The sequence below is a fragment of the Flavobacterium commune genome (assembly GCF_001857965.1).
Taxonomy (GTDB): Bacteria; Bacteroidota; Bacteroidia; order Flavobacteriales; family Flavobacteriaceae; genus Flavobacterium; species Flavobacterium commune.
In genome coordinates this window covers 3806317-3851214 of the sequence record NZ_CP017774.1, presented here as the reverse complement: position 1 = coordinate 3851214, position 44898 = coordinate 3806317, and the positions used below count along the sequence as shown (strand labels likewise).

The window sequence follows — 44898 nt, the reverse complement described above, 5'->3', positions numbered from 1 at the left end:
GGGGAATGGCGCTCGGAATTCCCCTCCTTTGGAGGGGTGCCCAACGGGCAGGGTGGTTATAAAGACATTTATATAATGCGCTACGGATATAAATAAAATTTACATATATGAAATAGCCATGATTTAATTATCACAAACATGAATAATGGCTATACCATATTCCTTTAAAAAATAAATATTATCTAAATATGAAAAAAATACGTTCCAAATTAAGTGTTATTCTAGGCAGTTTTTTTGTTCTGGGATATGCGTCAGGTTGTTCTGTAAAAAACAAATTTAAGGGAATTAATATTGAGGTGAAAAATAATCTGGATTTCAACCGTAAGGAAATTGTGGGTATTCCAAGCGGTAAATTAGCGGGTTTATTAAAAAATACTTCAGAGAAAAATGTTCGTATTAAAATTCAGGGAGCTAAAGACTATTTAAGAACCCAATGGATTGATTATAATAACGATGGAGTAGGAGATGAATTGCTTTTTGAAGTAGACATTAAAGCCAATAGTGTAGTAAATTATTCGATAGTTTCTGATACCGCGAAAGTTCCTGAAAGTAAGGCAACAACTTATTCCCGTTTTGTTCCGGAGCGTATTGATGATTATGCCTGGGAGAACAACAAAGTAGCTTTTAGGGCTTATGGTCCTACAGCGCAGCAATTGGTAGAGCAACACAAAGAAGGTGGTACACTTTCCAGTGGTATTGATCTTTGGCTTAAAAAAGTAGACTATTCTATTATTGATAGTTGGTATAAAAAAAATGTAGAAAGTTCGGGATACTACCACATCGAACACGGTGAGGGCTATGATCCCTATCATGTAGGAGCCAGCCGGGGTACCGGTGGAGCAGGAATTTGGGAAAATGACAGTTTACAGGTAGCTAAAAATTATATCAGTTATAAAACAATTGCAACAGGACCACTACGTACGGTTTTTGAATTGACTTATGCACCCTGGAGTAGTTATGGAGTTCAGGAAACCAAAAGGATTTCATTGGATTTGGATTCCAATTTTTCAAAATTTGAAATTAGCCTTCGTTCAGATAAAAAGATACCAAATTATACGCTGGGGATTACGCTGCATGAAAAGAAAGGCGAAGTCAATATCAACAAAATTAACGGATGGTTTCGTCATTGGGAACCCATAGATAGTTCTTTGTAGGCGAAGGTATCGTTGTTAATCCTGAAGTGGTAAACAAAGCTTTTTGCTAATGATTCTAAAACGCCAGACCAAAGTAATTTGTTGATAGTCACTAATCCTGCAGCTAAACTGACTTATTATGCCGGTTTTGCATGGACAGGAAGCGGACAGCTTTCAGATGTTACCCAATGGGATGAAATCCTTGCCAAGCAGGCAAAAATTATTGCGAATCCTTTAGAAGTGATTGTTAAATAATATCAATTCCAATTTAAGAACGTAATCTAATGATCTCTAGAATTCAAAATGTAATTTATATTGTAATGGCTTTTTTTGCTTTATATTCTTGTAAGTCAGGAAGTGAAAAACAGTCTGGGAATCAATATAATTCTCAAAACTATATTTCCAAAGTTTGGCAGTCAGACCGTGGTGATGGGACTTATACAAATCCTATTTTGTATGCCGATTATTCCGATCCCGATGTGATTCACGTAGGGAATGACTATTATATGACCGCCAGTAGTTTCAATTGTACTCCGGGGTTACCCATTTTGCATTCTAAATTTGGTGAATTGGCAGATTATCAATTATGCTTTGGACAAACAAATTCCTGAAGCAGTGTTTGATATTCCGCAACACAGTAAAGGAGTTTGGGCGCCGGCTATACGTTTTCATAAAGGTGAATTTTATATTTATTGGGGCGATCCTGATTTTGGGGTTTACATGATTAAAACCAAAGCTATTTATGGTAAATGGTCAAAACCAGTATTGGTAATGGCTGGAAAGGGAATCATTGATCCCTGCCCGTTTTGGGAGGGAGAAAATGCCTATTTGGTTCATGCCTGGGCTGGAAGCCGGGCAGGGATTAACAGCGTGCTTACCATCAATAAAATGAATCCTGAAGGGACAGCAGTGCTGGATGAAGGGCAAAATGTTTTTGATGCACACGATAAGCATCATACCATGGAAGGACCTAAATTGTATAAAAAAGATGGCTATTATTACATTTTTGCTCCTGCTGGCGGAGTGGAAACAGGATGGCAGGTAGTTATGCGTTCCAAAAATATATACGGCCCGTATGAAGATAAAGTTGTTTTGGAACAAGGCAGTACTGTTATCAATGGTCCACATCAGGGAGCCTGGATCGAGACTTCGGATAATAATTCATGGTTTATTCATTTTCAGGATCAAGGAGTTTACGGTCGGGTATTGCTTTTGCAGCCTGTGCAGTGGAAAGATAATTGGCCTCTAATAGGGAAAGATTTAGACGGTAATGGAGTAGGTGAGCCAATACTTTCTGGTGCAAAACCCGTAATAGGGAAAAATTTACCGATAATGCATCCGGTGGAAAGTGACGAATTTACAAACGGAAAACCGGGTTTACAATGGCAATGGTATGCTAATTCTTCTGTAAAATGGAGTGCCCAAATCCCGGGAACAGATTATTTGAGACTTTTTGCCATCAGTCAGAAAGAAGAACCTAATCTTTGGAATGTTCCCAATTTATTATTGCAAAAATTACCGGCACCAAATTTTACCGCTACAACTAAAGTAAAATTGACAACCGAATGGCAAACTTCAGACAAGAAAGCAGGCTTGTTGTTAATGGGAAAAACCTATACTTATTTGGCAATTGCTTTTCATGACAGCCAATATTGGGTACAACAAATAAGTTGTGCCAATGCTAATGAAGGAACAGCGGAAAAAATAATAGCTGAAAAAGCTTTGGTTTCAAACGAAGTGCAGCTGAGTATGAAAATTATGGCTCCTAATGCCAGTTGCCGATTCAGTTACAGTGAAAACGGAACTGATTTTTTCGAAATAGGAGAAGAAGCTAAAGCCGAAAAAGATTTATGGATTTCGGCCAAAATAGGAATTTTTGCCATCAGTGAGCCCAATGTTAGAATGGGAGGTTATGCTGATTTTGACTGGTTTAGAATAACGAAATAAAAAACAAAAATGAAGACAAACAAATTTTATCACTTACTGGGATTATTCCTTTGTACGTTAGCTACTCAGGCGCAATTTATTCTTGAGGAAACTGTTCAAAAATTGAAGTCTCCGGATGGGGCTTACGAGTTTACTTTTTATCAAAAAAAGGATAATTCTAATGATAAACAAATGTACTATACGCTTTCTTACAAAGGAAAATCGGTTGTATTGGAATCAGAATTGGGTGTTTTGATAGAAAATCAGACTTTCGAATCAGCTCTGGCAATCCCTAATGATAGCTGTAAGGTTTGGGGAGAGAATTTGAATTTTATCGATGCTAAACGAAATACTATTAATGAAAGCTGGAAGCCGGTTTATGGTGAAAATTCGACTATTCGAAATAATTACAATGAGATGACCATCTCGTTTCGAAAAGGAGAAACTGTAAAGCAAGTTTCAACAGATGGCTACGACAAGAATAAAAGTTATTTTATGAACGTGATTGTTTGTGCTTACAATGAAGGAGTTGCTGTTCGATACCATTTTCCGGAACCAACGAATGGTTTGTTTCTTCATATTATAGGGGAACAAACGCAGTTTACCATGCCCGAAGGGACTTTGGCTTATTATGAACCTTGGGCACAGGGACCAATTTCATTACTTCCTTTAAAAGATTGGAAAGGGCAAAGTGAGCGTCCACTAACAATGAAATTAACCAATGGTTTGACAGTAGCTATTGCTGAAGCACAAATGACCGACTATGCCCGTATGAAATTCAGTCTCAATGCTGTAAAACCCAATACACTTCAGGCAACGCTTTACGGTAGTGTAGATGTGATTCCGGCTTATTTTACGCCTTGGCGTGTGATTATGGCTGCTGATAAAGGAACTGATTTAATCCTAAATAAAGATATTATTCTGAATTTGAATCCCGAAAATCAAATGAAGGATGTTTCGTGGATTAAGCCGGGAAAAGCAATTCGGGTGGCCAAATTGACGCAGGCAGATGCCAAAAAATGTGTTGATTTTGCTGCTGAACGCGGTTTGCAATACATTCATCTTGATGCAGGCTGGTATGGACCTGAAATGAAAATGAGTTCTGATGCTACTAAGGTTTCAGAAACAAAAGATATCAATATAGCTGAACTATCGGCTTATGCGGCTTCAAAAGGCATTGGGCTTTGGGTGTATGTAAACCAACGTGCTTTGATACAACAATTGGATTCCATTTTGCCTTTGTATAAAAAATGGGAGATTAAAGGAATTAAATTTGGTTTTGTGCAGGTAGGAAATCAACGCTGGTCGACCTGGTTGCATGAGGCGGTTAAAAAATGTGCAGAATATAATTTGATGGTGGATATTCATGATGAGTATCGCCCAACTGGTTTTAGCCGTACTTATCCTAATTTGATGACGCAGGAAGGAATTCGTGGCAACGAAGAAATGCCTGATGCCGATCATAATGCTATTTTACCTTTTACGCGTTTTTTGGCCGGAGCTGCCGATTATACCATTGCTTATTATAATAATCGTATTCAAAATACGCATGCGCATCAATTGGCTTTGTCGGTGGTTTATTATAGTCCAATTCAGTTTTTGTATTGGTACGACCAACCGTCAGCTTATCAGGGAGAACCGGAAATCGAATTTTTTGATAAGGTTAAAACAGTTTGGGATGAAACAAAAGTACTTAATGGAGAAGTGGGAGAATATGCAACTGTAGCACGTAGAAGTGGTGCCGATTGGTTTGTGGGAGCGATTACCAATAAGCAAGCCCGAAAAGTAAGTATCCCAACCGCTTTTCTTGTAAAAGGGGAAGAAATATATTGTGAAGTCTTTTCAAGATAATGATGCGATTCAAACCCGTACTAAGGTAGTGGCTTCAGAACAGAAAATAAAAGGAGGGGAAACATTGACTTTTGATTTAAAAGCCAGTGGTGGTGTAGCATTAATCATTTCTGAAGTCTCTAAAAAGTAGCTTAGTTTAAGATGAAAAAGATAAATTATATACTTCTTTGTTGTAGTTTTTTTTGTCTCAGCAGTTATGCTCAGGTTTGGCAATGGAGCGTAAAGTTGAATAATACGATTTCTCCGGAAACCAATGATAATCCGCAAGCTTTTTTGTGGGTGCCGGAAAATTGTAAGCAAATTAAAGGGGTAGTGTTTGGACAACACAACATGATAGAAGAAGGGATGCTAGAAAATTCCTATTTCAGAAAAGTAATGACTGAACTTGGTTTTGCTGAGGTTTGGGTAACTCCTGTAGTTAGTTGGACTTATGATACCAGCAAAAATGAAGAAAAGATCATTGATGCAATGTTCAAATCATTGGCTGAGGTTTCGGGTTATCAGGAGTTGGCTTACGCACCGGTTGTTCCTATTGGGCATTCGGCAATGGCGAGTTTTCCTTGGAATTTTGCGGCTTTTAATCCGGATAGAACCCTTGCCTTGGTTTCTGTACACGGAGATGCACCCCAAAGTAATTTGACAGGAAGTGGTAAACCCAATCCTGATTGGGGCAATCGAAATATTGACGGAATTCCGTCGTTGTTTGTAATGGGAGAGTACGAATGGTGGGAGAAAAGGATACAGCCTGCTTATGCTTATATTGCAAAACATCCTGAGAGTGTAATTACCCTATTTGCCGATGCAGGACATGGTCATTTTGATTATTCGGATGGAATGGTTAAATATGTTGCAGATTACATTCGTGAAGCTGCTAAAGGCGACTTCCTGCTAAAATGCCTTTGGCAAATTATCCAAATCTTAAAAAAGTAAAACCGGATTCGGGTTGGTTAATGGATAAATGGAGAAAGGATTCGGTTCCAAAATTCAAGCCTGCCCCTTTTAACCAATTTGTTGGTGATAGAATACAGCTTCCCTGGGTTTTTGATGAAAAAACAGCAAATGCAACCGAAGTTTTTTATGCTCAGGCCCGTGGAAAGAAAAACAACATTTTGGTTTTAAACAAAATGGAGAAATAGTAAAACCAGATAAAGTCATGCTAATTTTCAGTTAGATTTTCAGCCATTAAGTGACGGAATAAGTTTTGTAGTAACGCCTTTTTCCTCGGATAGTTTAAGATTAAAACCAGTTAGTGATTTTGCCCAAACTAAACTTCTGATTGACCGGATTTGTGGTCCGGTGAAAAAAATAAACGATACCACTTTTCAAATTAGATTTGATAAACTGGGTTTCAATAATACAAACGCAGTAATGATATTTGGCTTTTGGCTCACAATAATGGCGATGTCATTTATAAAAGCGCTGTCCAACAACTGCATTTGCGATTTCCTATCGTTAATAAAGAAGGAAAACCACAAACGATTGATTTTTCTCCAATAGCTAATGTAAAAGTAGGTGTAGAAACAATTGCATTGAATGCCCATCGAGTGCAGGAACTAAAGTAAGCTATTATGTAAAAGAAGGTCCTGCTTATGTGGAAGACAATAAACTGCATTTTACTAAAATTCCACCGAAGGCAAAGTTTCCAATTAAAGTTACTGTCGTGGCATGGCAATATGGAATAGCGGGAACATTACAGTCAGCTCAGTCAGTCGAACAAAGTTTTTTTATTGTAAAATAACCCGATTCGAAATGATTTAAAGGAGCAGTTAATCTTAGTTAGATTAGCTGCTTTTTTTGTTTTTAGGGACAATATTCGTTCTGTTTTAAAAAGTCAATTAACGGTGTTATGAGTTCATTTTAAATGGAACTTTTATTTAAAATTTCGATTCTGTTTTTCAGAATAAAAGGAGCTATAAAATAGGAGTGAAAATAATAGTTTTTACTCATGTATTTGATAGCCAAAAGATAAAAAATCTGTTAAGAGTAGCATTCCTTAGTTTTTGTCTCATAAGAACTATAATTTATAGTGTTTGCATCATAATTTATCTATTAAGTTTTTAATTCTGACTAACATTGAATGTTTTTATGATGCTAATAAAACAGCGTATAAATCAAGGGAGAAAATCATTCGGCTGAATGAATTTTAGAGGGAGAAAATTTCGAATCAAAAATTAATAAATGTTACTATTTAGAGCTTAAAATTAGAACTAAAATAATTTAAAAAATATATGAAATACGGTACAATTAAATGTTTAGTTCTTGTTGTTGGATTGTCAATAAATATGAATGGGCAATCGCACTATCCCGGACAACACGAGGGGAAATTAAAACTGGATGATACCAAAAATGCAAAGGTTTTGGGATTTAACCTCCAAGATGTAAAATTACTGGACAGCCCATTTAAGGATAATATGCTGCGCGAAAGTAAATGGATTTTGAGTATTGATGCCAAGCGATTGTTACACAGTTTTAAAACCAATGCAGGTGTATTTAGTGATTTGGAAGGAGGTTATTTTAAGGTTGATAAATTAGGCGGTTGGGAATCTTTGGATTGTGATCTTAGGGGCATAGTACCGGGCATATCCTTTCCGGTTTGGCTTTATTATATGCTGCTACGGGAGAGAACAAGTATAAAATTAAGAGTGACAGCTTAGTTACAGGATTAGTTGAGGTACAAAAAGTGTTGAATCAAAAAGGTTATTTAAGTGCGTTTCCTCAAAACTTAATAGATCGAGCTATTGCAGGAAAAAGTGTTTGGGCGCCATGGTACACCCAGCACAAACTTTTTTCGGGTTTAATGGATCAATATCTTTATTGTGATAGTAAACCAGCATTGGAAATCGTTAAAGGAATGGCTGATTGGGCTTATGAAAAGCTGAAGCCTTTGACTGATGAAGAGCGTAAAAGAATGCTTAAAAATGAGTTTGGCGGAATGAATGACTCTTTTTATACTCTATATGAAATTACGGGAGACAATAAATATAAATTTCTTGCCGAATTTTTTTATCATGAAGAAGCACTGGATCCGCTTTTGAGTAAAGTAGACAATCTCAATAAAAAACACGCCAATACTTACATTCCTAAATTGATAGGGCTTTCCCGTAACTATGAACTAGAAGGGGGTGACAAAAATCGTGAGATTCCTGAATTCTTCTGGAATACGGTTGTTAATCATCACTCATTTATTACGGGTAGCAATAGTGATAAGGAGAAATTTTTTGAACCGGATCATCTTTCTGAACATCTAAGCGGTTATACGGGAGAGTCTTGTAATGTGTATAATATGTTAAAACTTACCCGCCATTTATATGGCTATAACCCACAAATAAAATATGTGGATTATTATGAAAAAGCACTTTACAATCACATCTTAGGGCAACAGGATCCTAAACGGGAATGATTGCTTATTTCCTGCCTATGAAACCCGGTGCACATAAAGTTTACAGTACGCCCGAAAATTCATTTTGGTGTTGTGTGGGAAGTGGTTTTGAAAATCAGGCAAAATATGGGGAATTTATCTATTACCATGATAACAAAGGTTTGTATGTAAATCTTTTTATTCCGTCAGAATTGAACTGGAAGGAAAAAGGAATTGTCGTAAAACAGCAAACCAATTTTCCAAATTTAGGCAATACCCAACTCACTCTTAGTACTGCTAATCCGGTTAGTATGCCAATTAGTATTAGATATCCATCATGGGCAGCTAATGCTGAAGTGAAAATAAACGGAAAAAAAGCAAACCATTAAAGCTAAGCCAGGGAATTATATAGTATTAGACCGTAAATGGGATAATGGAGATACAATTGAAATTTCATTTGATATGCAAATCAAAGTCAATCCAACATCTGATAATCCCAAAGTTGCGGCTGTAACCTATGGACCTATAGTGTTGGCTGGTGCAATGGGAACAGAAGGCATGCTTGAACCAGGACCTTATAGTAATCCAAAGCTATATAATGATTATTATACCTATGATTACCATGTTCCTGGAAGTGTTTCTAATCAGTTGAATCTGGATGGAAAAAAATTAGAAAAAAGCATTGTTAAGGAGAATGATAATGTTCTAAAGTTTAAAATAAAAGGAACAGCGAATACTTTGAAACCAATTTATGATATACACCGTGAAAGGTACATCGTTTATTGGAATTTAAATAAATAAGGATTTATATATAATTTACTATGAATATTAAACAACAAATTTTAGGTTCCATTGTTGCAACTTTAATGCTGGTGGGCTGTGGAAGTACTATTACTAATACTAAATTGGATGATAAATTGGATGTGGATGCACAATTAGCTTATTGTGTGAAACAATCGTCGAATGCCTTAAAATTAATACCCAATGATGGTTCGATTCCAAGGAGTATTCCATTTGAAAGTAAGCAATGGAAATTTGTAGATTATAAGGATTGGACAAGTGGTTTTTGGCCGGGTCAACTTTGGTATTTATATGAATCTACGGCGGACCATAAATGGGAAACCGCTGCAGATAAATTCACCAATTATTTAGCACCACTTGCTGTCACTCCTGCATTAGATCACGATTTAGGTTTTCAGGTTTTCAATAGTTATGGGAATGGTTATCGTTTGACAAAAAATCCGGAATACAAAAAAGTGATTTTAAAAACAGCCGATACTCTGGCTACACTTTTCAATCTAAAAGTGGGTACAATCTTGTCCTGGCCTCGTGAAGTCCCTAATATGGAATGGCCACAACATAATACGATCATGGACAACATGATTAATCTGGAACTATTGTTTTGGGCATCTAAAAATGGAGGTAGTAAATCATTGTATGATATGGCTGTTAGTCATGCTACAGTCACGATGAAGAATCATTTCAGACCTGATTATACTTCGTACCATGTAGTAGTTTATGATAAAGAAACAGGCAAAAAAATAAAGGGGGTAACACATCAGGGCTATAGTGATAGCAGTATGTGGGCTCGCGGTCAATCCTGGGCTATATACGGTTATACGATGGTTTACAGAGAAACAAAAGATCCTAAATTTTTAGATTTTGCGCATAAGGTTAGCCGTGTTTATTTAGACCGATTGCCAAAGGATTTGATTCCGTATTGGGATTTTGATGATCCAGCGATACCAAATGCGCCCAGAGATGCTTCGGCAGCTGCAGTTGTAGCTTCGGCTCTTTTGGAATTGTCAACTTATACCCAGGATAGCGTGTTGGCCAAAGAATATTTGGATAAGGCCGAAGGAATGTTAAAAGAGCTTTCGGATAATTATCAAAGTAAAATACGAATACCGCACTTTTACTACATTCAACAGGACACAAACCTGCCGGTTCAGAAATTGATGCTTCCATCATTTATGGCGATTACTATTATGTAGAAGCTTTGTTAAGGTATAAAAACTGAAAGCAGGTGAGAAACCATTATTGACTTATAAATTCAATTAGAAAGAATAAAAATTAACCAAACAAAAATTAAAATGAAAAACAAAAAAATAATATACTGGTCTATAGTTGTAGCATTGGCCGGATTTCTATTTGGTTTTGATACCGTAGTCATTTCGGGAGCCGACAAACAATTGCAGCAATTATGGGGATCTTCAGATTTGTACCATGGATTGGTGGTTATGTCTTCGGCACTTTGGGGAACAGTAATTGGAGCTGTTTTTGGAGCTATTCCTACCAATATTTTAGGAAGAAAGAAAACATTAGTATTAATAGGTGTTTTGTTCTTTCTTTCGGCTGTAGGAACTGCTTTTGCAAATGATGCTGTTGTTTTTTCAATTTTCCGATTTTTAGGAGGACTTGGAATTGGAGCTTCAACTATTGCAGCACCAACTTATGTTTCTGAGATTGCTCCGGCAAAAGACAGAGGGAAATTAGTTGCATTGTATCAGTTCAATATCGTATTTGGTATTTTGATAGCTTTTCTATCGAATTATTTATTACAGGATATTGGCGAGAATTCCTGGCGATGGATGTTAGGAGTACAATCTGCTCCGGCTTTAATATATACTTTATTGGTTTTCGGAATTCCGGAAAGTCCGCGTTGGATTTTTGAGTATAAAAAAGACCGTGAAAAAGCGATTGCTATTTTAAAACAAGTCAATTCAGATGAAGAAGTAGCATCAGAAATTGCAGCAATGGAAAATGAAAAACAGCATGAAGTACTCGATGAGTCTATTTTTATGAAAAAATATAGAAAGCCATTGTTATTAGCTTTCTTTATTGCCTTATTCAATCAGTTTTCAGGAATTAATGCTTTCTTATACTATGCGCCGCGTATTTTTGAATTGGCGGGTCTTGAAAAATCGGCTTCTTTTTTCAGTAGCATCGGGATTGGCGTAGTAAACCTAATTTTTACGCTGATTGGAATTTCATTGATTGACAAATATGGAAGAAAGACCCTGATGTATTTAGGTTCTGTTGGATATGTGATTTCTTTAGGATTAGTAACTATGGCTTTTTATTTTGAATGGAAAGGGATGGCTGTACCGTTATTTTTCTTTTTATTCATAGCATCACATGCTGTAGGTCAGGGGTCAGTAATTTGGGTATTTATTTCCGAATTATTTCCTAACAAACTCAGAGCAGCAGGAACTTCTTTTGGAACATCCGTTCATTGGGTTTTGGCAGCCTTGATTCCTTCTTTTATTCCGTTTTTGTTTAAAGAAATTGGAGCAACAACCGTTTTTAGTATTTTTTGTCTGATGATGGTTTGGCAATTGCTTTGGGTTTTCTTTAAAATGCCGGAAACCAAAGGAAGAACCCTGGAAGAATTATCAGAAAGTCTTTCGACACAAAGTGAATTAAATCGTAATCAAAATAATTTTAAAGTAGAACAAAATGAATTTATTTAACCTTGAAGGTAAAACAGCGTTAATAACAGGAGGAATTCACGGATTAGGAATGGCAATGGCTGAAGGATTAGCCAAAGCCGGAGCAGAATTAATCATTACCAATAATGTTCAGGAACCTTTGGATGTGGCTATTGAGCACTATAGAAAATCAGGTTTTACAGCTACAGGCTATGTTTTTGATGTAACTGATGAGGTAGAAGCCGAAAAGCAAGTGGCTGCCATGGTAGCCAATCATGGTAAAATTGATATTTTGGTTAACAATGCCGGAATTATTTTACGTGTTTTAGCTATCGATATGCCGGTTTCTGATTTCCGTAAAGTAATTGACGTAGATTTAGTGGGACCATTTATCATGTCTAAATTGGTTGCCAAAGGAATGATTGCGCGTCAGTCGGGTAAGATAATCAATATCTGTTCAATGATGAGTGAATTAGGTCGTGATAATGTGAGTGCTTATGCTTCGGCCAAAGGAGGATTAAAAATGCTAACCAGAAATTTAGCTACTGAATGGGCAAAACATAATATTCAGATAAATGCTATTGGACCAGGCTATTTTGCTACGTCACAAACAGCGCCAATTCGCGTGGATGGTCATCCGTTTAACGATTTTATCATTAGCAGGACACCAGCAGGACGTTGGGGAAATCCGGAAGATTTAGCCGGAACAGCAGTTTTCTTAGCATCTGAAGCCAGCAATTTTGTGAACGGTCAGGTAATTTATGTAGATGGAGGAATTTTGGCTACTATTGGAAAACCCTCTAACGAATAATAGTTGTTTTAAAGAAATTAAAAATGAATTTGAATATATCTAATACTATTGATAAAAAAGTAATTTTCGAACAGATTGCAGCAGAATTAAAGAAGCAGAATTTTACTATTGTTCAACAAGATGCAACAAGACCCTGGGGCGGTTTTTTCGTAATTGATGAAAATCAGGCAGCTGTTTTTGCCGCAAAATTTTTTCCTCATCTTGAAATGGATAAAATAAAGATAACAAATAAGCTAAGCCCTAAAATATTAGTTGTTGCTCCAGATAAGCGATTGTCATGGCAATATCATTTTCGCAGGGCTGAAATCTGGAAAATTGTAGCCGGTATTGTGGGTGTAAAAACAAGTTCAACAGATGAAGAAGGAGAAATTCAACAGCTTACCCCCGGAGATTTTATTCAAATGAATAAAGGAGAACGCCATCGTCTAATTGGTTTGGATTCATGGGGAGTTGTTGCTGAAATCTGGCAGCACACCGATCGAGAAAATCCTTCCGATGAAGAGGATATCGTTCGTTTACAGGATGATTTTGGGAGGTAGTAAATGGTGAAATAAGTTTAATTGAAATCAAATAAATGTCTAATCATTATTATAAGAGATCGTGAGTTATTAAATTTATAAAAAAGAATACAAGTTTTTTAATGAGCTTTGGTACGGCTTTTCCAATATTAATAAGACTTGCGTAAAAACCACCTTCGATAGGGTAGATTTAAGTCCAGTAGCTTGTTAGATATATATCTTTTAGTTTTGGAAAAGGAAAGTCTAATTCATCGTCTAAATAATCTTTATCGTAAAGAAAATCAATGATAGGTTGGTATTCTTTCTTGTCTTTAAACAAGTCTTTTAATTGATTTTTAAGGTAAATGAAATCAATAACTATATGTTTTACGGATACTTGAGTTTTCATAATTACTGTTTTAATGTAAAATTAGTAATTATTTTTCATGAAAATTGTGGGGATAATGTGAGGATATATTGTAAATAAAAAACCCTAACCAACTGATTTGTAGTTGTTAGGGTTTGATTCCGCGGAGAAAGAGGGATTCGAACAAAACAGTTACATCCCACTTTTATACTGCATTTCTAATATTTTTTTAATTGCTGTGCCACGGATGTGCCATAAAGATTTTCGCTATTTTTATAAATATTGAAAGTTCTAGGCTGGTTTAAATCCGCTTAAATTTAAGTTATAATTCTTAATTAATTCAAAGACAAAGGTATGCTTTTTTATGACAAACTAGTACAAAAAATGTTGAAAACAAATTTTGAAAATTGGATTAAGGAATTTATTATTTTTAGTTGATTACGGTGGATATGCAAATAAAAATTACAGTTTAAGTTAAGCTACATTTTTGTAAATATCGTTTTGATAATTGAACTCCTCTATTGTTTTATAATTCAAAGCACGATGTCTTCTTTTTCTGTTGTACCATATTTCAATATATTCAAATATTTCAAGTTTCATTTGTTCTTTTGATAGTAACTTATTTCCGTAGATAAGTTCTGTTTTGAGAGATTTAAAGAAACTTTCAGCCACTGCATTATCCCAGCAATTCCCTTTTCTACTCATACTCCGGATTACTCCATAAGACTTAATAGTATTAGCAAATCTCTTAGTAGCATATTGTACACCTTGATCGGAATGAAATATTAATCCTTTTTTGATAGCTCTGTTTTTTATTGCCATTCGCCAAGCAGCTAGTGATGTGTCATTCGTGCTCATTGTATTGCTCAAACTCCAGCCAATTAATTTTCGGTCATATAAATCAATTACAGTTGTTAAATACAAAAAACCTTCTTTTGTTTGAATATAGGTAATATCGGACACCCATACTTCTGAAGGTTTAGTTACCATAAAGTTTCTATTGAGCACATTATCAACAATTAGATAATTATGTTTTGAATTGGTTGTAACTTTAAATTTCTTACTTACTTTACTCCGTAAGCCAAGTTGTCTCATGTATTTTGCGACAGTAAATCGTGATATTCGATATCCTAAAGCATGTAGCTCAGATGTTATTCTTGGACTACCATAACGTTGCTTAAATTCAAAATAAAGAGCTTTTATTTTTTCTTTCAGCATATTCTTTTTTAGTAGTCTTTCTGAAACAACCCTGCTTTTCCATTTATAATAGCCACTTGAACTGATTTTTAAAATCAAACACATTTTCTCAATCGTAAACTGGCTTTCATGGTTCTTAATGAACCTGTATTTCATCGACCGCTCTTGGAGAAAATGCTGATTGCTTTTTTTAATATATCACGTTCCATTTCTGCATCTTTCAATTTTTTCTCCAATTCGTGAATACGTTCCTGTTCAGGTGTCAATTTTAAATTTCCTTTTCCAGGGAAACTGCCTTCACCATATTCTTGGTAATCTTTGCGCCATTTATAAAGTAAAGAAACTTTTATTCCAAGTTCTCTGGCTAACTCTGACAAATTGCTTCTTTCGTTACTTAATTCTACAGCTTTAACCTTAAAGGCTGCATCGTAAATTTTTCTTTCTTGTTTCATGTGTTAAAATTAAGATTTTAGTCTTAACTAACACTGTAAGCTAAATTAGTACATCCACTTTTGCGATAATTAGCTTTCGGATAGTTTGATAAAAGACGTAATTTTTGATATATACTTTGAAGAAAATTTGATTAATTGGGGCGTATTACTGCGATCATAGATATTTAATAGACTTGAATTATAGTACTTTTGGTTTTGATTTTGAAGTACGCTAAATGAAATTTTGTAGTTTTAGTATATTTTTATTCTCTAAATGATTTCAAAAATGAAAAAACAATCTTTAAATATAGACCAATTATCGTGTTTTACAATTAGTAATGTACAAAAAGTGATTCCACTTTATGATGAAAAAATACCTAATTCTAAAGATGTAGATACCACCGACATTTTTTCGACAGAAACAGAAGAATTTTCATTTGTTACAAGAGTTCATACTCCAGATTTAACAGTTTTTTTACCCGATAAAAGTAAATCTACAGGAATAGGAGTTATTATTTGTCCTGGTGGGGCTTATTTGGGTTTAGCAATTAATCACGAAGGTTATGATATAGCTAAAAAATTAAATGAAAAAGGTATTGCAGCTTTTGTTTTAAAGTATCGTTTACCCAATACTGAGTATGTTATCAATAAACAAATTGTTCCTTTACAAGATGCTCAACGTGCTATTCAGATAGTAAGGAGAAATTTTAAAATGTTTGGTATCAATCCCAATAAAATTGGAATTGCTGGAAGTTCTGCCGGAGGTCATTTGGCTTCTACCGCAGGCACACATTTTAATAAAGAATTTATTGACAATCCTTTAAAAATAAGTTTGCGTCCTGATTTTATGATTTTAAATTATCCAGTTATCAGCATGGCAGATAGTTTAACTGATTTTGTTTCAAGATACAATTTGATTGGAGAAGGGTTATCCCCAAAAGAATTAAATCTAATTCTGATGGATAAGAAAACCTCGAGACAAAAATTAGCAAATTTATCTATAGATCCTCAAAAGATTAATGAATATTCGAATGAACTTCAAGTAACTTCGGAAACTCCTCCGACATTTATTACCCATTCTGTTGATGATAATACAGTCAAAGTACAGAATTCAATTTTATTTATTGCTGCATTACAAAAAAATAGAGTTCCTGTCGAATCTTTCTTCTATGCTAATGGGGGACATGGTTATGGTATAGTTAATCCAACAAGTGATATCAATTGGATTGATTCGTGTATTAATTGGATTTTGAAAATATTTGTAGGATAATTAGAATTATAAATAAAATATAGTTTTCAATACTTCATTCTTTTGATGAATATACCTGATATTGGTATTTAAAGATTATAATCTTATTTTCTATAATTTTCTTGCTCGTTTGGAAAAGTATTTAGTTTATTTAACCACTTACAATTTGAGAAGTTTTTTTGAATACTGAAAATGGTTGAATAATCATTGTAAAAAATCAAAAGGTTTTATAATACTAATTTCTAATTTATTTTGTTGACATATGTCTTAATTTTAGAAAGAAATTACATATTTTTTTATTTTTTCTGATTTTTTTTTAGCTCTTTAAGCCCTGAATTTATTGAAATGTGCTCGAAAACATAATTATGTGCTCGATAACATTTTGTTTTTTTTCTTGTTCTTATAAAAGCGTTTTCATAATATTGTATAGCTTAAGCCTTTATAATTAATCTGATTAGCATTTTGATTTGAATAGATTCTTTTGTTTTCTTAATTACAAGATTAAAAAAATGATAAAATGGTTTGTACAACATTTTAGAACTCGAATTTAAATGTTGAAATGATTTTGAAGAAACATTTACTAAAAAATAACCAAAAATCACAAAATGAAAATTTCTCATCTCACAATTTGTTTGTTTTTGATAACAACTTTTACTAAAGCACAAATTACTATTGACAAAGTCGGATATAATTGGTCTAGAATTGAAAATAGAACCCCAGTTATTATTGTTAATAATGATGCCAACAATGGAGACGGTCTTAATGATGGTGCAATTGTTATTAAAGGGACTGCAAACACGCCAGAGTTCCAAGGGATACAATATTCTTTATCGGGAAGTCCGCATAATAGTGAAAAGATTAGCCTTGAAGCGAAATATTACCAAAATGCAGCATCATATGTGAAATTTAAAATGCAGCTTTATGATCTAACTAAGAATCTTGTATTGGCTGAGACAGATGTAATCACCACCTCTACTGGAGTAGTAGGTACGGCTTCTTTGGATTATAAGTTTACTGATACTAGCGTAGGAGATAAAATTGTTATTCGATTTGTCCGAGCTGATGATCTAAATATAGTACGAGTAGTAGCTTTAGATTATTTAAAGATAAATGATCAGTTTATTGAACTCAAAAAAAGCAAGAAATGAAAATTAAAATTACTCATTTAATCATTTGCTTGATTTTAATTTCAAGCGTTATGCAAGGACAAATTACAATTGACATTACTCATTTTAATTGGTCTAAAATTGAAAATACTACTCCCGTAACTGTGGTTAATACTGATGCCGATAATGGCGATGGTTTTAACGATGGGGCAATGTTGCTAAAAAGTGCTGCAAATACACCTGCGTTACAAGGAGTTCAATATCAACTGGCTGGAAGTCCTGTTGTTGGTGAACAAATTAATCTTGAGCTAAATTATTATCAGATAGGGAGTTCGTTTTTGAAATTTAAAATGCAGGTCTATAATGTAACCGATAATGTTGTTTTGGCAGAATCAGCAGTGATTACTACAACAACTGGAGGTATAGGCACAACTCCATTATCTTATGCTTTTACGTCTTCAAGTGTTGGTGACCAAATTATAATTCGATTTGTCCGTGCCGATGACTTAAATTCTGTTCGTCAGGCAGGTATAGACTATTTAAAAGTAAATGGACAATTTATTAGTATGCAGGCACCGCAGATTAACTTCGATGTAAGTGATTTTTCCTGGTCCAAAATTGAAGATACTACTCCTGTTTCTACCGTTAAAACTGATGCTGATAATGGAGATGGTCTTAATGATGGGGCTGTACTTATTAAAGGAACTTCCAATACACCTGCTTTACAGGGAATTCAATATTTGTTGACTGGAAGCCCTTTTGCAAATGGTCAAATTACAATTGAAACTAAATATTGGCAAACCGCAGTTTCTTACTGCAAATTCAAGTTGCAGATTTATAATGTAACTGATAATGTTGTTTTAGCAGAAACTGCTGCAGTTACTACCTCGTCAGGTAGTGTGGGAACACTTACATTAAATCATATTTTTACTGCATCAAGTGATGGAGATCAAATTAGGATACAATTTGTTCGTGCCGATGATTTGAATCCTGTTCGTCAGGCTGGTTTAGATTATGTAAAAGTGAATGGACAATTCATAAATATGCTTCCGGTATGTAAGCCTGTCTTTAATTTCGATTTACCACTTACAGCTGCTACCACTTCAGAAATAGATGATTTAGCAGCTATCCGTGCGAGTTTGTCTAATCAGATTTTAGGAACATCTGCTCCAACAATGGCTCAATTAAATACTGCAATTAGTGATTATAACGCGTTGAATATTACAGCTTCAGGGAATGTTATAACAGGAAATCCTATAACAAGTGCTGCACAGATTGGTTTCTTGAAAATTTTTGCCAGATATTTAAAATTCAATCCAAGCGATACCAATATTAGCGATAAGGCAGTTAAAACTGTTTGGTATATATCAAGCTTGTTTTGTAATAACGGAACGAGTGCTTATTCTGCAGTTGATTTTTATGATTATCCCACATTTACCCGTCCTGCAATTTTTCTGAATAATTTTCTTCCCGACAATGTGAAAGATTTGTTTGGGAATACTCTTTCTATAGAGACTGATTCATTTAAATATCTTTTTGATTCAAGTTATGATTTTAGTACTACACAAAGTAACGGAGCTATTCTTACTGATATAATGTATTTGGATATTGATGTCTTGTTTGCTTATGCTGATTGGTTTAAAACTAATGATGAAAAAATACGCTATTTAAAAACGGTAAAAAGATTTTTAGATCGTTTTTTAATATATACTTATGGTCAGGAAGATGGTTTGAAAAAAGATGGTTTATCATATCATCATGGGGTTGGTTATGACGGTTATATGTATGCCTTTAATACAATTTCCGTTGCATTGAAATCTTTAGAAGGAACTAATTTTCAAATAGATCAACCTACTTATCAGAGATTTAGGGATGCCGTTTATGCACAAGCGATGTATAGCAATGACACAGGTGTTAAACCTTTTGCTTTGGCAGGAAGAAATCCACAAATTAAAACTACTTCCTTATCCTCACAAACATTATCCAATGTAGCAATAACTGGAGGTAAAATTTTAGGATTAGGTGGTGCAGATCCGGTTTTGGTAGGAATTTACAATAGAAAGTATGGTGTTAACAGCCAATTCAACAACAATACAATTACTCCTTTTGAAGAAGGTTACATTCAGTTTAACTCGGGTAATTTAGGAGTGTATAGAAAAAATAACTGGATTGCTTCCATGAAAGGACAGTCTGATGTTTTATGGGGGTCTGAGGTTTATGCCGGTCAAAATAGATTTGGAAGATATCAAAGCTACGGTGCTTTAGAAATTATATATCCAGGAAATAGTACAACCGGAAATGGATATAGTGATATAGGATGGGACTGGAATTATAATCCGGGTACAACAACGATTGTTTTACCTTGGAATAAGTTACATGCCGAAAGAGAACGTGTAGATGAATATAATACCTATGGCTTTGCAGGTTCATTAGCTTTAAATCAGATCAATAATGATGTTTTGTCTAATACTGTTGGACAATCAGGTTTGTTTGCTATGAAATTTAAAGAGCGTAATAATTTAGGGTTTGGAATTTCTTATGGAACTATAACTCATAATGCTACATTTGAGTTTACAAAAACCTATTTTGCAATTGATAATTACATTATTTGTCTGGCAAATGGTATTAAAAATAATGATGATGTTAATTCGACTGTAACAACCTTGTTTCAAAGACTCAATAATAATTCAGCTGATATTTTGGTTAATGGAGCGGTAAAAACCAACCAAAGTGCTGAATCATTTGGAGAGACTTCGGCTAACTGGATAATTGATAATTATAACACGGGTTATTACATCTTACCTAATTCCGGAACTTTAAAAATTAGAAATTCTAACCAAATTACTCCTTATCAAAATCAAGTTAATCCATCGGATGAGACTATCGCAAGTAATAGTGGAAATAATTACCATCTGGCTTATCTTGATCATGGAAATGCTCCTGCAAATGACTCGTATGAGTTTGTTTGTGTACCTGCTACAAATTCATCTCAAATGACCAACTTTGCACAGCAAATGCAATCAGCAGAGGACAAACCTTATAAAGTTTATCAGAATAACACTAACCAACAAATAATCGAACATATAACTTCTAAGACCTGGGCTTATGCTTTGCCAGCTGCAAATACAGACATAACAAATGGTTTTGTTAACGCAAATGATACTCCTTGTTTGGTTATGTATCGGTCTTTAAATCAAAACTATTCTCAAATTGTTTTGTCAGTAAGTAATCCTGATTTAGGTGCCTCACCTTCTTCTCCTAAAGTAATCACACTAACATTAAATAATAAATGGAATTTACTGGAAACTAATCCTAATGCCAATATTGTTTCGGCAACTGAAACAGCTACAACAATTGCATTTACTACTTCTGATGGACTTCCGGTAGAAATAAAATTGGCTTTAGAAAATCCATGTGCACTGTTAAACGGAACGCCTGAAGCCCCCATTTTAGATATTACACAGCCAACGTATACTGAAGCAGGAAGTATTCAGGTTAGCAGTACAATTGTTAATTTGAGTTTTAGTTTGGATGAAATCACATTTGATAATACTACAGGTCTTTTTGAGAATCTGTCACCGGGTAATTATACGGTATATGCTAAAAATGCCGATGGATGTATTTCTTCAGGAACTAATGCCGTGATTGATCCGCAGCCTGTCGCACCACTGGTAACAATAGATTCGTCTTTGTCAAATAAAAGTTTTTATGCTCCTGCAAAAATTATTCTTACTGCAGATGCATCAGATGCAGATGGAACAATTACAAAGGTTGAATTTTTTAATGAAGCGAATAAGTTAGGAGAAGTTGTAACTGGACCGTATAGTTTTGAATGGGATAATGTTTTGGCAGGAAATTATTCGATAACCGCTAAAGCTACTGATAATGATAATGCGGTTAGTACATCAGAAATAGTTAATGTAAATGTAGCATGTCCTCCTGTACAATTGTTAATTCCAGATGTTTATGCAATGGATCCAAGTGTAGATTTGAAAAACACACTCTATATCGGTTATGGCCCATCATCATTGACACTAACAGCCTTGGTTTTAGATAATCAGGCTGAGGCATATAGCTGGAATACGGGAGCGAAAACAGCTACTATTGAAGTTTCAGAAGCAGGAACTTATACCGTAACAATAACTTATGCAGGGGGGGGCCATGCATCGGCTTCCATTACTATTAATACTTTGGATGTATCCTGTGGTAATAATACAGATAAAGTACAAATTTGTCATAACGGAAAAATCATTTGTGTAGCCAAATCAGCAGTTCAATCACATCTGGATCATGGTGATCATTTGGGGACTTGTTCGGGTAATGGTTTAGATGGATCAACACCAGTTGTTGTTTATCCAAATCCGGTTCAGGATTTTCTAAATGTTAGTGTAACTGAATTAGCGGTAAATGCAAAAATAAGTTTGTATAATTTTTACGGAAATAAAATGAGGGAAATAGCATTTACTACTATACCTCAAAATTTATATGTTGGCGATCTGGTTGTTGGAACTTATTTTGTAGTGATTCAAAATGGAAATCAAATAGCGCAGTACACCATTATAAAAAAATAAGTGATTAGAAAACATGAAAATTCCTAATCAAAATAAGTTTTAAATTTTGATTAGGAATTTTAAACATATAGATTTTAAGTTTTAGTTTAGGTAATAAAAATAGAACCAGCTTAGTATTGAAATTAATAGTAAAAAAAATGAAAAGAATCAAAATGACTAAAAAGTTTATTACAGCCATAACTCTTATAACAGGGGTTTTGTCTTTTGCGCAGCTAAAAGAAAGTAATCCGGCTAAAGAATCCTTTGAGAGTGAATCTTCGATAATCAATTTCAAAAAAAATAAGTCGAGTAGTTTATCAATTAGTAATAAACACCATCAATTTGGGAAATCATCATTACAATGGGAATGGTCAGGAGTGAGTTTTTTTAAAACTTCTAATTTTGGAATATTGAGTAAAAAGGATAGCCCTTTGAAATATGGAGATCATTTTCCTGCGAGCCCAACTTTGGTAATGTCTTTGTATAATGAAAAATCTCAGGATGAAATCATTAAAATTTCTTATGAAAAAGAAGGTAAAGAAGAAGTTTGGTTTTCTATCAAATTAAATTTTACTGGATGGCGTACTATTTGGGTTCCTTTTTATGAGATGAATGGTAATCCGCCCAAAAAAGGAGATGCTATAGCTTATGATACTTTTAAAGTAAGTTGTAGTTCTATTAGGAGCAAAGGGAAATTGTTTTTTGATGATATTGTGTTTTCTCAATATCAAGATGATCGTCACTCTTATCCAGATGTGATGGTACCTTTTATTAAAAAAGATATAGAAGAAGGAAAAGATCATTGGATGCCTTTGATTCGAGATATGAAACGCATTCAGGAAATGCTTGTAAAACCAGTTTCAAATCTACAAAAAGAAGAAATACGGATTATTAAACAACGTATTGATGATACTTTTGATAAAAGTACTGAAAAGAGTGATAATTTATTAAAAGCGAAAAAAGAATATGCTAAATTAAATCTGGTGAAAAATGAGACTGTTTTAGGAGCTCCTTTGACATTTAAAATTGAACAGGTTTACTTTGATAGAGAAGATGTAAATCAGAAAAATTTTTTAGAAATTCAAGATTTTGGTAAAGTTTTAAAGAAAATAGCTAGTTATTACCTTCAAAGCACTGATGAAAATAAGGCTCAAATAGAAGAAATGTTTATTACTGCATCCCAATATTTTTTAGATCAAGGTTGGCAGGAAGGAGCGTCAGGAGGTACCAGACATCATATAGGGTATAATGTTCGAGAGCTTACAGATGCTTTTTATATGATGAAAGAACCATTAAAGAATGCAGGTTTACTAAATGAGGTGGGGAATAGTCTACAATGGATTTTTAATTTGGGTAAGATTTTGGGACCAGAAGAAGAATTTGAAGCTAATATTGATTATTTTAATACTCAATCTTTTTATCATTTGATGCTAATTTTTATGTCGGATAATGTTGAAAAACAAACAGCATTATTAGAGGCTTATTCTAATTATATATCAAAAACTCTGGCTCAGGACAACGAAATAGGTGTGTTTAAGATAGATGGTACTTCATGGCATCACAATGGGCATTATCCAGCTTATGGATTAGGAGCTTTTACTAGTATACCTCCTGTGATTTTTACACTTTCCGGAACTCAATTTAGAATTAACGAGGCCGGGCACAAAAACTTTAAGAAAGCATTAATGACAACAAGGTTGTACAGTCAATTGTTGGATTTTGGTTTTGGAAATGCAGGGCGCCATCCGTTAAAAGACTATTCTATTAAGTCCTTGAAAAATTCATTTTTGTTAATGGCTCGTTCAGGAAATCCTGAAGGTACTTCCAAAATAGATAATGAAGTGGCAGCTGCTTATTTAAGATTGTGGGGCGAAAGCGATAAATTAAATACTACTTTATTTGCAGATATAGATAATGTTGGAAAGGATACTTTGCCGGGGTATCATGTACTCACTTATGCAGCAACTGCTATTCATAGGAGAAATGATTGGGCCGCATTTATCAAAGGATACAGTAAATATGTTTGGGCCTCAGAGATATATGTTGATGCCAATAGATATGGAAGATATCCTGCAAATGGGAGTATTCAGATAAATAATATTGGAGGAGATGAAGCGAGTGGTTTTAAGCAAGAAGGTTGGGATTGGAATCGTTATCCGGGAACAACAGTTGTAAATCTTCCGTTTAAAGAATTAGAGCCTAATACACCATTGTTAATGTTTAGGTCTGAGGAGACTTTTGCAGGAGCAGTAATTTTAGATAATAATGGTGTTTTTGGAATGAAATTAAATGAATCAAAAGGTTCTAATGCAGATGGACCAGAAAAAAATATAGGATTTCCAGGAAAACTTAAGGCTAATAAATCTGTTTTTTCTTTTGGAGATAAATTAATTTGTATTGGAACAGGAATTTCAAGCGTTGACACTGTAAATCCAATACAAACAAACTTATTTCAAAATTTCCTGAGTAGTACTTCGATGCCTATTTATTTATCTGAAAAGAAAGACATTTCGACGTTTCCTTATCAATCGAAGATAGAAGTAGTTGGTAATTCCCGAAAATGGTTAATTGATGCTTATCAAAATGGATACTATATTTTATCCCCCAATACAATTGAAATTAGAAGACAAACTCAAGAATCTTATATTAATAGTTATTCTATAAGAACAAAAGAGATTAATTCAATAAACAAAGGAATTAGCGTTACTAGAGGCAATTTTACTTCTTCATGGATTGAACACGGTAAAGCTCCTAAAGACGCCTCTTATCAGTATGTTATTTATCCCGGTCTTCAAAAGGAAGATATTAATTCTTTTGAAAATAAAATTGAAAAAGATAAATCCTATCAGATTTTGAGAGCTGATAACACGGCTCATATTGTAAGAGATAATGAGAGTTCAACAACAGGCTTCGTAATATTTGATTCGAGTAAAGAGTTGGATAATTCTATTTTGAAAGGTGTTTCAGTCCCTTCGCTTTTGATGATTAAAAACAAAGGAGAAAATGTTACCATAAGTGCGGTTCAGCCAGATCTTAATTTTTCTGAAGTAAAAGATAAGACAATTAGTGGCTATAGCTTGCCTGTTGAATTGAGTATTACTTTAAAAGGGCAATGGAAACTTGCAGCTAATTCAGTAGTCAAATCTATTGTGATTGCGGGTAACAATACACTAATAACTATAGAGTGTAGACATGGATTTTCTAATAAAATTAATTTGACCAAATAAATTTATTATGATTACTAAATTTAAAATATTATTTTTTGTAATGTTTGTTGGAGCTTTTATTGGAGTTAATGCCCAAAAAAAAGAAAAACCGAACATTATATTAATAATGACGGATCAACATCAGGCAGAAGCATTGAGTGTTGCAGGTAATGCAGATGTAAAAACTCCTAATTTAGACAGGTTAGCAAGAAGTGGTATGCGATTTGAAAAAACGTATGTAACTTTTCCTTTGTGTACTCCGTCAAGGTCAAGCATTTTTACAGGTAAAATGCCTCATAATTTAGGCGTAAATTCGAATGAAGTTGGAGATAATATTATAAAATCATCTGAAAAAGAATTGATGCTTGCTAAAGCACTACAGCTTGCAGGTTATGATTGTGCATACGGAGGAAAGTGGCACGCACATGAATCAAGTATGGTTGCCGGTAATGGTTTTGATATGATAGCTCCTATGGGAGACATTGGTTTAGCTGAAAAAAGTATTGATTATTTAAAAGCAAAAAAAGAATCAAAAAAGCCATTTTTTTTGACGGTGTCTTTTGATAATCCTCATAATATATGCGAATGGGCAAGAAATGAGCCATTACCTTATGGAAATATTTTGAGTGTACCATTATATGAGACACCACAGTTACCTAAAAATTATCAGCAAGGGAACTCATTTCCAGAAGTTCTTAAAATGGAACAAGATGCTAACAAAAAAGTTTATCCAACTGCTAATTATACAGAAGAAGACTGGCGTCAATATAGATATACTTATTATAAATTGATTGAAAAAGTAGATTTGGAAATTGGAAAAATTCTAGATGCTATTTATAAACTTAATCTTAGAGAAAATACTTTAATACTATTTACAAGTGACCACGGTGATGGTAATGCTTCACACAGATGGAATCAAAAAACGGCACTTATTGAAGAGTCTGTTAAAGTGCCTTTTATCGCTAGTTATAAAGGAAAAATTAAAACCAATCAAGTCAATACTACTTTGATTTCGAATGGACTTGACTTGTATCCTACCATTTGTGAATATGCTGGTGTTGAAGTACCAAGACAATTAAGCGGAAAAAGTTTAAAAACGGTTTTTGAAATATCAAATAGTACTTTAGATAGAGATTTTATTGTTGTTGAGACTAAATTTGAAGGTAAGAATGCTTTTGGTTCAAGTGGTAGAGCGGTTGTTGGGAAACGTTTTAAATATGTTTTATACAGTTGGGGTAAAAATAGAGAACAGTTATTTGATCTTGAAAATGACCCTTTAGAAATGAATAATTTAACTGATTCTAAATCCCATTCAAAAATTTTAGATCAATACCGAGAGTATTTATTAGATTGGTGTAAATCTACAGGTGACGCCTCTTTTCTAAAAAAAGTAATCTTACCAAGTAACAGTAAATTGTCTTCTAGTGCTCTTTTTGACAAGCCATATTAATAATAACTTTAAATAAATTTTAAAAATGATAAAATCAATTATTACTGGCTGTTTAACTTTAATAACTTTTAGTTTTTATTCCCAAGAGTCTCAAAATAAACAAATTTCAGCCAAACCCAATGTGATTTTTATTTACGCAGATGATCTTGGATATGGTGATTTAAGCTGCTATGGAGCAACTAAGCTTAAAACTCCAAATTTGGATAAACTGGCTAATCAAGGGGTACGTTTTACCAATGCTCATTGTACTTCGGCAACATGTACTCCTTCCAGATACGCATTGCTTACGGGGCAATATCCATGGAGAAAATCAGGAACGGGGATTTTACCGGGAGATGCAGCTTTAATTATTCCAACAATAAAATGACTTTGCCAAAATTATTTCAGCAGGCAGGTTATAGAACAGCCAATGTAGGTAAATGGCATTTAGGTTTAGGAGATCAGGTAGCTAAAAATTGGAATGGAGAAATAAAGCCAGGCCCAAATGAAGTTGGTTTTGATTATTCCTTTATTTTCCCTGCAACGGCTGATAGGGTACCATCCGTTTTTATGGAAAATCACAAGGTTGTTGCCTTAGATACTAATGATCCAATTCAAGTAGATTACAGTAGTAAAGTAGGTAATGATCCTACGGGGAAAGAGCATCCTGAATTATTAAAAATGAAATCTTCTCCAGGACAAGGACATGACAATACAATTGTTAATGGTATTGGACGTATCGGTTACATGAGTGGTGGTAATAAAGCAAGATGGGTTGATGAGGAAGTTTCTACAACTTTTTTAGAAAAAGCAAAAGAATTTATAGAGGAGAATCATAAGAAAACATTCTTTCTGTATTTTGCTCTTACTGAACCTCATGTTCCGCGTATGCCTGCCACGATGTTTAAGGGAAAAAGTGGTCTGGGTTATCGTGGAGATGCAATTTTGCAGTTAGATTGGACGGTAGGTCAAATCATGAAACAGCTAGAAACATTGGGAATTAACCAAAATACGATGGTTATTTTTACAAGTGATAATGGTGCAGTTTTGGATGATGGCTATCAAGATGAAGCAGTAAGTCAACTAAATGGACATACCCCAAATGGAATTTTAAGAGGTGGAAAGTATAGTGTTCTGGAAGCGGGAACAAGAGTGCCATTTATTTTAAGTTGGCCGGATGTTGTAAAACCAAAAGTATCTTCTGGAATGGTTTGTCAAATGGATTTATTAGCATCTTTTTCTAATTTATTGGAACAACCTATTCTAAAAGAAGATGCGCCAGACAGTGAAAATACATTAGAAACTTTTCTTGGTAAATCAGAAAAAGGAAGAACTATTTTAATAGAACAAGGAGGAAACACATTAGGTAAAGGTGGAACTCTTGCTATAGTAAAAGACAATTGGAAATTTATCCCTGCTAATGATGGAATTTCTTATGATCAATTAGTGGGTATTGAAACAGGTAATGCGAATGAACCCCAATTGTATGATTTAAACGAAGATTTAGGTGAAAAAAATAATTTAGCTAAAAATTTCCAAATAAAGTTAATGAGTTAGCCAAGTTGTTAAAAGAAAAGACTCAGATAAAAGAGTAAATTAGAAAATAATTTTAAAAAAAATTGCATTCATTTTCCAATTCGAAATTGGCTTTATGAATGCAATTTTTTATTTATTAAATTAATTCTTTTTTAGTTTTTAAGATTTTACATTGTTGGTTTTCTTTAAGTTAATTTCAGCAACTTTTTAGTTCTTATTTCCACAATAAAATTTAAAAATAATAATTCTAACTAAATGACTTTTTTATAGTTAATAATATGGTTTTTTTTAAGCTAATAAAAAAAATAAAATTAAAACAAGGGTCATTTTATTACATTTTAGTTAATTTTTTGTGCTCGAGCACATTTTTTCATGCTTTATCTTGTTTATATAATAACGTTTGCATAATATTGTAGTATAAACTAACATATTAACCATATAAATAGAGGCTTATGAAAAATTACCAATTGAAATTCCCAATATTTAATATTGCTTTAAAGCAGTTTTTAATGGGCGTTTTTTTGTATGATTGCTCCAGCATTTATACATGCACAAAACAGAATAATATCAGGTTCAGTAAATGATAATCTAAATGAACCTCTTCCTGGGGTTACAGTTTCTGTAAAAGGGACTAAAGTAGCTACTTTAACAGATGGAAATGGTCAATTTAAAATAACCGCTGCATCAAAAGATCAATTGATTTTTACTTACATCGGTTTTGAAACCAGTACTCTTGCTGTTCAAGATAAAACAACTGTAGCTGTTACTTTAAAATCGACAACCAGTGCTTTGGAGGAAGTTGTTGTAATTGGATATGGAACAGTTAAAAAGAAAGATTTGACAGGGGCAGTTTCTAGCGTAGCTATGAGTGATTTAAATAAAGCGCCTGTTCGCTCTTTTGATGAGGCATTGGCTGGTAGAGTAGCGGGAGTTCAGGTCACATCTTCAGATGGTAGACCTGGAGCAGGTATTAATATAGTAATTAGAGGGAATAACTCAGTTACACAGGCTAATAGTCCGTTATATGTTGTGGATGGTTTTTTGATTGAAGATCCTGATAATAATGTTGTGAATCCAAGTGATATTGAATCGATTGATATTTTGAAAGACGCATCGGCTACTGCTATTTATGGTGCTAGAGGAGCTAATGGGGTTGTTGTGATTACTACAAAACAAGGTAAGGCTGGCAAAGCGGTATTTAGTTTCTCAAGTTCAGTAGGGGTTCAAAATAATATAAGTAAAATGGAATTGATGAGTCCTTATGAATTTGTGAAATATCAACTAGAGCTTAATCCTGCTGAAACGTCAATACCGCGTTCACCGACAGAGATTTATCTTTCTGATGGAAAAACCCTAGATTATTATAAAACGCAGAAAGGTATCGATTGGCAAGACTTGACTACTCGAACTGCTTTGTTTAAAAATAATGATTTTTCTGTAAGAGGTGGGACTAAAAATTAAAATACGCATTTTCTGGTTCGACAAGTGATCAAGATGGTATTTTATTGAATTCCAATTATAAAAGATATCAAGGTCGTGCAGTTTTGGATTATAAAATTACCGATAAATTGAAAATAGGAATTAATACTAATTATAGCCATTTAGAACAATCAGGAATTAATCCAGCCATGTCAACAGGAAGTGCTACTACAAATATTATGGTTTCGGTATGGGGATACAGACCAATTGCAACTGATTCTTCAGTACTTGATTTACTTCAGGATCCGGATGTTAATTCAGCAAATGATTATAGAGTGAATCCACTTTTAAATTTACAAAATTTGTATCGTTTGAACACTACTAAAAATATTAATGCTAATGGATATTTAGAATATTTGTTTACAAAAGACCTTAAACTCAGAACTTCGTTTGGAATTATTGAAAATAGGTTAAGACAAGATCAATTTAATAATTCAAAGACTCAATATGGATTTCCAGGAAATACAAATGGAGTAAACGGAAGAATTTTACACAGTAATTCTAGCAATTGGTTAAATGAGAATACATTAACCTGGGATAAAAAGTTTCTAAAAAATCAAAAATTAATGTTTTAGGAGGATTTACAATCCAAAAACGAGATTCATGGTCTTATGGTCGTTCGGCTACTCAATTACCAAATGAAGATTTGGGATTAGCAGGATTAGATCAAGGAGTAGCCCAACGTGTAGATTCTTTGGCATCAGTTTGGACAATGTCATCTTTCTTAGGTAGGATTAACTATAATTATGATTCTAAATATCTCTTAACAGCATCGTTCAGAGCAGATGGTTCATCAAAGTTTCCTTCTAAAAACCATTGGGGTTACTTTCCTTCAGCTGCTGCTTCTTGGAGATTTGATAAAGAAAAATTTCTTAAAAATAATAAAACTTTATCTGAGGGTAAATTAAGAGTAAGTTATGGTGTGACAGGAAATAATAGAGTAGGAGACTTTGATTACCTTTCGACTTATTTTAACCCAATAGGGAATAGTTACGTTTTTAATAATGAATATGTACCCGGAGTTGTTGCTACAAATCTTGGAAATTCTGATTTAAAATGGGAATCAACTGAGCAAGTTGATGCAGGTATTGATTTAGGTTTTTTCAATCAACGAATTACTTTGACTGCTGACATATATAGGAAGATAACAAAAGATTTATTATTAAATACTCAACTCCCTCCTTCTTCTGGATTTGGTTCAGCAATAAAAAATATTGGAAGTGTTGAAAATAAAGGATTGGAGTTAACTTTAACTACTAAAAATATTAATACAAAAGATTTTACATGGACTACTAGTGCTAATATAGCTTTTAATAAAAATAAGTTAATTGCTTTAGGTGAGGATCAAGAATCTCTTGAGAGTACTGTAAATTGGGATAATCAATGGAATACTACAAGTGCTTACATAGCTAAAATAGGACAACCTTTGGGTTTGATGTATGGTTATGAGTCATTGGGAACTTACAAATATGAAGATTTTAATTTAGATACAACTACAGGTATTTATACATTAAAGCCAGATGTTACAACTAACGGTAATACAAGAGCTAATATTAAACCAGGAGATATAAAATACAAAGATCAAAATGGTGATTTAGTAGTTAATTCTAATGATTATACTGTAATTGGGAAAGGATTACCTGTTCATACAGGTGGATTTTCTAATAACTTTACTTATAAAGGTTTTGATTTGAATATCTTTTTTCAGTGGTCTTATGGAAATGACATTTTGAATGCTAATCGTGTTTTATTTGAAGGGAATACAAAAAACCAAGGTTATTTAAATCAATTTGCCAGCTATGAAAATAGATGGACACCAGAGAATTCAGATTCAGATATTTTTCGTACCAGAGGTTACTTTGGTGGAGGTTACTCATCTAATTTTGTAGAAGATGGTTCTTATTTAAGATTAAAAACAGTTTCTTTAGGTTATAATTTTGATGCTAGTTTTCTTAAAAAATTACGTTTAAAATCATTAAGATTTTATGTGTCAGGACAAAATCTAATTACTTGGACTGATTATTCCGGTCCAGATCCGGAGGTAAATACCTATAGTTCAGCATTAACACCAGGATTCGATTTCTCATCCTATCCTCGTGCACGAACTATAGTTTTTGGTACAAATATTTCATTTTAATAACATTAATTCTTTTCAGATGAAAAATATATATATAGGATTATTACTGGTCTCAATTTTCACTAGTTCATGCGAGGATTTTTTAAATACCGAACCAAAGAATAAAATTGCTTTAGAACAATATTATACAGATGAAGAAGGATTAACACAGGCTCTAGCTGGAGTGTATGATCCTTTAGGTTCAGATAAATTGTATGGAAATGCAATGTATACAACTTTAGAGGCTTGTACTGATGAAGGTTATTATGCTCGTTCTGCTCAAGTAACAGGTACACAGGTGTATAATTTTGATCCTACTGCAGCTGATGTGGCTGGATTATGGAGTGAACTCTACAATGGAATAAATAGGGCTAATGATTTAATCGCAAATATAAATGTTCCTAAGATGGATGAAAATAAACGTGAGGTTATTTTAGGCGAAGCTTTATTTTTGAGAGGCTATTATTACTTTATGCTAGTAACTAGATTTGGAGAAGTACCTTTAAAAACTACACCTACAACTAGTCCTAATGGGGTTCAAATTGCTAAATCTTCAATTGCTGAAGTGTATGCTCAAATATTAAAAGATATGACAGAAGCTGAAGCAAAAGTTGGAACTGTTACCTCTTATGGATACTCTAGTCGAATTTCTAAAACAGCAGTACAGGGTATTCTTGCTAGGGTTTGTTTGCAAATGGCTGGCTATCCTTTAATGGATAGTTCAAAGTATGCAGATGCTTTAGCTTGGTCTAAAAAAGTAATAGATTCAGGAGAACATTCTTTGAATGTTAGTTTTGATACTAATCCTGCTTTAGCACCTTTTAACCCAACTATAACAGCTAATACCTCTAATAATGGATACCGTCAAATATTTATCAACCAAGCACAGGATATCTATGATGTAAAAGAATGTATTTGGGAAATTGATTTCAAAGGAAATCGTACTGACTCCTATACTGAAACTGGTCGTGTGGGAAACACCAATGGAATTACTATGACTGGAGTTAATTTTGAATCAACAATAGGATATAGTTATGGTTTTATTAAAGGTACAGGTCGATTATTTAATAAATATGGCACTGGCGATTTACGTCGTGATTGGGTCTTAACAACTTATACTTTTAATAATAATACTGGAGCCAAAACTGCTATTGCAAAAACAATGGCTTATGGTAGAGATTGTGGAAAATGGAGAAGAGAGTATGAAATTCTAACACCTAAAAATAAAAATCATACTCCTATTAATTTTCCTGTTTTGAGATATGCGGATGTTCTTTTAATGTATGCGGAAGCTGAAAATCAAGTAAATGGGCCAACTGAAGAAGCTGTTGAAGCAGTTAATAAAGTACGTCGTAGAGGATATGGACAAACTAATTTGACACTAGCTTATCCAACATCTGATGTAGCAACAGCAACGGCAGCAGCGTCTAAAAGTGCTTTTCAACTATTTATTGAAGATGAACGTATGCGTGAATTGTGTTTTGAGGGTACACGTCGTTCTGATTTAATTCGTTGGAATAAATTTGTTAGCACAATGAATGCTGTAGGTGCTGAAATGAGTGCAGCCCCAACTCCAGCAAACCAACAGTATGGAGGTTTAGGAGGGAGAAATGTTACTGCAAGAAACGTATTATTCCCTATCCCTTCAGTAGAAATATTGTCAAATAAAGCATTAACACAAAGTGAGCCTTGGTTAAATTAATAAATTATCAAATTGCCATGATTCATTGTATATAATGAATCATGGTGATATTATATTTCTTTAAAAAAAACAATAAATAACAACTTATGAAAATACTTAAATATCTTTTATTACTGCTATCTTTTTATAGCTTGTCAGTTTCTGCACAAAAAGCTAATAAGAAAGAAAAGACAGTAATGAAAAAAATGATTCAGGATAATTTTGTATTTGCAGCAAAGCAATATAAATATTTGGAGAAAGCGACTCCTTTGGATTCAATGCCAAGAACATTTAGTAATAACAAGCATATTAATTCTGATGTGTACTGGTGGTGTAGTGGTTTCTATCCGGGAACGCTTCTATATATTTATGAATATACTAAAAAACCATGGGTATTTGAAGATGCTAAAAAAAGATTAGCGATTTTAGATACAGTAAAGTATTTCACTAAAAACCATGATTTAGGTTTTATGATGTTTTGCAGTTATGGGAATGCGTTTCGATTAACTAAAAATGAAGAGTATAAAAAAGTAATTCTGGAATCGGCTAAATCATTGGCAACAAGATACCGTCCTAATGCCAAAGTGATCCAATCTTGGGAAATTACCGATGGAGGCTTGAGACAAAAAGGATTTGTAGGTCCGGTTATTATTGATAATATGATGAATATTGAAATGCTGGAATGGGCAAGCCAAAATAGTACTGATAAAAGTTTTGCCGATATAGCAAGAAATCATGCTAATACCACAATTAAAAATCATTTTAGACCTGATTATAGTAGCTACCATGTACTAGATTATGATTTAAATACTGGAGAAGTTCGTAAAAAAGTTACCGCTCAAGGGTATTCAGATTCTAGTTCATGGAGTAGAGGTCAAGGTTGGGCACTTTACGGTTATACTATGATGTACCGTTTTACAAAAGATCCTGTTTACTTAAATCAGGCACAAGGAATTGCAAAATTTATATTGAACCATCCTAATTTACCCGCCGATAAAATTCCGTATTGGGATTTTGATGACCCTAAAATCCCTGATGCGCTAAGAGATGTATCAGCGGCATCCGTGTTTGCCTCAGCCTTGCTGGAATTAGGACAATATACTTCAGGAAAAGAAAAACAAAATTATGTTGATGTTGCTAAAATTATTTTAAAGTCATTATCTAGTCCTAAATATCGAGCACAATTAGGTTCTAATGGTGGTTTTCTTTTGAAGCATAGTGTAGGATCAATTCCTCATAAAAGTGAAATTGATGTACCTCTTACTTATGCCGATTATTATTTCCTAGAAGCATTATTACGTTACAAAGATTGGTATTTGTAGAAAAGAATATTCATTAATGAATTAAATAAAATCTATTAAAATGTATAATTGTAATAAAAGCCCTATTCAAAATATATTAATTGTCTGTCTGAATTTATTAGCTTTAACAGATGTTTTTGCTCAAGATAAATCTAAAATATTTGAAGATTATAAGAAAGATAGAAATCTTTTACCTGATTTCTCTTATGTAGGTTATCATCAGGGAGAAAAAGAAATTCCCAATGTTACTAATTATAAGATTTTTGATGTCACCACTTTTGGAGCAAAGCCTAATGATGATATTTCAGATAAAATTGCCATACAAAAAGCAATAGATGCGGCTAATAAAAATGGTTCTGGAATTGTTTTTTTCCCTAAAGGAAGATTTTTAGTGAATGAAGAAAGTGATGCAACAAATTCTATTATATCAAAGAAAGGCAATATCATTTTTAGAGGAAGTGGTTCTGGTTTGAATGGTACTGAATTGTATATGAAAAATACACTTCCGCCAGCAGATCCATCAAAAATGTGGACCGTTCCACCATTATTTCTTTTTACTAGCGGAGGTGCTGATAAAAAAATAGGATTTATTACTAAAGCAGCAGCAGTTGGAGATTGTACTATTGAGTTAAATACGATTGAAGGTTTAGAGTCAGGAGATTGGATTGTTTTAAAATTATTAGATAATAATAAAGATTTAATTGTAGCGGAATTGAAGACTCAACAAGTTGAACCAACATGGAGTTATCTGGTTAATAAAGGAATTGATGTTAAGGTTTATTATCAAATCAAAAGTATTAAAAACAATAAGCTCATTCTTAAAGCACCTGTTTCGTATACTATTGATCCAAAATACAAATGGGAAGTTTCTAAATTTGCTAATAGTGAAGAGATTGGTATAGAGGATGTTGCATTTGTGGGCAATTGGAAAGAAAAATTTGTTCATCATCGTTCATGGCAAGATGATAGTGGCTATACGATGTTGCGAATCAATAGAACAACAAATTCATGGATGAAAAATTGTCGTTTTAACCGATTGTAGTGTTGCAGCAATAGTTTTACAAAGTGCTAATATTTCTGTATTAAATTGTAAAATTGACGGCAACAGTGGTCATGAAGCCATTACTTCTAATGGTTCTACCAATGTATTAATTGCGAATTGTGTTGATGAAGCATCCCAATGGCATTCCTTTGGTTCATCACATGGATCAATGAATACTGTAATTTTAAATTGTACTTATCCTTCGACAACTTGTTTTGAATCTCACGCAAGCCAGCCAAGAAATACATTATTAGATGGTGTTGAAGGCGGTTTGATGAAAAATAGAGGAGGAGGTGCATTAGAAAATATGCCTAATCATATGCAAGGTTTAGTTCTATGGAATTATAAACAAACTAATGAACCGGTAAAAGATTTTGAGTTTTGGCCATCATCTAAAGTATATGAATATTGGAAAATTCCTAAACCTGTTATTGTTGGATTTACCAGTAAGGGAACAACTTTTAGAATGGATCAACTAGGACAATCAGAATCAATAGGAAAAGCTGTAGAGCCTGCTTCTTTGTATTTAGCTCAATTAAAATTAAGATTGGATAAGTTACCAAAATGGATTAAGGAACTTGAATAAAAAAAAACTAATTATGAAATATATAAGATATAGTATTTGTACAAAATTTTTCCTTTTACTCTCAATAGTTTTTGGAATTTCTTGTGATGCTCAAAATAATGTTAAATATAAAAAAGCACCAAATTTACTTATTATTCTTGCTGATCAGTGGAGAGCTCAAGCAGTAGGTTTTGAAGGGAGAGAGCCAGTTATGACTCCTTATTTAGATCAATACGTTAAGGAAAGTTTAGTGTTGGAACAGATGGTCAGTAATTATCCTGTTTGTTCGCCAGCCAGGGCTATGCTCATGACTGGTCAATATCCTATTAAAAATAAGGTTTACAGTAATGTAAATTCTGCATCTGCTCCTTTTGGAATTGAATTGCAGGAGAATGCTATATGTTGGTCTGATATTTTAAAAGAAAATGGATATTCTAATGGATATATTGGGAAATGGCATTTGGATTCACCATATAAACCTTATGTGCCAACATCTAATAATGTAGGATCAGTGGCATGGAACGAATGGACTTCACCTGATAAAAGACACGGTTTTGATTATTGGTATGCTTATGGAACTTATGATGAGCACGATAGACCAATGTATTGGGATACCTATGATAAAAGAGATGAATTTAAATATGTAAATGAATGGGGACCAATACATGAAGCTGATAAAGCATTGGCATATATGAAAAATGAAGAAGGTAAAATCAGAAATTCGGATGCGCCATTTTCTTTAGTAGTATCTATGAATCCACCCCATTCAGAATACCAAAGAGTTCCTGAAAAATATTATCAGCTTTATAAAGATGTTCCATTAGAAGACCTTATTAAAGATCCCAATATTCCTGCTGCAGGGACAAAAATGGGAGATACTTATCGAAAAGATATTCGTTATTATTATGCAAATATTACGGGAGTTGATGAACAAATTGGACGTATTTTGAATGGTCTTAAAGATATGAAATTAGACGACAATACTATCGTAGTGATTATGGCTGACCATGGTAATTGTTTAGGTAAACATTCGGAAATATCAAAAAATAACATCTTTGAGGAATCATTAAGAATACCATTCATAGTTCGTTGGAAAAACCATATTGTTCCAAGAAAAGACAGTACTTTTTTAGGAAGTTTGCCTGATATTTATCCAACACTATTAGAACTTATGGGGTTGAAAAATAAAATACCTAAAAATTTAGATGGTAAAAGTTATGCTCAATATTATCTGAACGGTAAAGGGAAAAAGCCAACCGAGCAATATATTTTAGGTGCTATTATTAGTGACAATGTTGATATGAATACTGGTTTTAGGGGAATCCGAACTAAAGATTATAAACTTTCGTTTGTAAAGAAAAAAAAGAAAGGGGAATATGTATTATATGATTTAAAAGCAGATCCTTTTGAATTGACTAATATTTATAAACCAGATTTACCAATTGTAAAAAAATTACAGCCCGTTTTAAAGCAATGGCTTGAAAAAACTAAAGATGGCTTTATTTTAGAATAATTAAGTATTTAATAAAAAAAATGACAATGAATTTATTTGATTTAACAGGGAAAACAGCACTAATTACAGGAGGAGTTCACGGTTTAGGAATGGCTATGGCAAAAGGATTAGGATATGCCGGAGCAAAAATTGTAGTAAACGATCTTTCGCAAGAAAACATAGACAAAGCTATCGCAGAATACAAATCGGAAGGAATAGAAGCTTATGGATATGTATTTGATGTAACTGATGAAGCAGCAGTAATTGCCAGCATCAGTAAAATAGAATCTGAAGTGGCTCCAATTGATATTTTAATTAATAATGCAGGTATTATCAAAAGAACTCCTATTATCGAAATGGAGGTTAAGGATTTCGCTGCGGTAATAAATGTAGATTTAATAAGTCCCTTTATTGTTTCAAAAAATGTTGCCAAAGGGATGATTCAACGCGGAGGAGGTAAAATCATTAACATTTGTTCAATGATGAGCGAATTAGGAAGAGACTCTGTAAGTGCTTACGCTGCAGCTAAAGGAGGTTTGAAAATGTTAACTAAAAATATGGCAACTGAATGGGCCAAATTTAATATTCAAACTAATGGTATTGGTCCAGGTTATTTTGCAACCAGCCAAACAGCTCCAATCAGAGTTGACGGACATCCATTTAATGAATTTATCATCAGTAGAACTCCTGCTAATAGATGGGGAGATCCAGAAGATTTACAGGGTGCGGCAATATTTTTAAGCTCAAAAGCGAGTGATTTTGTAAACGGACACATCCTTTATGTAGATGGAGGAATTCTTGCTACCATTGGAAAACCTTCTAATGAATAATAAATATTTTAAGCTATTTCCACTAATACTGTTTCAAAAAGCAGTGTTAGTGGAAATAAATATCAGAACAAAATCTAAAATACTATCATGAAATACATTAAGAGTGCTTGCTTATTATTTCTTTTTTTTCCATTACTACTTTTGTCCCAAACAAAAAGAATTATTGAAATACAGAATAATTCGAATTTAGAAAGAAACGAAGTTGTTATAGCAATCAAATGGGAAACCATCTTATCTCATTATCCTCAAATAGATACGTTAAATTTTGTTGTGATTAATGCTAAGACTAAAAAGCAGATTCCCTATCAATTGGAACACAAAGGACTTCCGGGAATTCAAAATTTACTTGTGCAAGTAAGTATCAAAGCCAAAACAACAGTTGGTCTATCTATACAAAAAGGAAAACCAATGGTATTGCAAACCAAAACCTTTGCCCGTTATGTTCCTGAGAGACTGGATGATTTTGCTTGGGAAAATGACCGTATTGCATTTAGAGCTTATGGTAGAGCATTGGAAGGCAAAAGAGATGATGCTTATGGTTTAGATGTTTGGGTAAAGCGAACGGATAAAATGGTTATAAATGAACGCTACAAGGTAGGAGAGTATCATGTTGATCACGGGAATGGATTAGATTACTACAAAGTCGGTTTTACTTTAGGAGCAGGCAGTATGGCACCTTATATTAAAGATACTGTGCGTTATTCCGGAAATTACAATCGATGGAAATTACTGGATAATGGTCCTTTACGTTCTACTTTTCAATTGGAGTACGATACTTGGGATGCAGTTGGTATCAAAGTTAGATGTACTCGAATAATTTCATTAGATGCAGGTTTACAACTGAATCGAATAGAAAATAGTTACACTTATGTGGATAGTAAAGTATTACCAGTTGCAGTTGGTATAAGTAAAAGACCTGAAAGTGGAGTACTTTTGTTAAATGAGCAACAAGGAATTATAGGGTATTGGGAACCTACTCATGGTAATGATGGTACGACTGGGGTTGGTGCTGTTTTAACTACTGAAGTCAAGAATATGTTGGTAGGAAATAATCAATTATTAGCTCTAACCGAGGCAAAAAATAGTGAGCCAATAGTTTATTATGCAGGAGCTGTTTGGGATAAGGCAGGGAAAATTACAAATTCAGCGCAATGGTTTGAGTATCTCAATCATTTTTCTCAGGGATTAAAGAATCCATTGTTGGTAATTTTAAAATAAAATTCAATTATAGTTAATGAAATCTAATGTTGCCATTTTTGGATTATTATCTTTTTTCTTTTTTGCTTGTAAAAATAAGCAGGATGATAAAAAAGCTATTAATGAAACAATGAGTTGTGAAGCTTCTTTACCAGCTCGTTTTTCTGTTGGAAAAACTTCAGATACAGTTAATAAATCAAAAAAAGTTTCTTACGAAGGGATGGTGAAGATTTCCGGAGGTGAATTTCTGATGGGGGCTTCGGATAAAGAAGGAAGATCCGATGAGTATCCTCAACATAAGGTTATTGTCAAAAGTTTTTGGATGGATGCTACCGAAGTAACTAATGCCCAATTTGAGAAATTTGTAAAGGCAACAGGCTATATCACAACTGCTGAAATAAAACCCAATTGGGAAGAAATAAAAAAACAATTACCTCCAGGTACTCCAAAACCTGATGAAAGTTTATTAGTTGCGGCATCATTGGTTTTTACGCCTACTACTACTGCAGTTAATTTAAATGATGCATCCCAATGGTGGACATGGACTAAAGGGGCTAGCTGGAAACATCCGCACGGACCTGAAAGTACTATTAATGGAAAAGAAAATTATCCTGTAGTACACATTTCATGGGACGATGCAAATGCATATGCAAAATGGGCTGGCAAAAGATTACCTACCGAAGCTGAATGGGAGTTTGCAGCTCGAGGAGGATTGATTGATAAAAAATATTTTTGGGGAAATGAAGAGCCCGAAAAAGCGAAACCCAAGGCAAATATTTGGCAGGGAAAATTTCCCTATTTGAATACTGCTGTTGATAAATTTACAGTAGCAGCTCCTGTAAAATCATTTTCGCCTAATGGTTATGGTTTGTATGATATGGCAGGAAATGTTTGGGAATGGTGTAGTGATTGGTACACGCCTGAGTATTATAAAGAATTAACACAATCTGTCTCAGAAAATCCCAAAGGACCTTCAAAGAGTCATGACCCAATGGAGCCTACTATTCCTAAAAAAGTGGTTAGAGGAGGATCGTTTCTTTGTAATGCTTCTTACTGTAAAGGATACCGCGTTACGGCAAGAATGAAGTCATCACCCGATACTGGTTTGCAACACACTGGTTTTAGATGTGTGGCAGATGTCAAGTAATTGTACAATAGAATATAGAAAAAGAGTATCGCTTTAACAGTTTTAAATTATTATTTATGCTTTTAGTGTAGATAATATTCTTGTATAGTAAGTAAAGTATTAATCCATTAACCAAACAAATAATCATGAGTTCTAAATTATTTCATATAGTTTTTATTAGCTGTTGTATCTTAATTTTTAATTGCTCCCTTGCGCAGCAAAAGCCTAATATTGTCTTTATCCTTTCTGATGATGCTGGTTATGCCGATTTTAGTTTTCAATCTTCACGATTAATACCTACTCCAAACATTGATCGTGTAGCGAAGGAAGGTGTAAAATTTACTAATGGATATGTTACGGGTGCTGTTTGTAGTCCATCGAGGGCAGGTTTGCTTACAGGAGTGTATCAGGCAAAATTTGGTCACACTACAAACTTTATTCAAGGGGTAAAATATAACCTTCCGCTTGATAGCCTTGGTTTACCAACAAAACAAAAATTAGTTGGTGATTATCTAAAACCTTTGGGATATACTACAGGTATTGTTGGTAAATGGCATTTGGGATTGTCTGCTCCTTTTCATCCCAATAAAAGAGGTTTTGATTATTTCTGGGGATTTCTCTGGGGTAGCAGTGCTTATGATGTAACCAAAAAACGGTTTATTGAAGAAAACGGGAATCAACTGGATGCTTCAACCATTCCATATACGACAGATGCAATTGGAGATAAATCGGTAGAGTTCATTAAAGCGAATAAGGATAAACCCTTTTATCTTTATGTGTCATTCAATGCACCGCATACACCTATGCAAGCTAAACCGGAATTGTTGGAGAGGTTTACTAAAGAATTAAACAATCGTAACCGCGCATTAAATGCCGCTCTCACTTACAATATGGATGAAAACGTGGGTAAAATATATAGAGCACTTGAACAATTGAATTTATTAGAAAATACTATTATTGTTTTTACGAATGATAACGGTGGACAGGTAGAACATAGTTTTGCTGATAATTATCCATTGCGTGGAATGAAAAGTGATGTGTATGAAGGAGGTATTCGAGTGCCAATGGCTATGAGCTGGAAGGGTAAAATACAGCCGGGGACTGTATTCGAAATACCAGTTACCACACTTGATTTTTTACCTACCTTTTTAACTGCCGCAGGAGCCAAATTGAAAGATAGTGTTTACGCTAGGCTTGAAGGTAGGAATCTCATAAGAATGATTAATTCACCTACGGATAAGGATTATAATCGTTCCCTTTTCTGGTATGTAAATACCAATAGAGGATGTATGCGTAAAGGAGATTTTAAAATGGTTTTTCTTCCAAATCAGCAGCCTCAATTGTATAATTTGAAAAATGATATTTCTGAAACTAAAGATTTACTTGGCACTGAAATAATAATTTCTGATGCCATGACCAAAGAATACATGCGTTGGAAAAAACAGTTACCTCCGTTCAAATGGTATCCAATTAGAAAAACAGATAAACAGGAAGAGTAAATCATAATTTTCATAAAAATGAACAAAAAGGATATTAGGTCATTAAATCCAGAATCATTTTTATATTTCAACTCCAAATTAAAGGCATATAACATCCAAAGTAGAATAACCATGCGCATTAAATGTTTTTTATCTTTCGTTGTATTAATTGGTATTAACACTAACATTTTTGCCAAAAAAATCTATGTTGATAATGTTGCTCAAACATATAAAGTCTTAAATAATTTGAGACCCGGAGACAGCCTGGTATTTAAAAAGGGAGAATATAAGGATATTCAATTATTGCTTAAACAAAATGGAAGCAGCAGTAAACCAATTGTTTTAATTGCGGAAACACCAGGTAGTGTAATTTTCTGTGGAGACGTGAAAGTGGCTATGTATGGTACATACACAGAGCTTAACGGCATTTATTTTACCAATGGAAACCGTAATCCAAATCAATGGAAGTCACATGGACCCGGACTTATTGCTATGTATGCCAGCTATTGCAGGGTTTCCAATTGTGCATTTAACAATTTCGATGAAGCTAATTCAGCATACATTACTACATCATTGGACGAAAACGGAAATGTCCCCACACATTGTCGCATTGACCATTGTAGTTTTACGAATAAACTTACCTTCGATCAGGTTATTAACTTAAACAATCAAAAAGCTCCAGACAAAACAAGCCAGGTAATTGCACCACCAATGTACCATCGTGTGGATCATTGCTTTTTCTCGAATCCCAAAAAGAAAGGTAATGCCGGAGGTGCTATCCGTGTAGGGTATTACCGAAATGCACTTGGTCGTTGTTTAGTTGATTCAAATCTTTTTATTCGTCAGGATTCGGAATCAGAAATAGTAACCAGCAAGTCAATGGAAAATGTATATTATGCCAATACAGTTTTAAATTGCCAAGGAACTCTTAATTTTCGTCATGGTGACAAACAAGTAGCGATTAATAATTTCTTTTTATCAGATGATGAAAAATATAAAGGCTATGGAGGCATGTATATATGGGGTAGCAAACACATTATAGCCGGGAATTATTTTAGTTTGTCAAAAACAATTGAATCTAGGGGTAATGCCGCTATTTATCTTAATACTGGCGCTGAGGGAACGGAACATGCGCTTGCATTTGGAAGCATTATTGCTAAAAATATGTTTGTTAATAACAATGGTTACACCATCCATTTTAATCCTTTAGAAGAGCTTAGAAAGAATTTTTCAAAAGAGAAAAACCTTCCCTACAATGTGCCTCACCATATTACGCTTAGTGATAACACCTTTTTTGACAATAAAAAGTATGGTTACACTTTTTTTAAAGATGATTATAAAGATTTGAATAGGAATAATCAGTGGAATAAAAATATTTATTGGGGTAAACAAACAGGTCTTACTCCATTGTTAGGTCTTGAAGAAAAGCAATTTGAAATGGTTTTACAAAATGGTTTTTATTTTTTGAAAAACAAAAATGCTCAAAGTAGTCTTGCAGGATTGCCTAACTTTTATAATAATATTGAAGGTATTGAGCTGAATTTTGATGAGGCTGTAAGTAATTCTACTATGCAAAAACCGCTTAGTATTGAACAAGTGATTCCTAAATGGATGTTAAATACTTTGGGGGATTATTATAAAACAGGAAAGTTATCTCCTGAGTTAGAAGTAAGGTTGAAACGAATTTCAGCTACAAGAGAAGAATGATATATTTACAACCAAGTTAATGAATTTATTTTGGTTTTCACGATAATTATTTGTATTAGTTTACAATATTATTAAGCTCTTATTTTGATAATGATATTAGATGTATAAACAATAAAACAATTTATTCTAAAAAATCTATCTGAATAATATTTTTTGTAAGCTGTTTTTTTATGACACTATCCCAAAAAGTGTGTAAGTTGAAAAGTTAAGGCTTCGTTTTTATAATCGGAGCCTTTTTTCAAATATAAGGGTAAATTGGTTTAAAACAATTCCCCAATTTTGAATAGGCATTGACCATTTTTTGGTCGCTTCTCTTAAAGCCAAAAATACCGATTTTAATACAGCATCATCTGTTGGGAACGACATTTTATTTTTAGTGTATTTTCTAATTTTTCCGTTTAAGTTCTCGATTAAATTTGTTGTATAAATGATTTTTCTAATTTCAATTGGAAAATCAAAAAATACGGTCAATTCATCCCAGTTATCTCGCCAGGATTTAATTGCATAAGAATATTTGGATTCCCATTTGTCTGCAAAATCGTTTAAAGCCAACTCTGCTGCTTGTTTTGTTGGAGCGTTATAAATATGTTTCATATCGGCAGTAAATTGTTTTCGGTCCTTCCAAACGACATATTTACAAGCATTTCTAATTTGATGAACCACGCAGATTTGTGTTTGAGATTCAGGGAAAACACTTCGGATTGTTTGAGTAAATCCATTTAAATTATCGGTAGCTGTAATAAGTATATCTTCAACGCCACGGGCTTTTAAATCAGTCAAGACACTCATCCAAAAGCTACTGCTTT

37 protein-coding genes and 2 pseudogenes (1 of these 39 only partly in view) are annotated in these 44898 nt (G+C 33.6%); 36 read left to right on the top strand and 3 right to left on the bottom strand.

Going from position 1 to position 44898, the window contains the following annotated elements; all coding sequences use genetic code 11:
* The first annotated feature begins 188 nt into the window (after positions 1–188).
* From BIW12_RS16045 to BIW12_RS16005, 16 genes and pseudogenes are all read left to right on the top strand, one after another.
* Positions 189–1388 (top strand): annotated as a pseudogene (locus BIW12_RS16045) (DUF4861 family protein).
* A gap of 29 nt (positions 1389–1417) precedes the next feature.
* Positions 1418–2318 (top strand): annotated as a pseudogene (locus BIW12_RS16690) (glycoside hydrolase 43 family protein); the annotation flags it as partial.
* Between the two features lie 147 nt (positions 2319–2465).
* Positions 2466–3080: a beta-xylosidase family glycoside hydrolase gene (locus tag BIW12_RS16685; RefSeq protein ID WP_317040858.1), complete on the top strand. Its 615-nt coding sequence runs from the start codon at positions 2466–2468 to the stop codon at positions 3078–3080.
* Between the two features lie 9 nt (positions 3081–3089).
* The gene (locus BIW12_RS16035; protein ID WP_198033439.1) at positions 3090–4910 is read left to right on the top strand and encodes a glycoside hydrolase family 97 protein; all 1821 of its coding nucleotides are present in this window, start codon (positions 3090–3092) and stop codon (positions 4908–4910) included.
* Positions 4891–5040 (top strand): hypothetical protein, encoded by a 150-nt coding sequence (locus BIW12_RS16515; RefSeq protein WP_198033438.1) that lies wholly within the window; start codon positions 4891–4893, stop codon positions 5038–5040. The genes BIW12_RS16035 and BIW12_RS16515 overlap by 20 nt, the downstream gene beginning before the upstream one ends.
* Positions 5041–5051: 11 nt before the next feature.
* On the top strand, positions 5052–5840 hold the full coding sequence (locus BIW12_RS16510; protein ID WP_198033437.1) for an alpha/beta hydrolase family protein: 789 nt from the start codon (positions 5052–5054) through the stop codon (positions 5838–5840).
* A complete protein-coding gene (locus BIW12_RS16505) occupies positions 5810–6046 on the top strand; it encodes a hypothetical protein (protein ID WP_198033436.1) in 237 nt (78 codons plus the stop codon). The genes BIW12_RS16510 and BIW12_RS16505 overlap by 31 nt, the downstream gene beginning before the upstream one ends.
* A 246-nt stretch (positions 6047–6292) precedes the next feature.
* Positions 6293–6472 (top strand): hypothetical protein, encoded by a 180-nt coding sequence (locus BIW12_RS16500; RefSeq protein WP_198033435.1) that lies wholly within the window; start codon positions 6293–6295, stop codon positions 6470–6472.
* Positions 6473–7138: 666 nt separating this feature from the next.
* Positions 7139–7564 carry a beta-L-arabinofuranosidase domain-containing protein gene (locus tag BIW12_RS16495; RefSeq protein ID WP_198033434.1) on the top strand — a complete coding sequence of 142 codons (426 nt, stop codon included), beginning with the start codon at positions 7139–7141 and terminating at the stop codon, positions 7562–7564.
* Positions 7504–8310 (top strand): beta-L-arabinofuranosidase domain-containing protein, encoded by an 807-nt coding sequence (locus BIW12_RS16490; protein WP_198033433.1) that lies wholly within the window; start codon positions 7504–7506, stop codon positions 8308–8310. Before BIW12_RS16495 ends, BIW12_RS16490 begins: the two co-directional genes overlap by 61 nt.
* Complete coding sequence (locus BIW12_RS16665; RefSeq protein ID WP_198033432.1) at positions 8307–8657, top strand: beta-L-arabinofuranosidase domain-containing protein; 351 nt, start codon at positions 8307–8309, stop codon at positions 8655–8657. Before BIW12_RS16490 ends, BIW12_RS16665 begins: the two co-directional genes overlap by 4 nt.
* Positions 8658–8730: 73 nt before the next feature.
* Positions 8731–9069, top strand: coding sequence for a hypothetical protein (locus tag BIW12_RS16480; protein WP_394332090.1), 339 nt, complete (start codon positions 8731–8733; stop codon positions 9067–9069).
* A gap of 20 nt (positions 9070–9089) precedes the next feature.
* On the top strand, positions 9090–10262 hold the full coding sequence (locus BIW12_RS16020; protein ID WP_232227113.1) for a glycoside hydrolase family 88 protein: 1173 nt from the start codon (positions 9090–9092) through the stop codon (positions 10260–10262).
* Positions 10263–10361: 99 nt separating this feature from the next.
* Complete coding sequence (locus tag BIW12_RS16015) at positions 10362–11741, top strand: sugar porter family MFS transporter (protein ID WP_071183246.1); 1380 nt, start codon at positions 10362–10364, stop codon at positions 11739–11741.
* On the top strand, positions 11728–12510 hold the full coding sequence (locus BIW12_RS16010) for a gluconate 5-dehydrogenase (RefSeq protein WP_071183245.1): 783 nt from the start codon (positions 11728–11730) through the stop codon (positions 12508–12510). Before BIW12_RS16015 ends, BIW12_RS16010 begins: the two co-directional genes overlap by 14 nt.
* A 23-nt stretch (positions 12511–12533) precedes the next feature.
* On the top strand, positions 12534–13049 hold the full coding sequence (locus BIW12_RS16005; protein WP_071183244.1) for a cupin domain-containing protein: 516 nt from the start codon (positions 12534–12536) through the stop codon (positions 13047–13049).
* 169 nt (positions 13050–13218) lie between these two features.
* Here the strand turns inward: BIW12_RS16005 and BIW12_RS16000 are convergent, their stop codons facing one another.
* Both BIW12_RS16000 and BIW12_RS15995 read right to left on the bottom strand, forming a co-directional pair.
* Positions 13219–13416: a hypothetical protein gene (locus tag BIW12_RS16000; protein WP_071183243.1), complete on the bottom strand. Its 198-nt coding sequence runs from the start codon at positions 13414–13416 to the stop codon at positions 13219–13221.
* 432 nt (positions 13417–13848) lie between these two features.
* A protein-coding gene (locus BIW12_RS15995; protein ID WP_394332086.1) for an IS3 family transposase occupies positions 13849–15023 on the bottom strand; the annotation gives its coding sequence in 2 pieces (ribosomal slippage) (positions 13849–14765 and positions 14765–15023; 1176 coding nt in all).
* Positions 15024–15288: 265 nt separating this feature from the next.
* On the opposite strand from BIW12_RS15995, the gene BIW12_RS15985 reads away from it, so the two are divergent.
* From BIW12_RS15985 to BIW12_RS15900, 20 genes are all read left to right on the top strand, one after another.
* Positions 15289–16272 (top strand): alpha/beta hydrolase, encoded by a 984-nt coding sequence (locus BIW12_RS15985; protein ID WP_071186497.1) that lies wholly within the window; start codon positions 15289–15291, stop codon positions 16270–16272.
* A gap of 584 nt (positions 16273–16856) precedes the next feature.
* Entirely contained in the window at positions 16857–17399 is a 543-nt protein-coding gene (locus BIW12_RS15975) for a hypothetical protein (RefSeq protein WP_071186025.1), read from the top strand.
* On the top strand, positions 17396–21928 hold the full coding sequence (locus BIW12_RS15970; protein ID WP_071186024.1) for a polysaccharide lyase family 8 super-sandwich domain-containing protein: 4533 nt from the start codon (positions 17396–17398) through the stop codon (positions 21926–21928). The genes BIW12_RS15975 and BIW12_RS15970 overlap by 4 nt, the downstream gene beginning before the upstream one ends.
* Before the next feature lie 137 nt (positions 21929–22065).
* Positions 22066–25134, top strand: a complete 3069-nt coding sequence (locus BIW12_RS15965; protein ID WP_071183239.1) for a chondroitinase family polysaccharide lyase — start codon at positions 22066–22068, stop codon at positions 25132–25134.
* Positions 25135–25141: 7 nt separating this feature from the next.
* Positions 25142–26563 carry a sulfatase family protein gene (locus BIW12_RS15960; protein ID WP_071183238.1) on the top strand — a complete coding sequence of 474 codons (1422 nt, stop codon included), beginning with the start codon at positions 25142–25144 and terminating at the stop codon, positions 26561–26563.
* 25 nt (positions 26564–26588) lie between these two features.
* Entirely contained in the window at positions 26589–26930 is a 342-nt protein-coding gene (locus BIW12_RS16660) for a sulfatase-like hydrolase/transferase (RefSeq protein WP_262494216.1), read from the top strand.
* The gene (locus BIW12_RS16655; protein WP_262494215.1) at positions 26927–28099 is read left to right on the top strand and encodes a sulfatase-like hydrolase/transferase; all 1173 of its coding nucleotides are present in this window, start codon (positions 26927–26929) and stop codon (positions 28097–28099) included. The genes BIW12_RS16660 and BIW12_RS16655 overlap by 4 nt, the downstream gene beginning before the upstream one ends.
* 504 nt (positions 28100–28603) lie before the next feature.
* Positions 28604–29539, top strand: coding sequence for a TonB-dependent receptor plug domain-containing protein (locus tag BIW12_RS16475; protein WP_198033431.1), 936 nt, complete (start codon positions 28604–28606; stop codon positions 29537–29539).
* Between the two features lie 44 nt (positions 29540–29583).
* Complete coding sequence (locus tag BIW12_RS16470; RefSeq protein ID WP_198033430.1) at positions 29584–30132, top strand: TonB-dependent receptor; 549 nt, start codon at positions 29584–29586, stop codon at positions 30130–30132.
* Entirely contained in the window at positions 30120–31694 is a 1575-nt protein-coding gene (locus tag BIW12_RS16465; protein ID WP_198033477.1) for a SusC/RagA family TonB-linked outer membrane protein, read from the top strand. Before BIW12_RS16470 ends, BIW12_RS16465 begins: the two co-directional genes overlap by 13 nt.
* A gap of 19 nt (positions 31695–31713) precedes the next feature.
* Positions 31714–33375 (top strand): RagB/SusD family nutrient uptake outer membrane protein, encoded by a 1662-nt coding sequence (locus BIW12_RS15945; protein WP_071183235.1) that lies wholly within the window; start codon positions 31714–31716, stop codon positions 33373–33375.
* A gap of 86 nt (positions 33376–33461) precedes the next feature.
* Entirely contained in the window at positions 33462–34676 is a 1215-nt protein-coding gene (locus BIW12_RS15940) for a glycoside hydrolase family 88 protein (protein ID WP_071183234.1), read from the top strand.
* A 40-nt stretch (positions 34677–34716) separates the two neighbouring features.
* The gene (locus BIW12_RS15935) at positions 34717–35697 is read left to right on the top strand and encodes a glycosyl hydrolase family 28-related protein (RefSeq protein WP_071186023.1); all 981 of its coding nucleotides are present in this window, start codon (positions 34717–34719) and stop codon (positions 35695–35697) included.
* A complete protein-coding gene (locus BIW12_RS15930; RefSeq protein ID WP_317040857.1) occupies positions 35675–36283 on the top strand; it encodes a DUF4955 domain-containing protein in 609 nt (202 codons plus the stop codon). Before BIW12_RS15935 ends, BIW12_RS15930 begins: the two co-directional genes overlap by 23 nt.
* 13 nt (positions 36284–36296) lie before the next feature.
* A complete protein-coding gene (locus tag BIW12_RS15925) occupies positions 36297–37775 on the top strand; it encodes a sulfatase family protein (protein WP_071186027.1) in 1479 nt (492 codons plus the stop codon).
* Between the two features lie 20 nt (positions 37776–37795).
* The gene (locus BIW12_RS15920; RefSeq protein ID WP_071183232.1) at positions 37796–38584 is read left to right on the top strand and encodes a gluconate 5-dehydrogenase; all 789 of its coding nucleotides are present in this window, start codon (positions 37796–37798) and stop codon (positions 38582–38584) included.
* Between the two features lie 87 nt (positions 38585–38671).
* A complete protein-coding gene (locus BIW12_RS15915) occupies positions 38672–39802 on the top strand; it encodes a DUF4861 family protein (protein WP_071186021.1) in 1131 nt (376 codons plus the stop codon).
* A 16-nt stretch (positions 39803–39818) separates the two neighbouring features.
* Positions 39819–40928 carry a formylglycine-generating enzyme family protein gene (locus BIW12_RS15910; protein ID WP_071186020.1) on the top strand — a complete coding sequence of 370 codons (1110 nt, stop codon included), beginning with the start codon at positions 39819–39821 and terminating at the stop codon, positions 40926–40928.
* A 125-nt stretch (positions 40929–41053) separates the two neighbouring features.
* Positions 41054–42406 carry a sulfatase-like hydrolase/transferase gene (locus BIW12_RS15905; protein ID WP_071186019.1) on the top strand — a complete coding sequence of 451 codons (1353 nt, stop codon included), beginning with the start codon at positions 41054–41056 and terminating at the stop codon, positions 42404–42406.
* Between the two features lie 18 nt (positions 42407–42424).
* Positions 42425–44092, top strand: a complete 1668-nt coding sequence (locus BIW12_RS15900) for a chondroitinase-B domain-containing protein (RefSeq protein ID WP_198033429.1) — start codon at positions 42425–42427, stop codon at positions 44090–44092.
* 219 nt (positions 44093–44311) lie between these two features.
* On the opposite strand, the gene BIW12_RS15895 is transcribed toward BIW12_RS15900, so the two are convergent.
* A protein-coding gene (locus BIW12_RS15895) for an IS256 family transposase (protein ID WP_071183375.1) crosses the window boundary here: on the bottom strand, positions 44312–44898 show its 3' end. The gene runs 616 nt beyond the window's last position; 587 of the gene's 1203 nt are visible here — the last part of the coding sequence; its start codon lies off the right edge, out of view — the gene reads right to left on this strand; the stop codon is at positions 44312–44314.

What these genes read in the sequence shown, in the direction of transcription:
- BIW12_RS16495 (WP_198033434.1), top strand. Translation starts at nt 7,139, where the DNA reads ATGAAATACGGTACAATTAAATGTTTAGTTCTTGTTGTTGGATTGTCA.
- BIW12_RS15905 (WP_071186019.1), top strand. Translation starts at nt 41,054, where the DNA reads ATGAGTTCTAAATTATTTCATATAGTTTTTATTAGCTGTTGTATCTTA.
- BIW12_RS16480 (WP_394332090.1), top strand. Translation starts at nt 8,731, where the DNA reads ATGCAAATCAAAGTCAATCCAACATCTGATAATCCCAAAGTTGCGGCT.
- BIW12_RS16005 (WP_071183244.1), top strand. Translation starts at nt 12,534, where the DNA reads ATGAATTTGAATATATCTAATACTATTGATAAAAAAGTAATTTTCGAA.
- BIW12_RS15925 (WP_071186027.1), top strand. Translation starts at nt 36,297, where the DNA reads ATGAAATATATAAGATATAGTATTTGTACAAAATTTTTCCTTTTACTC.
- BIW12_RS15975 (WP_071186025.1), top strand. Translation starts at nt 16,857, where the DNA reads ATGAAAATTTCTCATCTCACAATTTGTTTGTTTTTGATAACAACTTTT.
- BIW12_RS15960 (WP_071183238.1), top strand. Translation starts at nt 25,142, where the DNA reads ATGATTACTAAATTTAAAATATTATTTTTTGTAATGTTTGTTGGAGCT.
- BIW12_RS16015 (WP_071183246.1), top strand. Translation starts at nt 10,362, where the DNA reads ATGAAAAACAAAAAAATAATATACTGGTCTATAGTTGTAGCATTGGCC.
- BIW12_RS15940 (WP_071183234.1), top strand. Translation starts at nt 33,462, where the DNA reads ATGAAAATACTTAAATATCTTTTATTACTGCTATCTTTTTATAGCTTG.
- BIW12_RS16665 (WP_198033432.1), top strand. Translation starts at nt 8,307, where the DNA reads ATGATTGCTTATTTCCTGCCTATGAAACCCGGTGCACATAAAGTTTAC.
- BIW12_RS15920 (WP_071183232.1), top strand. Translation starts at nt 37,796, where the DNA reads ATGACAATGAATTTATTTGATTTAACAGGGAAAACAGCACTAATTACA.
- BIW12_RS16475 (WP_198033431.1), top strand. Translation starts at nt 28,604, where the DNA reads ATGATTGCTCCAGCATTTATACATGCACAAAACAGAATAATATCAGGT.
- BIW12_RS15935 (WP_071186023.1), top strand. Translation starts at nt 34,717, where the DNA reads ATGTATAATTGTAATAAAAGCCCTATTCAAAATATATTAATTGTCTGT.
- BIW12_RS16655 (WP_262494215.1), top strand. Translation starts at nt 26,927, where the DNA reads ATGACTTTGCCAAAATTATTTCAGCAGGCAGGTTATAGAACAGCCAAT.
- BIW12_RS16510 (WP_198033437.1), top strand. Translation starts at nt 5,052, where the DNA reads ATGAAAAAGATAAATTATATACTTCTTTGTTGTAGTTTTTTTTGTCTC.
- BIW12_RS16035 (WP_198033439.1), top strand. Translation starts at nt 3,090, where the DNA reads ATGAAGACAAACAAATTTTATCACTTACTGGGATTATTCCTTTGTACG.
- BIW12_RS16685 (WP_317040858.1), top strand. Translation starts at nt 2,466, where the DNA reads ATGCATCCGGTGGAAAGTGACGAATTTACAAACGGAAAACCGGGTTTA.
- BIW12_RS15915 (WP_071186021.1), top strand. Translation starts at nt 38,672, where the DNA reads ATGAAATACATTAAGAGTGCTTGCTTATTATTTCTTTTTTTTCCATTA.
- BIW12_RS16020 (WP_232227113.1), top strand. Translation starts at nt 9,090, where the DNA reads ATGAATATTAAACAACAAATTTTAGGTTCCATTGTTGCAACTTTAATG.
- BIW12_RS16000 (WP_071183243.1), bottom strand. Translation starts at nt 13,416, where the DNA reads ATGAAAACTCAAGTATCCGTAAAACATATAGTTATTGATTTCATTTAC.
- BIW12_RS15900 (WP_198033429.1), top strand. Translation starts at nt 42,425, where the DNA reads ATGAACAAAAAGGATATTAGGTCATTAAATCCAGAATCATTTTTATAT.
- BIW12_RS16660 (WP_262494216.1), top strand. Translation starts at nt 26,589, where the DNA reads ATGATAAAATCAATTATTACTGGCTGTTTAACTTTAATAACTTTTAGT.
- BIW12_RS15945 (WP_071183235.1), top strand. Translation starts at nt 31,714, where the DNA reads ATGAAAAATATATATATAGGATTATTACTGGTCTCAATTTTCACTAGT.
- BIW12_RS15965 (WP_071183239.1), top strand. Translation starts at nt 22,066, where the DNA reads ATGAAAAGAATCAAAATGACTAAAAAGTTTATTACAGCCATAACTCTT.
- BIW12_RS15985 (WP_071186497.1), top strand. Translation starts at nt 15,289, where the DNA reads ATGAAAAAACAATCTTTAAATATAGACCAATTATCGTGTTTTACAATT.
- BIW12_RS15970 (WP_071186024.1), top strand. Translation starts at nt 17,396, where the DNA reads ATGAAAATTAAAATTACTCATTTAATCATTTGCTTGATTTTAATTTCA.
- BIW12_RS16010 (WP_071183245.1), top strand. Translation starts at nt 11,728, where the DNA reads ATGAATTTATTTAACCTTGAAGGTAAAACAGCGTTAATAACAGGAGGA.
- BIW12_RS15910 (WP_071186020.1), top strand. Translation starts at nt 39,819, where the DNA reads ATGAAATCTAATGTTGCCATTTTTGGATTATTATCTTTTTTCTTTTTT.